At 71.6% G+C, this 56,792-nt stretch carries 53 protein-coding genes and 1 riboswitch (1 of these 54 running past the window's edge); of the genes, 16 read left to right on the top strand and 37 right to left on the bottom strand.

The window, feature by feature from the left end:
- A protein-coding gene (locus ACFHWE_RS14170; protein WP_416601906.1) for a transglutaminaseTgpA domain-containing protein crosses the window boundary here: on the top strand, positions 1-303 show its 3' end. Its footprint begins 2,049 nt before the window's first position; the window shows 303 of its 2,352 coding nt (coding positions 2,050-2,352); its start codon lies off the left edge, out of view; its stop codon occupies positions 301-303.
- 136 nt (positions 304-439) lie between these two features.
- Here the strand turns inward: ACFHWE_RS14170 and ACFHWE_RS14165 are convergent, their stop codons facing one another.
- From ACFHWE_RS14165 to ACFHWE_RS14115, 11 genes are all read right to left on the bottom strand, one after another.
- Positions 440-847: a DUF3040 domain-containing protein gene (locus tag ACFHWE_RS14165; RefSeq protein WP_416601904.1), complete on the bottom strand. Its 408-nt coding sequence runs from the start codon at positions 845-847 to the stop codon at positions 440-442.
- 245 nt (positions 848-1,092) lie between these two features.
- Positions 1,093-2,379: a DNA polymerase IV gene (gene dinB, locus ACFHWE_RS14160; protein WP_416601902.1), complete on the bottom strand. Its 1,287-nt coding sequence runs from the start codon at positions 2,377-2,379 to the stop codon at positions 1,093-1,095.
- Positions 2,380-2,437: 58 nt separating this feature from the next.
- Complete coding sequence (locus ACFHWE_RS14155; RefSeq protein WP_416601900.1) at positions 2,438-3,229, bottom strand: methyltransferase domain-containing protein; 792 nt, start codon at positions 3,227-3,229, stop codon at positions 2,438-2,440.
- A 40-nt stretch (positions 3,230-3,269) separates the two neighbouring features.
- Positions 3,270-3,698: a transcription antitermination factor NusB gene (gene nusB / locus ACFHWE_RS14150; protein ID WP_416601898.1), complete on the bottom strand. Its 429-nt coding sequence runs from the start codon at positions 3,696-3,698 to the stop codon at positions 3,270-3,272.
- A complete protein-coding gene (efp, locus tag ACFHWE_RS14145) occupies positions 3,698-4,258 on the bottom strand; it encodes an elongation factor P (RefSeq protein ID WP_028647739.1) in 561 nt (186 codons plus the stop codon). The genes nusB and efp overlap by 1 nt, the downstream gene beginning before the upstream one ends.
- A gap of 137 nt (positions 4,259-4,395) precedes the next feature.
- Positions 4,396-5,499: a 3-dehydroquinate synthase gene (gene aroB, locus ACFHWE_RS14140; RefSeq protein WP_416601897.1), complete on the bottom strand. Its 1,104-nt coding sequence runs from the start codon at positions 5,497-5,499 to the stop codon at positions 4,396-4,398.
- A 13-nt stretch (positions 5,500-5,512) separates the two neighbouring features.
- Complete coding sequence (locus ACFHWE_RS14135; RefSeq protein WP_416601976.1) at positions 5,513-6,028, bottom strand: shikimate kinase; 516 nt, start codon at positions 6,026-6,028, stop codon at positions 5,513-5,515.
- Positions 6,029-6,143: 115 nt separating this feature from the next.
- Positions 6,144-7,325 (bottom strand): chorismate synthase, encoded by a 1,182-nt coding sequence (gene aroC / locus ACFHWE_RS14130; RefSeq protein WP_416601896.1) that lies wholly within the window; start codon positions 7,323-7,325, stop codon positions 6,144-6,146.
- A 45-nt stretch (positions 7,326-7,370) separates the two neighbouring features.
- Positions 7,371-8,276, bottom strand: a complete 906-nt coding sequence (locus tag ACFHWE_RS14125) for a prepilin peptidase (RefSeq protein ID WP_416601894.1) — start codon at positions 8,274-8,276, stop codon at positions 7,371-7,373.
- Between the two features lie 74 nt (positions 8,277-8,350).
- Entirely contained in the window at positions 8,351-9,058 is a 708-nt protein-coding gene (locus tag ACFHWE_RS14120) for an SseB family protein (RefSeq protein ID WP_416601892.1), read from the bottom strand.
- A 41-nt stretch (positions 9,059-9,099) separates the two neighbouring features.
- The gene (locus ACFHWE_RS14115; RefSeq protein ID WP_416601974.1) at positions 9,100-9,585 is read right to left on the bottom strand and encodes a MarR family winged helix-turn-helix transcriptional regulator; all 486 of its coding nucleotides are present in this window, start codon (positions 9,583-9,585) and stop codon (positions 9,100-9,102) included.
- 135 nt (positions 9,586-9,720) lie between these two features.
- Between ACFHWE_RS14115 and ACFHWE_RS14110 the strand changes: the two genes are divergently transcribed.
- The 5 genes from ACFHWE_RS14110 to ACFHWE_RS14090 all read left to right on the top strand — a co-directional run bounded on the left by ACFHWE_RS14110 (position 9,721) and on the right by ACFHWE_RS14090 (position 14,763).
- Positions 9,721-10,263 (top strand): YceI family protein, encoded by a 543-nt coding sequence (locus tag ACFHWE_RS14110; protein ID WP_416601890.1) that lies wholly within the window; start codon positions 9,721-9,723, stop codon positions 10,261-10,263.
- Positions 10,264-10,353: 90 nt separating this feature from the next.
- Positions 10,354-10,659, top strand: coding sequence for a DUF2470 domain-containing protein (locus ACFHWE_RS14105; protein ID WP_416601888.1), 306 nt, complete (start codon positions 10,354-10,356; stop codon positions 10,657-10,659).
- 134 nt (positions 10,660-10,793) lie between these two features.
- The gene (locus ACFHWE_RS14100; RefSeq protein WP_416601886.1) at positions 10,794-13,448 is read left to right on the top strand and encodes a protein kinase domain-containing protein; all 2,655 of its coding nucleotides are present in this window, start codon (positions 10,794-10,796) and stop codon (positions 13,446-13,448) included.
- Between the two features lie 64 nt (positions 13,449-13,512).
- Positions 13,513-14,433, top strand: coding sequence for an aldose 1-epimerase family protein (locus ACFHWE_RS14095; RefSeq protein ID WP_416601884.1), 921 nt, complete (start codon positions 13,513-13,515; stop codon positions 14,431-14,433).
- 102 nt (positions 14,434-14,535) lie between these two features.
- The gene (locus ACFHWE_RS14090) at positions 14,536-14,763 is read left to right on the top strand and encodes a helix-turn-helix domain-containing protein (protein ID WP_416601882.1); all 228 of its coding nucleotides are present in this window, start codon (positions 14,536-14,538) and stop codon (positions 14,761-14,763) included.
- A gap of 24 nt (positions 14,764-14,787) precedes the next feature.
- Here the strand turns inward: ACFHWE_RS14090 and ACFHWE_RS14085 are convergent, their stop codons facing one another.
- The 12 genes from ACFHWE_RS14085 to fmt form a co-directional block, all read right to left on the bottom strand.
- Entirely contained in the window at positions 14,788-15,408 is a 621-nt protein-coding gene (locus ACFHWE_RS14085; RefSeq protein ID WP_416601880.1) for a nucleotidyltransferase family protein, read from the bottom strand.
- 103 nt (positions 15,409-15,511) lie between these two features.
- A complete protein-coding gene (locus ACFHWE_RS14080) occupies positions 15,512-16,696 on the bottom strand; it encodes an XdhC family protein (RefSeq protein WP_416601878.1) in 1,185 nt (394 codons plus the stop codon).
- Between the two features lie 117 nt (positions 16,697-16,813).
- Complete coding sequence (locus ACFHWE_RS14075) at positions 16,814-17,275, bottom strand: PH domain-containing protein (protein ID WP_416601877.1); 462 nt, start codon at positions 17,273-17,275, stop codon at positions 16,814-16,816.
- A gap of 61 nt (positions 17,276-17,336) precedes the next feature.
- The gene (gene ribH / locus ACFHWE_RS14070; protein ID WP_416601875.1) at positions 17,337-17,810 is read right to left on the bottom strand and encodes a 6,7-dimethyl-8-ribityllumazine synthase; all 474 of its coding nucleotides are present in this window, start codon (positions 17,808-17,810) and stop codon (positions 17,337-17,339) included.
- Between the two features lie 47 nt (positions 17,811-17,857).
- Positions 17,858-19,147 (bottom strand): bifunctional 3,4-dihydroxy-2-butanone-4-phosphate synthase/GTP cyclohydrolase II, encoded by a 1,290-nt coding sequence (locus ACFHWE_RS14065; protein ID WP_416601873.1) that lies wholly within the window; start codon positions 19,145-19,147, stop codon positions 17,858-17,860.
- Between the two features lie 45 nt (positions 19,148-19,192).
- Positions 19,193-19,822, bottom strand: a complete 630-nt coding sequence (locus ACFHWE_RS14060) for a riboflavin synthase (protein WP_416601871.1) — start codon at positions 19,820-19,822, stop codon at positions 19,193-19,195.
- 129 nt (positions 19,823-19,951) lie between these two features.
- A riboswitch (FMN riboswitch) is annotated at positions 19,952-20,080 on the bottom strand.
- A 66-nt stretch (positions 20,081-20,146) separates the two neighbouring features.
- On the bottom strand, positions 20,147-21,145 hold the full coding sequence (locus tag ACFHWE_RS14055) for a phosphatase PAP2 family protein (protein ID WP_416601869.1): 999 nt from the start codon (positions 21,143-21,145) through the stop codon (positions 20,147-20,149).
- Between the two features lie 188 nt (positions 21,146-21,333).
- On the bottom strand, positions 21,334-22,005 hold the full coding sequence (gene rpe, locus ACFHWE_RS14050; RefSeq protein WP_416601867.1) for a ribulose-phosphate 3-epimerase: 672 nt from the start codon (positions 22,003-22,005) through the stop codon (positions 21,334-21,336).
- A gap of 24 nt (positions 22,006-22,029) precedes the next feature.
- A complete protein-coding gene (locus ACFHWE_RS14045; protein WP_416601972.1) occupies positions 22,030-22,500 on the bottom strand; it encodes a GNAT family N-acetyltransferase in 471 nt (156 codons plus the stop codon).
- A gap of 34 nt (positions 22,501-22,534) precedes the next feature.
- Positions 22,535-22,684 (bottom strand): hypothetical protein, encoded by a 150-nt coding sequence (locus ACFHWE_RS14040; protein ID WP_416601866.1) that lies wholly within the window; start codon positions 22,682-22,684, stop codon positions 22,535-22,537.
- A gap of 47 nt (positions 22,685-22,731) precedes the next feature.
- Complete coding sequence (locus tag ACFHWE_RS14035; RefSeq protein WP_416601864.1) at positions 22,732-24,201, bottom strand: RsmB/NOP family class I SAM-dependent RNA methyltransferase; 1,470 nt, start codon at positions 24,199-24,201, stop codon at positions 22,732-22,734.
- Positions 24,202-24,291: 90 nt separating this feature from the next.
- The gene (gene fmt / locus ACFHWE_RS14030) at positions 24,292-25,227 is read right to left on the bottom strand and encodes a methionyl-tRNA formyltransferase (RefSeq protein ID WP_416601863.1); all 936 of its coding nucleotides are present in this window, start codon (positions 25,225-25,227) and stop codon (positions 24,292-24,294) included.
- Positions 25,228-25,455: 228 nt separating this feature from the next.
- On the opposite strand from fmt, the gene ACFHWE_RS14025 reads away from it, so the two are divergent.
- Positions 25,456-27,522 (top strand): primosomal protein N', encoded by a 2,067-nt coding sequence (locus ACFHWE_RS14025; protein ID WP_416601862.1) that lies wholly within the window; start codon positions 25,456-25,458, stop codon positions 27,520-27,522.
- 21 nt (positions 27,523-27,543) lie between these two features.
- Here ACFHWE_RS14025 and ACFHWE_RS14020 read toward each other — a convergent pair whose 3' ends face one another.
- Positions 27,544-28,077: a DinB family protein gene (locus tag ACFHWE_RS14020; RefSeq protein WP_416601860.1), complete on the bottom strand. Its 534-nt coding sequence runs from the start codon at positions 28,075-28,077 to the stop codon at positions 27,544-27,546.
- Positions 28,068-28,775: an SAM-dependent methyltransferase gene (locus ACFHWE_RS14015; RefSeq protein ID WP_416601858.1), complete on the bottom strand. Its 708-nt coding sequence runs from the start codon at positions 28,773-28,775 to the stop codon at positions 28,068-28,070. The genes ACFHWE_RS14020 and ACFHWE_RS14015 overlap by 10 nt, the downstream gene beginning before the upstream one ends.
- A 362-nt stretch (positions 28,776-29,137) precedes the next feature.
- On the opposite strand from ACFHWE_RS14015, the gene ACFHWE_RS14010 reads away from it, so the two are divergent.
- The 3 genes from ACFHWE_RS14010 (at position 29,138) to ACFHWE_RS14000 (ending at position 32,207) form a co-directional block, all read left to right on the top strand.
- The gene (locus ACFHWE_RS14010; protein ID WP_416601857.1) at positions 29,138-30,436 is read left to right on the top strand and encodes a CaiB/BaiF CoA transferase family protein; all 1,299 of its coding nucleotides are present in this window, start codon (positions 29,138-29,140) and stop codon (positions 30,434-30,436) included.
- Positions 30,437-30,467: 31 nt separating this feature from the next.
- Positions 30,468-31,661, top strand: a complete 1,194-nt coding sequence (locus tag ACFHWE_RS14005) for an acyl-CoA dehydrogenase family protein (RefSeq protein WP_416601855.1) — start codon at positions 30,468-30,470, stop codon at positions 31,659-31,661.
- Between the two features lie 78 nt (positions 31,662-31,739).
- The gene (locus ACFHWE_RS14000) at positions 31,740-32,207 is read left to right on the top strand and encodes a nitroreductase/quinone reductase family protein (protein WP_416601853.1); all 468 of its coding nucleotides are present in this window, start codon (positions 31,740-31,742) and stop codon (positions 32,205-32,207) included.
- Between the two features lie 114 nt (positions 32,208-32,321).
- Here the strand turns inward: ACFHWE_RS14000 and ACFHWE_RS13995 are convergent, their stop codons facing one another.
- The 6 genes from ACFHWE_RS13995 to ruvC form a co-directional block, all read right to left on the bottom strand.
- Positions 32,322-34,499 carry a RelA/SpoT family protein gene (locus tag ACFHWE_RS13995; protein WP_416601851.1) on the bottom strand — a complete coding sequence of 726 codons (2,178 nt, stop codon included), beginning with the start codon at positions 34,497-34,499 and terminating at the stop codon, positions 32,322-32,324.
- Between the two features lie 623 nt (positions 34,500-35,122).
- A complete protein-coding gene (locus ACFHWE_RS13990) occupies positions 35,123-35,665 on the bottom strand; it encodes an adenine phosphoribosyltransferase (RefSeq protein ID WP_416601849.1) in 543 nt (180 codons plus the stop codon).
- Between the two features lie 108 nt (positions 35,666-35,773).
- Positions 35,774-36,139, bottom strand: coding sequence for a preprotein translocase subunit YajC (gene yajC, locus ACFHWE_RS13985; protein ID WP_416601847.1), 366 nt, complete (start codon positions 36,137-36,139; stop codon positions 35,774-35,776).
- A 277-nt stretch (positions 36,140-36,416) separates the two neighbouring features.
- A complete protein-coding gene (gene ruvB, locus ACFHWE_RS13980; protein WP_416601845.1) occupies positions 36,417-37,454 on the bottom strand; it encodes a Holliday junction branch migration DNA helicase RuvB in 1,038 nt (345 codons plus the stop codon).
- Between the two features lie 9 nt (positions 37,455-37,463).
- Entirely contained in the window at positions 37,464-38,075 is a 612-nt protein-coding gene (gene ruvA / locus ACFHWE_RS13975) for a Holliday junction branch migration protein RuvA (protein ID WP_416601843.1), read from the bottom strand.
- Between the two features lie 49 nt (positions 38,076-38,124).
- Entirely contained in the window at positions 38,125-38,673 is a 549-nt protein-coding gene (gene ruvC / locus ACFHWE_RS13970; protein ID WP_416601970.1) for a crossover junction endodeoxyribonuclease RuvC, read from the bottom strand.
- Between the two features lie 167 nt (positions 38,674-38,840).
- Between ruvC and ACFHWE_RS13965 the strand changes: the two genes are divergently transcribed.
- The 5 genes from ACFHWE_RS13965 (at position 38,841) to ACFHWE_RS13945 (ending at position 43,542) form a co-directional block, all read left to right on the top strand.
- Positions 38,841-39,110, top strand: coding sequence for a type II toxin-antitoxin system Phd/YefM family antitoxin (locus ACFHWE_RS13965; protein WP_416601842.1), 270 nt, complete (start codon positions 38,841-38,843; stop codon positions 39,108-39,110).
- A gap of 145 nt (positions 39,111-39,255) precedes the next feature.
- Positions 39,256-40,056, top strand: coding sequence for an NUDIX hydrolase (locus tag ACFHWE_RS13960; protein ID WP_416601840.1), 801 nt, complete (start codon positions 39,256-39,258; stop codon positions 40,054-40,056).
- A complete protein-coding gene (locus tag ACFHWE_RS13955) occupies positions 40,053-41,177 on the top strand; it encodes a J domain-containing protein (RefSeq protein WP_416601838.1) in 1,125 nt (374 codons plus the stop codon). The genes ACFHWE_RS13960 and ACFHWE_RS13955 overlap by 4 nt, the downstream gene beginning before the upstream one ends.
- A gap of 68 nt (positions 41,178-41,245) precedes the next feature.
- Positions 41,246-42,238 carry a hypothetical protein gene (locus ACFHWE_RS13950; RefSeq protein ID WP_416601836.1) on the top strand — a complete coding sequence of 331 codons (993 nt, stop codon included), beginning with the start codon at positions 41,246-41,248 and terminating at the stop codon, positions 42,236-42,238.
- Complete coding sequence (locus ACFHWE_RS13945) at positions 42,235-43,542, top strand: adenylosuccinate synthetase (RefSeq protein ID WP_416601834.1); 1,308 nt, start codon at positions 42,235-42,237, stop codon at positions 43,540-43,542. Before ACFHWE_RS13950 ends, ACFHWE_RS13945 begins: the two co-directional genes overlap by 4 nt.
- A gap of 51 nt (positions 43,543-43,593) precedes the next feature.
- Here the strand turns inward: ACFHWE_RS13945 and ACFHWE_RS13940 are convergent, their stop codons facing one another.
- A complete protein-coding gene (locus tag ACFHWE_RS13940; RefSeq protein WP_416601832.1) occupies positions 43,594-44,103 on the bottom strand; it encodes a hypothetical protein in 510 nt (169 codons plus the stop codon).
- 146 nt (positions 44,104-44,249) lie between these two features.
- Here ACFHWE_RS13940 and ACFHWE_RS13935 point away from each other — a divergent pair, with 146 nt between their 5' ends.
- Positions 44,250-44,675 (top strand): PPOX class F420-dependent oxidoreductase, encoded by a 426-nt coding sequence (locus tag ACFHWE_RS13935; protein ID WP_416601831.1) that lies wholly within the window; start codon positions 44,250-44,252, stop codon positions 44,673-44,675.
- A gap of 461 nt (positions 44,676-45,136) precedes the next feature.
- Here the strand turns inward: ACFHWE_RS13935 and ACFHWE_RS13930 are convergent, their stop codons facing one another.
- From ACFHWE_RS13930 to ACFHWE_RS13910, 5 genes are all read right to left on the bottom strand, one after another.
- Positions 45,137-45,631 (bottom strand): DUF4265 domain-containing protein, encoded by a 495-nt coding sequence (locus ACFHWE_RS13930; RefSeq protein WP_416601829.1) that lies wholly within the window; start codon positions 45,629-45,631, stop codon positions 45,137-45,139.
- Between the two features lie 15 nt (positions 45,632-45,646).
- Positions 45,647-46,099, bottom strand: coding sequence for a hypothetical protein (locus ACFHWE_RS13925; protein ID WP_416601827.1), 453 nt, complete (start codon positions 46,097-46,099; stop codon positions 45,647-45,649).
- 19 nt (positions 46,100-46,118) lie between these two features.
- A complete protein-coding gene (locus tag ACFHWE_RS13920) occupies positions 46,119-46,556 on the bottom strand; it encodes a hypothetical protein (RefSeq protein WP_416601826.1) in 438 nt (145 codons plus the stop codon).
- 88 nt (positions 46,557-46,644) lie between these two features.
- A complete protein-coding gene (locus tag ACFHWE_RS13915) occupies positions 46,645-48,819 on the bottom strand; it encodes an RHS repeat domain-containing protein (RefSeq protein ID WP_416601824.1) in 2,175 nt (724 codons plus the stop codon).
- A gap of 524 nt (positions 48,820-49,343) precedes the next feature.
- Complete coding sequence (locus tag ACFHWE_RS13910; RefSeq protein WP_416601822.1) at positions 49,344-56,555, bottom strand: RHS repeat-associated core domain-containing protein; 7,212 nt, start codon at positions 56,553-56,555, stop codon at positions 49,344-49,346.
- Between the last annotated feature and the right edge of the window lie 237 nt (positions 56,556-56,792).

The following is a 56,792-nucleotide window of genomic DNA, read 5'->3' as shown; positions in this document are numbered from 1 at the left end:
GACCTGGGGATCTCCTGGGACCCCGCGGAGAGCCCCCGTGCCACGGCCGCGCACCTGACGGCGGCCGCCGAGCCGCCAGCCCCGGCCCGCGACGCCCTGATGCGCCTGGCGCTGGCGGAGGAAGCGGCCCGCTACGCCCCCGACCCTGCCCCCGTCCACGGCGCCGGCGCGGACCTGCGCACGGCCTGTGCCGCGCTGACGGCGGCCTCCTCCCGGTGGGACCGGGCGAGGGCCCTGCTGCTCCCGCGCTCGCTGGCCCCCTGGCGGCGGATGGCACCACGCCCCGTCCCCTCCCCCGCCTGAGCCGGCCCGCCGGGCACCGTGCCGTAGCGCGAGGGCGGCCGAAGGCCTCCTGGAGAGGCGGACAACGACAGCGGCGGGGCCCACACCCTCGGTGTGGACCCCGCCGTCGGGGTCGTGCGCGAACCCGGCTCGGAGGCTACTCCTCGCCCTCCTGGCGGCGGCGCCAGCGCTCCTCGAAACGGTTCATCATGCCCGGACGTCCCTCACCCCTGCGCTTGCGCTTGCCCTCGGCCGCGGGCGCGGCGGCCTCGGCACCGCCCGCGGGGGACTTGCGCCAGGCGTTGGCACCCCACAGGACGCAGGCCAGCATGGTGAGGAAGCCGGTGACGCTGATGATGACCTGCATGACCGGGTTACCGATCAGAAGGCCCGCCAGCAACAGGACGACACCGATGAAGAACCCGAGTACGGCTTTGATGATCCAGCGCTTGTAATGGACCGCGGGGTTCGTGTGCCGAACGGTGTTCGCGAACTTCGGGTCCTCGGCATACAGCGCCTGCTCGATCTGGTCGAGCATGCGCTGCTCGTGTTCAGAGAGCGGCACGGCGCCTCCCTACGACAGTCCCCGGTTGGGGTGACGGGTACTGATCAACAGTCTCTCGGTCAGTGATATGCCCAGAATACGGTGCGCTAGCGCCCACTGGAAAGAAAAGCTGTGTGCTCACCTGGCCCACATGGGGCACGGTACCCACACCCTGTATCGGAAACACCGGCTTACATGCCTCTCTCGCCCCGCCCGACTCCGGTCCTCTTCCTGAGAACGCTCAGGACCACCAGGAAGTTGCCGCATCATACGTCGTTTTCGTCACGCTTGGCCAATGCCGCCGACTGTACCGCCCCCGGCCCGAACCGCGCCGCCACACGATCCACCGCACGCTCCACCTCACGCCACCCCGTGCCCTCCTCACCCAACACCAACTGGCGGGGCGCCCGTTCCTCGGAGACGACCCCCTCGACCCGCACACCGACCAGCCGCAGGCGGTCCCGTCCGAGCCCGGACGACTCGTAGAGCTCACGCGCCACGGCACTGATCTCCCGACCCACGTCGGTGTGCTCGGGGAGCGTGCGCGACCGCGTGATGGTGGAGAAGTCGGCCCTGCGCAGTTTCACGCTGACCGTGCGCCCCACCTGCCCCGAGGCCCTCAGGCGTCTGCCGACCCTCTCCGACAGTCGCAGCAGCTCGCGGCGGATCACCTCCGGGTCGCCCACGTCCGTGTCGAAGGTCTCCTCCGCCCCGACGCTCTTGTCCGGCGCCTCCGGCACCACGGGTGTCCGGTCCACCCCCCGTGCCAGCTCCGACAGCCGGGTGCCGGCCCTGTCCCCCAACTCCCCCCGCAGCAGTTCGGGGTCGGTGCGGGCCAGCGCGCCGACCGTGCGCAGCCCCAGCCGCGCGAGCGTGCGCTCGGTCTTGTCGCCCACGCCCGGCAGGGCGCCCACCGGGAGGGGCGCCAGGAACGAGGGAACGTGCCCGGTGGGCACCAGCAGGAGGCCGTCCGGTTTGCAGTGTGTGGAGCCGAGCTTGGCGACGAACCTGGTCGCGGCCACCCCCACCGAGCAGGTGAGCCGCTGTTCCTCGCGCACCCTGCGCCGGATCATCGCGGCGATGCGCACCGGGCCGCCCAGCCGCCTGCGTGCCCCGGACACGTCCAGGAAGGCCTCGTCGAGGGAGAGCTGCTGCACCAGCGGCGTCACGGACCGCAAGAGCTCCATGACGGACTCGGAGACCTCCCGGTAGGCGGCGCCGTCGGGTGGGCGGACCACCGCTTCCGGGCACAGGCGCAGCGCCCGCGCCATGGGCATCGCCGAGTGGACGCCGCGGGCACGGGCGAGGTAGTCGGCCGAGGAGACCACACCGCGCGGACCGGTCCCGCCGACGATGAGGGGGCGCCCCCGCGTGCCCGGGTCGCGCAGCCGCTCGACACTGGCGAAGAAGGCGTCCATGTCCAGGTGCAGGATGTCGCACCCGGCGTCCGGGCCGCTCCCGTCCCCGGGGAAGTCCTCCCCCAGCGCGGCGATGCCGTCGGAGGAGACCATGCCGCGCAGCGCGGCGCCGCGTTCGAGCTGGCGTCGACTCATGGCCCCGGGCCCCCCGTTCGGCTCGGCTCGGCCGGTTCGCCGGGTGCGGAGGCGGGGCTCACGGCCGGTGGGCGACCACGTGGAGCTGTGTGGCGATGCCGACCAGCTCCGGGTGCTCGGCGGCGGCCTTCTCCAGCTCCACCAGGTGCTGTCCGGCGTGCACGTCACCCTCCCAGGCGTGCCCGGGCAGGAGGTCGGCGAACACCCGGACCCCGCGCACGCTCTCCACCGTCAGCCCGGCCTCGGCGACCACCTCCAGGAGCTGGTGGCGGGTGAAGCGGCGGGGCATCGGGTCCTTGTCGCCCCAGCGCCCCTCGGGGTCGGAGAGCAGGCGCGCGGCCTCGGGGATGTGCCCGGACAGCGCCCGGTGCAGCGCCCCGGCCACCGTGTTGGCGGCCAGCACGCTGACCGCACCGCCTGAGCGGATGAGGCCGGCCACGTCGCGCAGCGCCGAGTCCGGGACGTCCACGTACTCCAGCACGTTGTGCAGCAGGACCAGGTCGGCGCTGCCGGCGGGGAAGAGCGAGGCCAGGTCGCCCGTCTCGCCCTGGACACCGCGCACGGTGACGCCCTGTTCGGCCGCCCGGCGCTCCATGGCCGCCAGCGAGTCGGGGCTGGGCTCGACCACGGTCACCCGGTGGCCGAGTTCGGCCAGCGGTACGGCCGCTCCGCCGGTCCCGCCACCCACGTCGACGATGTGGAGCGGATCGGTCCCCGCACCGAGGCGAGCCAGCAGGCCCTCCAGTGCGTTCCACACGACCGCCGTCCGTGCGGCGTTGGCCGCCCGTCCCGGGCCGGTCGCACCGCCCGCCGAGCCGCCGGTCGTGCTCGCGCTGGTCGTGTCAGTCACCTGTGTCCCCTCGTGGTCGCCGTCACCGACGCGCCCCGGGTCAGAGGGCGAGCGTCGCCTTGTTCTCCATCAAGCGTGACAGAAGTCCACTGACGAAATTGGGTGACTCGTCGGTGGACAGCTCCTTGGCCACACCGACCGCTTCGGCGATCGCCACACCGTCGGGGATGTCGCTCGCCCACAGCAGCTCGTAGGCGCCCATCCGCAGGATGTTGCGGTCGACGACGGGCATGCGCTCCAGGGTCCAGCCGATGGCGTAGTCGTCGAGGAGTTCGTCGATCCGCGCGCGGCGGTCATCGATCGAACGGGCCAGGCGCTCGGTGAACTCGTTGATCGGCGGCTCGGGCTGGGCGAGACGGCGCTCGATGACCTCGTCCACCGGGATGCCGCGCACCTCGGCCTCGTAGAGGACCTCGACCGCGCGCCGCCGTGCCTTGCGCCGTGCCCCGCTCGGCCGTGCTCCGCTCATCAGTTCGCTCGACCCAGGTAGTCGCCCGAGCGGGTGTCGACCTTGACGCGCTCGCCGGTGGTGATGAACAGGGGCACCTGGATGGTGGCGCCGGTCTGGACTTCGGCGGGCTTGGTACCGCCGGTGGAGCGGTCACCCTGGACGCCCGGGTCGGTGTGGGTGATCTCCAGTTCGACGGCGGCGGGCAGCTCGATGTAGAGCGGGTTGCCCTCGTGGGTGGCCACCGTCACCTTGGTGTTCTCCAGCAGGAAGTTGGCGTTGTCGCCGACGACGGCCGCCTCGACCGGGATCTGGTCGAAGGTGTCGCCGTCCATGAAGATGAAGGACTCCCCGTCGTTGTACAGGTACTCCATGTCCCGGCGGTCGACGTCGGCGAACTCGATCTTGGCACCGGCGTTGAACGTCCTGTCGACGATCTTGCCCGTGAGGACGTTCTTCAGCTTGGTGCGGACGAACGCGCCGCCCTTGCCCGGCTTGACGTGCTGGAACTCCAGGACGTTCCACAGAACGCCGTCGATTCGCAGGGTCTTGCCGTTCTTGATGTCGTTCGTCGTGGCCACGTCGGTCGTCTCTCCAAGGGGTATGCACGTCGGGGACCGGAGCGCGCGGGCGCCCCGATCGCTCGTCGGGATGCGGGGTGCGTGCTCTGGCGGGTACCGAACGCGCCGCCGAGCGGAGCCGCCCCCTACGTGGCAGTCTAGTGGCTCTGCGGGGCCGGGGCGTCGCCCGTGACCGCGCGGTAGGCCGCCTCCAGCAGTTCGGGCGCCGGACCACTGAGGATGGCCGGTTCGGCCAGGCCGTCCAGGACCACGAAGCGCAGGGTGGCGCCGCGGGCCTTCTTGTCGACACTCATCGCCGCGCGCAGCTCGGGCCAGGACTCGGGCGCGTAGGAGACGGGCAGGCCCACCGAGGACAGCAGCCGCCGGTGGCGTTCGACCAGTTCGGAGCCGATCCGGCCGTCGAGGCGGGCGAGTTCCGCGGCGAAGACCATGCCGATGGAGACCGCGTAGCCGTGCCGGAAGGTGTAGTTCTCGGCGCGCTCGATCGCGTGGCCGAGGGTGTGGCCGTAGTTGAGGATCTCCCGGCGGCCGCTCTCGCGCAGGTCGCCGGAGACGACGTCGGCCTTGACCCGGATGGCGCGCTCGATGAGCTCACGGGTGTGCTTTCCCTCGGGGCGGGCCGCGCCCTCGGGGTCCTCCTCGACCAGGTCGCAGATCACCGGATCGGCGATGAAGCCGGCCTTGACCACCTCGGCGAGGCCGCCGATGTAGTCGGCCCCGGGCAGGCTCGGCAGGGTGGCGAGGTCGCAGAGCACCCCGGCCGGGGGGTGGAACGCGCCCACGAGGTTCTTGCCCTCGGGGGTGTTGATTCCGGTCTTGCCGCCCACGGCGGCGTCGACCATGCCCAGCAGCGTGGTGGGCACCAGGACCGAGCGCACACCGCGCAGCCAACTGGCCGCGACGAACCCGGACAGGTCGGTCGCGGCGCCGCCGCCCACGCCGACGATCGCGTCGCTGCGGGTGAAGCCGTGCCCGCCCAGGCGGGACCACAGGTCGGCGGCCACGGCCGAGGTCTTGGCGGCCTCGCCGTCGGGCACGGGCATGGGGCGGACCGTGTACCCGGCCCGCTCCAGCGCCCCCGCGACCGGCCGCGCGATCTCGCCGAGGCCCTCGGGGTGGACGACGGCGACCTGGCGGGCCGCTGGTCCGACCAGTGCGGGCAGTTCGGCGAGGACCCCGCTGCCCACGACCACCTCGTAGCGGCCGCTGGAATCCCCCACACCGATGCGGGTCGCGCTCACTCTCACTCCTTGATCAGTACCGTTCGGTGTCGGACCCGCGCGCGGCGCCCAACCCCTCCACGATCGTGTCGACGATCTCCTCCGGGTGCAGGCCGGTGGTGGGGACGGTGACCGTGGCCAGGCCCTCGTAGATGGGCAGGCGCTCGTTGAGGAGCTTCCTGAGCCTGGTGCGGGGGTTGCCCGCCAGCAGGGGGCGGGCGACGTCCATGCCGACGCGCTTGGCGGCCTCGCCGAACTCCACCTGGAGGTAGACCACGTGGTGGTCGGCCAGGTCGGCCCGGGTGTCCTCGTTCAGCACTGCGCCGCCGCCGACGGCGATCACGCCCTCCCACGCGCGCAGCCCCTCGGCGACGACCCGGCGTTCCAGGGCGCGGAAGTGCTTCTCCCCGTCCTGGACGAAGATGTCGCCGATGGGCTTGCCCGCGAGTTTCTCGACTTCGGTGTCGGTGCACAGCAGTTCGGCGCCCAGGCGCTCCGCGAGCGCCCGGCCCACGGTGGACTTGCCCGATCCGGGTGATCCGATGAGCACCGCGATCGCTTTGGCCACGTTTTCCTACCCAGCCTCGCCGCGGCCCCGCCGCAGCGGGGCCGCCGTCGTTCGTTCGTGCCTGCTCGTCCTGTGCCCGCCCGGCGGCGGACCGGGCTCACCTGATGGTGAGCGAGTCCATGTAGCCCTTGAGGTTGCGCGCCGTCTCGGCCACCGAGTCGCCGCCGAACTTCTCCACCGCGGCCTCGGCCAGGACCAGGGCGACCATGGCCTCGGCGACCACGCCGGCCGCGGGGACCGCCGTGACGTCGCTGCGCTGGTGGTGGGCCTGGGTGGGCTCGCCGGTCTCGATGTCGATGGTGTCGAGCGCGTTGGGGACGGTGGCGATGGGCTTCATGGCCGCGCGCACCCGCAGCGGACCGCCGGTGCTCATCCCGCCCTCGACGCCGCCAGCGCGGTTGGTGCGGCGCCGCACGCCGTCGGGGCCGGGCTCGATCTCGTCGTGGGCGGCCGATCCGCGGCGCGCGGCCGTGCGGAAGCCGTCCCCGACCTCCACGCCCTTGATGGCCTGGATGCCCATGAGGGCACCGGCCAGGCGGGCGTCGAGGCGGCGGTCCCAGTGCACGTGGCTGCCCAGGCCGGGAGGCAGGCCGTAGGCCAGGACCTCCACCACCCCGCCGAGGGTGTCGCCGGACTTCTTGGTGTCGTCGACCTCCTCGACCATGCGGGCGCTGGTCTGGGGGTCGAAGCAGCGCACCGGGTCGGCGTCCACCGCGGCCAGGTCCTCGGGGCGGGGCTCGGCGGCGTCCTCGGGCACCGAGACCGTCCCCATGGACACCACGTGGCTGAGGATCTCCACGCCCAGCGCCTGGCGGCAGAACTGCCGGGCGACCTCGCCGATCGCGACGCGGGCGGCCGTCTCACGGGCGCTGGCGCGCTCCAGGATGGGCCGGGACTCCTCGTGGCCGTACTTCTGCATGCCGACGAGGTCGGCGTGCCCGGGCCGGGGCCGGGTGAGCGGTGCGTTGCGCGCCACGCCCTCCAGTTCCTCCGCGGGGACGGGGTCGGGCGACATCACCTTCTCCCACTTGGGCCACTCGGTGTTGCCCACCTCGATCGCGACTGGCCCGCCCTGGGTCCTGCCGTGCCTGAGGCCTCCGATGACGGAGACCTGGTCCTGTTCGAACTTCATCCGGGCACCACGTCCGTACCCGGCGCGGCGGCGGAGCAGTGCGGCGGCGATGTCGTCAGAAGTGACGGACACACCGGCCGGAAGGCCCTCCAGAATCGCGACGAGTGCCGGCCCGTGGGACTCCCCAGCGGTCAGCCAACGCAACATGTCCTCGATCCTTTCACGGATCCGGGCGGGATGCGGCACCCGGGTTCACGGTTGCGGGACGAGGGGGCTTCCGACGAGAACGGTGGCCAGGGCCGCGGCCAGCAGGAACGGCCCCAGCGGGAAGGGGTCCCGCCGGCTCCTGCGGCGCAGCGCGACGAAGGCCACAGCGACGAGGCAGAAGGCGGTGAAGGCCCAGAAGACGGAGGCGAGGGCGCCGAACGGTCCGGCCGCCCAGCCCGCGTACAGGCCGGTGAGGCCGGACAGCTTGACGTCGCCGAACCCCATGCCCCTGGGGTGGATCCACCACATCAGCCACAGCAGGACGGCGATGAGAACCATGCTCACCAGAGCGTCCCCGGCCGCGGCGAGGTCGGGGCCGCCGGGCGCGGTGAGGACGGCCCCGCCGATGAACAGGGCTGCCACAGGGTAGGCGGGGGCGACGATGGCGTCGGGCAGGCGCATGACCCGCAGGTCGACGGCGGAGAGCGGGACACCGACCGCCACCAGCCAGAGCACGGCCAGGACGGCCGACGGTGAGGCGTCGGCGCGCAGGAGTGCCAGGGCGCCGGTGAGGGCGAAGAGCACGGCGGTGGCCGCGACGACCCCGCCGTGGGGGCGGACGGTCGCCGCGCAGTGGGGGCACACGCCCCGCCGCCGGAAGGCGGGCGCGGCGACGGCGGGCAGGCCCCGGACGAAGGGCAGTTCCGTCCGGCAGTGCGGGCAGCGCGGGGGCGGCGGCCCTTCGCCGTCTTCGCCGCCCTCTCCGGGGCCGGGCGGGGCCTCCCCGGTCCTGGTGGCGGGGACGGGGGTGGGGACGGGGGCCACCGCCCCGAAGAGCGGCACGAGGCGTCCCGTGGCCACGCCGACGGCCGCCCCGCACGCTCCGAGGAGCAGGGCGAGGGCGCCCGCCCAGACCTGGGGCGGGACTGCGGAGAGGCTGGGGGTCGGCATACCTGGAAAGCTACCTTCGGCGGCGCTCCGGCGACAGGGGCGACGGCGGCCTGTGGACGGGCGGCCCCGCCGGCTCAGTCCCCGTCGGGGCGGGCCCGCACCACCGCGCTGAGTTCGATGTCTCCGGGCAGGACGTGGCCGAGTTCGGTCCTCAGCCGCTCGGCGACCCGGTTCAGCACGGTGTCGTCGCGCTCGTCGAGTTCGAGGCGGATCCCGAGGTCGGCCCGCTCGGAGTCGTGGACGCGCACGCGCCCGATCCCGGACTCGGCGTGGGTCACACGGTAGATCAGGGCCAGGACCTGGGGGTCGTCCTTGGGATCGGGGACGTGGCCGTGTTCGGCGAGCACGCCGAGGAAGGACCCCTGGACGGTGTAGGGGGTGGGGCCGGAGACGTCGATGACGAGGGCGTCGGCGCCCTCGTCGACGGCGGCGCGGCAGGCGTCCTGCGTGGTGAACGGTACCGGCCGAGCGTCCGGGCGCCAGCGGCGGAGCGCGTCGACGCAGGTGAAGGCGAGCACGCCGCGGCGGCCGTCCCTGCCGGTCATGACGGGGACGGCGACCTCGCTGGACTTGTCCTTGGTGAGGCCGTCGGCGCCCTCCTCGGTCTCGGTGGCCACGGCCACCACGGGGACCAGGACCCGGGATCGGGCGAGCGCGGAGAGCACCTGGCGGTCGCCGGTCTCACCGGCCGCGTGCTCGCGCAGGCGCGCCTGGACCTCGGGGTCGGCGCCGCCGTCGTCGTCGCGGAACCTCTGGGCTCCGATGATGGATGGTCTGCTCACGTCCCCGACCCTACCTGCGGTCAGGGCGCGGTGACCGGGGCTCAGCCGGTCCGCCTCTCCTCCGGTGCGGGGGCGCTCTGGCTGAGACGGTCGACGATCGCGCCGAGCTGGGCGGTCTGCTCGTCGCCCAGCGGGGCGAACAGCAGGCGGCGCACCAGGGCGGCGTGACCGGGGGCGGCGCGCTCCAGCAGGTCCAGGCCCTCACCGGTAAGGACGGCCCACAGCCCCCGCCGGTCCTCGGAGCAGTGGATCCGGCGCACGTATCCGGCCTCCTCCAGGCGGGCGACCTGGTGGGACAGGCGGCTCTTGGAGACGATGACGCACTGGGCCAGGGTGTGCATGCGCAGGCGGCGCCCGTCTGCTTCGGAGAGGTGGACGAGGATGCCGTACTCGACGAGGGAGATCCCGCACCGGGAGCGCAGGTCCCGCTCCAGCGCGCCGTAGAGCGCCGCGTTGGCCCTGAGGAAGCCGCGCCAGACGCGCTGCTCGTCGGCGTCGAGCCACACCCCGCTGCCCATGGGCTCCATTCTATCGCCGCCGCCCCGGAGTGTGACCGGAGCCACGGGATTACTTGCCTTCCTGGGAAGATATTTGTTGGCTACCTTGTTCCTGGCAAGCGAAGGGGGTCCGAGCCGGGCCCGCCCAACCGTGAGGAGACAGCCATGGCAGCGCAGGAGCTCAAGGCCGGGACCTGGAAGATCGACACCGCCCACTCGGTGGTCGGATTCTCCGTCCGCCACATGATGGTCAGCAAGGTGCGCGGACGATTCGAGTCCTTCGACGCCACCCTGACCGTGCCCGAGGACCCCACCCGGGCATCGGTCACGGCGACCGTCGACGCCGCCTCCCTCAACACCGACAACGCCGACCGCGACGCCCACGTCCGCTCCGCCGACTTCTTCGACACCGAGAAGCACCCCGAGTTCTCGTTCCGCTCCACCGGAGCCGAGGCCGCGGGCGAGGACTGGATCCTCAAGGGCGACCTGACGATCAAGGGCACCACCCGCCCCGTCGAACTCGCCCTGGAGTTCAACGGGTCCACCATCGACCCCTACGGCCTGCTCCGCGCGGGCTTCACCGCCTCCACCGCCATCAGCCGCAAGGAGTTCGGCGTCGACATCGAGATGCCGATGGACGGCGGCGGCGTGGTCGTCGGCGACAGGATCACCATCGACATCGACGCCGAGTTCACCCACCAGGGCTGAGCGTCGTCCGGGCCGCGGACGCCTGGGTATCGTCGGCGGGGGAGGGCACGCGCCCTCCCCCGCTCGCGTTCCCAGACCACGGGAGGTTCCGTGCCGTCCGATCCCTTCTCCCCGTCGGTCGTCGACGCCGTCACCGCGCACATGAACGGCGACCACCCCGAGGACACCCTCGTCATCTGCCGCGCGCTGGGCGGCGTCCCCGAGGCCACCGCCGCCCGGATGACCGGCCTGGACAGCGAGGGCGGCGACTACGCCGCCACCGTCGACGGCACCGAACGGGCCGTGCGCATCCCCTGGTCGGCGCCGCTCACCGAACGGTCCCAGATCCGCACCGAGGTGGTGCGCATGTACGAGGAGGCCTGCGCCGGACTCGGCCTCACCCCACGGGGCCACTGACCCGCGAGACGGGGCCGACACGCCCTTGGGAACTCCGACGGTCCGTACGGAGTCCAACACACCGGGGGAGGGCCGAGCGCCCGCCCCGGACCCACGTCTTTGACCACCTCTCGCGAAGGATGGCCCCGACCCCGATGGCCGCACCCCGACCCGGTGAAGACGACGCCGCCACCCGCAGGATCCCGCCCGCCGCGCCGACCAGGCGGCTCGGCCCCCAGGCGGGCGCCACGCGCTGGGTGACGCGCGTCCTGCGCCCCGGCTCCGCCCGGGCCGGCGGTGCGGGTCCCACGCGCGTCGCCGAACCCGCGGCCGGACCGGCGCCGACCGCGCGCCCCGACCAGCCGGGCAGGGGGCCCGCCCCCTGGTGGCGAAGCCTGTTCGGCCCGCTCCTGGACTGGCTGGGCCGCCTCGTCTCCCGCGTGGTGGTCGGCCCCGCCGACGACCTGGACTACGCGGTCCCGGCCGAACTGCGCCGCCGCTACCAGGTGCTCGGGCACCTGGGGTCGGGCGGCGAGGCGGTCGTCTACCTCGCCGAGCCCTCCGACGAGCCCGGGCGGCGGCTCGCCCTCAAGGTGTACCGGCCCGGACACGACATCAACCGCGAACTCCTGGACCGGCTGCGGGCACGCGGGACCGCCTCGCCCCACACGCCCGCCATCCAGGGGTACGGGACCGCCGCCAGCTCCTGGGGCGAGGACCTGGCCTGGGAGGCGCAGGAGTACTTCGCCCACGGGTCGCTGCGCGCGATCATCGACCAGGCGCCGCTGGACGATGCCCGCGCGAAGGCCGTCGTCTCCGCCGTCGCCGACTGCCTGCACCACTGGCAGCACGGCCTCCAGCACAACCACACCGACGTCAAGCCCGAGAACCTGCTGGTGCGCTCCCTCGACCCCCCGGTGGTCGCCCTCACCGACTTCGGCGGCGCCGTGCGCGCCACGATGAGCCGTGTCTACGGCGGCGTCGCGGTCACCGAGGACTACGCGGCGCCCGAGGTGATCGAGGGCCGCCGCGAGGCCCCCGCCGCCTGGTGGTCCCTCGGCGTGATGGCGCACGAGCTGGTGACCGGCCGCCGCCCCGAACGCGGCGGCAACTGGCTGACCGCCCGCAACACCGAGGTGGACGTCTCCGCCGTCACCGACGAGCGCTGGCGCCTGCTGGTGCGCGGTCTGCTCGCCCCCGCGCCCGCCGCCCGCTGGGGCCACGCCGAGGTCGTCCAGTGGCTGGCGGGCGAGCGGCCGCGGATCCGCACCGTGAACCGCACCCGCCCGATCGTCTTCGCCGGGGTCGCCCACGAGGACCCGCCCAGTCTGGCCTTCGACCTGCTCGACCGCTCCGACACCGGGGCCATGTGGCTGTGCAGCCACTGGATGGAGCTGCGCAGTTGGCTGGACCGCGAGGTCAACGACTACACCTTCGACCGCGCCCACCTCACCGGGATCGGCTCCGACCCGGGCCGGGCCCACCTGGCGATCAGCGCGCTGGCCGCCCGCTACGTGCCCGGTATGCCGCCCCGCTTCCGCGGGCACGAGATCAGCGCGGACGGGCTGGCCGCCCTGGCCGCGGGCGACGCGAGCCGCCACGGGGTGGTGCGTGAGGCCGTGGAGTCCGGCGCGGTGGGCCTGGCCGCACAGCACTGGTGCCCGCACCCCTCCTGCCGGTCCGGAGGGTCGGGCCGCTGTGCCGTGCTGGAGCGGGTGCAGCACGAGGTCCCCTTGGTCATGCGCCGTGTGGCCGAAGGCGTCGACCGCGCGATCGCGGCGGGCCCCGACGCACCGCGCCGCCCCGAACGCCACGAGGTGGACACCGCCTGGGCGCGGGCCACCGCGCTGGTGCTGGAGCCCGGGACCGCCTCGGAGCTGCGCGCGGCGCTGCGCCGCCAGTCGTGGCACCCCACCCAGCGCAGCGCCGCCCCGCACGCCCCCTGGTGGGTGGAGCAGCGCCGCCAGGCCCTGCGCGAGGCCAGGGGCACGGACACGGCGGCCGCCTCGGCCGCCCTGGTCACCGCGGTCCTCATGCTGCCCGAGGCTGTGCGGATCGGGGGGATCGTCTCCGACCGGGAGCGCGCCGACAGCCGTACCCGGCGCCAGGACCGGTGGGCGGCCCTAGCGGGCTCGGCCCGGGAGCGGTGGGACGGCGCCAGGGCGAGGATGGCGACGGCACAGCAGCGCCGCGCCCAGGCCGCGACCCCACCCACGCGGCAGAACCCGCCCCCGTACCCGGGGCCCCACGGAACCCCGTACCCGCCCTACGGAGGGCCCGCACAGCCCCAGGCCGACCCCGACAAGGCGCGCCGCTACCAGGAGCGGGCCAAGCGGCGGGTCGACCGGACCATGAACCAGATCCAGCGCGCGATGCGCGCGGGCCGGTGCCGCCGCTTCGCCTACCCCGCGGCCCTGCTCGGCCTGCTGGACGGGCTGGGGCGGGCGCTGCGGCCCGACGGCGGTTTCTACCCCGAGAGCGAGTTCGTGGTCTCCGCCTACACCGGGCTGCTGGACGCCGCGAACGGCGCGGTGCTCGGCTGGCTGTCGGGGCTCACCGGCGCGGCCACGGACCTGCTGCCCGCCGGGGCCGGCGACGCCTGGTGGCTGCCGGTGGGACTGGCCGCGGCGCTGCTGGCACTGGGCCGGACCGCCGCGAGCAGGCGCGGCAACTCCAGGGCGCGCCGCCGCCTGGCCGCCTTCCGGCTGGCCGTGGCGGGGTCGCTGGCCATGGTCGTGGTGCTGCTGTCGACCGGGCTGCTGGCCCTGGGGTCGGGCGTGCTCATCCCGCTGGACGGCCTGCTCGGCTGAGCGGGTCCGTGCGCTATGATCGCCCGGTTCATCGGAGCGGGACCGGACGCGGGAAGGCGGACAGGTGGGAGAGGCGTTGGAACTGCGCTCGGGGGAGTACCGGGCGCGGGTGGACCGGACCGGCGCGGGCTTGCAGGCACTCACCTGGCGGGGCCGGGACCTGGTGTGGCCCTACACCTGCGACACCGGACCCGACTCCTTCCAGGGCCAGCTCCTGGCCCCCTGGCCCAACCGGACCGCCGCCGGCCGCTACACCTTCCAGGGCACCGAGTACCACCTGGAGGTCGACGACCCGGCCACCGGCACGGCCATCCACGGCCTGGTCCACGCGCTGGACTGGTCGGCGGAACAGGTCGGCGATGAGGCCGTGCTCCTACGGCTGGCCTTCAGCGGAACGGCGGGCTACCCCTTCCCCCTCGACCTCACCGCCGCCTACCGGTTGGGGCCCGACGGGCTGGCCGTCACCGTGGGCGTACGCAACACCGGCTCGGGAGACGCCCCCTTCGGACTGGGCTTCCACCCCTACCTCACCCTGGACCGCCCCCTGTGGGAGCTGTCCGAACGCGGGGAGCTCACCGTTTCGGCGGACGCGGGAGCCCACCAGCCCACCGACGGCGGGATGATCCCGAAGGGCGCTCCGCTGCCGGTCGACGGCGGGGGGTTCGACCTGCGCCCGCCCGGCCGCGACCTGGACTCCACCGTCCTGGACACCGCCTTCACCGCCCTGGACCGGGACACGGAGGGCCGCTCCTGGGTGCGCGTGGGCGGCCCGGAGCACCGGGTGTGCCTGTGGTCGGGCCCCGGCCTGGACTGGCTCCAGCTCTACAGCGGCGACACCCTGGAGGGGCCGCGGCGGCGCGCCGCGCTGGCCGCCGAACCGATGACCTGCCCGCCCGACGCCCTCAACAGCGGCACCGGCCTGCTGGTGCTCACCCCGGGCGCGTCGGCGGAGTACCGCTTCGGCCTCCTCGCCGAACCCGTGTAGCCGCACTCCGACGCAGGCCCGGAGGGCGGCTGAGCACACACACGGTGGAGACCGACGGAAGGCTGGGAAGGGAATCCCGACTACGAACACGCCCAGTGGTGCATGGCGCTGTCCGAACTGGTCTGCGCCGAACGCGACAAGCGGGGCTGGTCGCTGGAGGAGTTCGCCGCTCAGGCGGGCCTGTCCGTGGACGAAGTCGATGACCTGGAGGATTCCAGTGCCTACCCGGGTCCGGGCGTGCTGATGATGCTGGCCGCCGCGTCCGACGTGGTGGTGCACGGCACGGACGACCCGCGCGACCCGCTCGCGTTCGTGGACCGCGTGGCCTGACTCCGGTTCGCTCCCCGGGGCGGGTCAGGCGCCCCTGAGCAGGCCGCTGACGCGCTCCAGGTCCTCGGCGGTGTCGATGTCCTGCGGGCTGGCGATGTCGTCGCAGGCCACCGCGGTGACCAGGTGCGAGTAGGCGCGCAGGAACGGCCGCGCGCCCGTGTCGCGCACGGCCATGTTGTGCACCGCCGACCAGTGCTCCCGGCCCAGCAGCACCGGGTTGCGCGGGTTGCCCCCGTAGGTGGCCACGGCCGCACGCGCCCCCTGTTCGTGCGCGTCCAGCAGCCGCCGGACCGCCTCGGAGGTGACCAGCGGCTGGTCGGCCAGGGCGATCAGGACGGCGTCCACCGCGTCCGGCAGGGCGTCGATCCCCGCGCGCACGGACGAGCCCATGCCGGTGGCCCAGTCGGCGTTGATCACCGTGTGGGCGCCGCGCACCGGCGTGTCGGCGGCCCCCAGCACCACCATGACCGGGTCGCAGCCGCCCCCGGACAGGGTGCTCACCCCCCGGTCGACCAGGCGTCGGCCGCCCACCTCGATGACGGCCTTGGGCCCCCCGATCCTGCTGCCGCCCCCCGCAGCCAGGAGCAGCCCCGCGACCGGGTCCTTCCGCTGCCGCCCCGTGTTCCCCGTATCCCCAGTAGCCATGCCGAGATGATGTCACGCCCGGGCCCGCTCCACAGGGCACGTGGCGGATTTCGCCCGAACGTGTGTGCCGGACCACCGGGGTGCACTGCCGCGACCAGCGGTTTCAGTGGTGGGCCGGTTCCGGTTCACCCGAAGGCGTGGCCGAATCCGGCCGCGAGGAACCGGGCCGCGCGTCGAGGTGGATCCGCCCGCTCGTCTCCCTTAGGGCGCGTCCGCTGCCGCCCCAGCGGCTCTGCACGAGTTCGGCGGCGATGGACACCGCGGTCTCCTCGGGGGTGCGCGCGCCCAGGTCGAGGCCGATCGGCGAGTGCAGCCGCGCCAGTTCCCCCTCCGCGACCCCGGCCTCGCGCAGCCGCTCCAACCTGTCCTCGTGGGTGCGCCGGGAGCCCATCGCCCCGATGTAGCCCGCCCGGGTGGCGAGCGCGGCCTTGAGGACGGGCACGTCGAACTTGGGGTCGTGTGTGAGCACGCACACCGCCGTGCGCTCGTCGATGTCGTCGGCGATCTCGTCCAGGAACACGTGCGGCCACTTCACGACCACCTCGTCGGCGGTGGGGAACCGCTTGGGGGTGGCGAACACGGGCCGGGCGTCGCAGACCGTCACTCGGTAGCCGAGGAAGGAGCCCAGGTCGGCGACGGCCGCGGCGAAGTCGATGGCGCCGAAGACCAGCATGCGGGGCGCGGGGGCGAAGGACTGGACGAACACCTCCAGCGCGTCGCCGCGCCGCTGGCCGTCCGCGCCGTAGCGGAGCAGCCCCGTGCTGCCCTGCGCGAGCATGCCGCGCACGTCGTCGTCGAGGGCGTCGGCGAGGCGGTCCCCGGCCGCGCCCACGTCACCGGTGGCCCGGTTGGGCCACACCACGCGGCGGCGCCCCAGGCGGCCGGCGCCGGAGGGGTCGGAGACGACGGTGGCGACGGCGACCGGCCGGTGCTCCTCGACTGCGCCGAGCACCTCGCCCAGTTCGGGGAAGCCCGCGCGGCTCACCGGTTCGACGAACACGTGCAGGGTGCCGCCGCAGGTGAGTCCGACGCTGAACGCCTCCTCGTCGCTGACGCCGTAGGTCCTGCGCACCGGCACCCCGGTACGGATGACCTCCAGCGCCTCCTCGTAGACGGCGCCCTCCACACACCCGCCAGAGATGCTGCCGACGACCTCGCCGTCGGCGCCCACGGCCATGGCCGCCCCGGGCCCCCGGGGCGCGCTCTTGTCGGTGTCGATCACCGTGGCCAGGGCGAACGTGTCACCCGAGGCGTAGAGACCTGCCGCCGCCGCACGAATATCCCGCACTCGTTTGCCCCTTCCGCGTCCACACCTATGATCCTCGCTTCCAACGTATGTGAGCGAGGTAACGGAAGAAGTCCTCCGTTTCGTTGGGGAACGGGGGCCGGGTGTCCGCGTGCGGGGCTACGCTCCGCCGGGTTCGGCGGCCTCACCCCGTTCGCGCAGCAGCCGCCGGAACTCGTCCAGGCCGCGACGGGCCAGGTCGCCGTCGGTGCTCTGGATCCCCATCACCGCCAGGGTGGTGCCGTCGGACAGGTCCACCGTGGGCCAGGGCTCTCCGACCGGCATGCGCACGTCGACGATCTCCTCCCACTCCAGTACGTGGGTGCGGATGCCGTTGACCACGGTCACGCCGCCCTCGTCGGCCACGAGCCGGGGGCGGCCGAGCAGGTGCAGCCCGGCCGCGATCGCCAGTCCCAGGGCGATGAGCAGGAACCTGTCGAAGGGCCGCCAGTCGGGCGGCAGGACTACCGCGAGCACCGCCATGGTCGCCACGACCAGCAGACCCATCCCGTAGGCGACCAGCCGCGCCGCCCGGGGCCGCCACGTCCTGGGCAGCGTCGGCCTGTCCGCCGTCTCGTCCACGGGTCGTTCCTTCGTCCGCACCGAATCTCCAGAGTCCTCCCCGCGCGGGGGATCGCCGTTCCTAGCGCCGTAGACCGCGCAGGACGACGGCCGCGTCCAGGGCGGCCCACGCCGCCTCTGCGCCCTTGTCCTCGGCGCTGTCGGGCAGTCCGGCGCGGTCGAGCGCCTGTTCCAGGGTGTCACAGGTGAGTACACCGTTACCCACGGGGGTGGACTGGCGCAACGCCACCTCGGTCAGCCCGTGGGTCACCGACTGGCACACGTAGTCGAAGTGGGGGGTCCCGCCGCGGACCACCGCGCCCAGGGCGACGACCGCGTCGTGGCAGCGGGCGAGTTCCTGGGCGACCACGGGGAGCTCCACCGCCCCGGCCACCCGGACCACGGCGGGCGCCGCGGCCCCCGAGGCGGACACCACGGCGGTGGCGCGTTCGAGCATCGGATCGACGATACGGGCGTTCCAACGGGTGACGACGATGCCCACCGACATCCCCGAGGCGTCGAGGCCCCGGGCGTCGGGGCGACCTTCACCGCTCATGTGCGCTTCTCCTGATCGTGTTCGGTTGCGGGTGCCCGGTCTCCGGGCTACTCGGAGACCACGGCCAGCTCGTGGCCCATCCGGTCGCGCTTGGTGCGCAGGTAGGCGATGTTGTCGTCGGTGACGAAGGAGGGCATCGCCACCCGCTCGCACACCCGCAGGCCGTGTTCGGCCAGCCCCTCGGCCTTGGCGGGGTTGTTGGACAGCAGCCGCACCGAGGAGACCCCCAGTTCGGTGAGGATGCGCGCACCGGCCCCGAACTCGCGGGCGTCGGCGGGCAGACCCAGCCTCAGGTTGGCGTCGACGGTGTCCACCCCCTGGTCCTGGAGGCTGTAGGCGCGCAGCTTGTGCAGCAGCCCGATCCCCCGGCCCTCGTGCCCGCCCAGGTAGACGACGACCCCGCGCCCCTCGTGCGCGATGGCGGCCATGGCGGCGTCGAGCTGGGCGCCGCAGTCGCAGCGGTGGGAGCCGAAGGCGTCGCCGGTGAGGCACTCCGAGTGCAGGCGGACCAGGACGTCCTCGCCGTCGGTGAGGTCGCCGTGGACGAGGGCGACGTGCTCGGCGCCGTCGGCGGTGCCCTTGAAACCGACCGCCCGCCACTCGCCGTACTCGTTGGGCAGGCGGGTCTCCACCATGCGTGTGACCAGGGGCGGCGCCTGCTGTTCCGGGGTGAGGACCTCACCGCGGGCGAGGCGGTGGGCGGCCAACTGCTCGACCGACACCAGCTTCAGGCCGTGCTCGTCGGCGAACGCGCGCAGGCGCGGCAGGCGTGCCATGGTGCCGTCGTCGTTGACCACCTCGGCCAGGACCCCGGCGGGGCGCAGCCCGGCCAGGCGCGCGAAGTCCACGGAGGCCTCGGTGTGGCCGCGGCGGGCCAGGACACCGCCCGGGCGGGCGCGCAGCGGCAGGATGTGCCCGGGTCGGACGAAGTCGGTGGGACGGCTCCCGGCGGCGGCCAGCAGGCGGATGGTGCGGGCCCGGTCGGCGGCGGAGATGCCCGTGGTGACGCCCTCGCGCGCGTCGACGGTCACGGTGTAGGCGGTGCGCAGGCTCTCCTCGTTGCGCGCGGTCATCAGCGGCAGGTCGAGGCGGTCCAGGTCGGGGCCCTCCATCGGTACGCACACCACACCGGAGGTGTAGCGGATCATGAACGCCAGGAGTTCTGGGGTGGCGAGTTCGGCGGCGAAGATGATGTCGCCCTCGTTCTCGCGGTCCTCGTCGTCGACGACGACGACGGCGCGGCCCGCGGCGAAGTCGGCGATCGCGTCGTCGATGGGGTCGAGGACCACGGTCGGCTCGCCGTCGGCCGTGTCCGGTGTGGTGTCGATGAGTGTCATGACCGCTCCCTTGGATGGTGGGTGGTGTGGCTCCGGGCGCCGGGGTCAGCCGCGTCCGGCGGCGGCGACGGCCGCGATGCGCTCGACGTACTTGGCGATGACGTCGGCCTCGACGTTCACGGCGGCCCCGACGGCGAGGGCGCCCAGAGTGGTGGCGCGCAGGGTCTCGGGGATGAGGCTGACCTCGAAGTACTCCTCGGCGGCGCCGGGCGCGCTGACGGCGGACACGGTCAGGCTGGTGCCGTCCAGCGTCACCGAGCCCTTCTCCACCAGGTACGGGGAGAGCCGCGCGGGCAGGCCGAAGCGTAGAACGTCCCAGTTGTCACCGGGATTCCGGGAGATCAGGGGTGCCGTGCCGTCGACGTGGCCCTGGACGATGTGGCCGCCCAGGCGGCCGTCGGCGCGGGCGGCGCGTTCGAGGTTGACCGGCGACCCCGGGACGAGGGCGCCCAGACAGGAACGGTCCAGGGACTCCTTCATGACGTCGGCGGTGAAGGTGTCCTCACCGCGGTCGACGACGGTCAGGCACACGCCGTTGACCGCGATGGAGTCGCCGTGGCCCGCGTCGGAGGACACGCGGGGGCCGCGCACGGTCAGTAGGAGGGACTCGCCTGTGTCTGTGGCGGGCCGGAGGGAGACGACCTCGCCCAGCTCTTCCACGATTCCGGTGAACACGCCCTGTGCATCCCTTCGCCTGGGGCTCCGGGGTGCACTGGGGGCTGTGGACCGGATGGTCCACGACGGGTACGGGTTCGGCCCCGGAGCGCCGAAGGGCGCACGGAAAGGGGCGGGACCCGTCCCAACGCGTGCCGCCTCCCATCCGGACTCTCACCGTCGGTACCGGAATTCCACCGGTTCAACCGGCCGATGGATTCGGCCGGGTCGCGGACTGTCACCGCCGGTTCGGACTTTCACCGACCCCGGAGCACACGTTCGACTGCTGTCTCGGTCAGGATCCTACCCGCTCGTCCTCCGGCGCGAGCGCCCGGGTGAGATCTATCACCGCACGCCAGAGGCTTGACCGGCACTGGAACGCTGTGCGAGGCCGCTGCGCACGAACGTCTCGGGGGCACCGAAGGACGCCCAGAGGGCGACGAGCGCGTAGACGGCGAACTCGGCCACCGCCAGGGCCAGCCCCGCCAGGTCCCCGAACAGGACGTCCTGGAGCACCAGTACGAGGACGATCACGGAGAGGCCGAGCACGAACCGGGCCGCGCGGGCGGTCAGGGCCCCCTCGGCGCTGTACCAGCCGCGGCCCGCGAGCAGGGTGAACCCGACCAGGCCGCCGAGCAGCGCGCCGCACACGGAGAAAAGCCCGGCGAGTGTGGCACCGGCCGGGTCCGGGGGCACGGCACCCATCCAGTCGGGGGAGGCCGACCAGTCGCCGAGCACCAGGTGCTGCCACAGGGCGGCGGACACGCACGGCAGCACCGAGACGGTCACGGCCAGACCCGCCCAGCGCGCGGTGGGCAGGCCCCGCCACCACCGCACGGCACGGTCCTCCCACCGCAGGACCGCCCACAGCAGCACGGCCCCGACGAGCAGACCGGCGAGGACGTCTCTGACGAAGTGCACACCCAGGTAGACACGGGACACACAGATCAGGGCGATCAGCACGGCGGCCGCCCACAGCCACGGGCGCCGCCCCGACCGCACCCCCAGGTAGCCCCACAGGACGGTCGCGTTCTGGGCGTGGCCGGAGGGCATCGCGAAGCTGGACTCGGCCGCGTGCGCGACCACCCGGTGGCTGACCCAGGAGGGGCGCGGCGCGTAGAGCACCGCCTTGAGCAGGTAGTTCAGACCGGCGGAGGCGATGACGGCGACGAAGAGGCGCGCCCCCGTGCCCGCGTGCACGCACCAGAAGACCAGTGCGAGCACGAGGACGACGGCGCTCTGCGACGCCAGTTCGGTGATGAGGGCGAAGGGGACGGCCGCCCAGTCCCCCAGTCCCTGTACCCAGAGGACGGGTGCGGTCTGCGCCTCGCGAAAGGCGTCCATGGCAGCGTGCAACGCGAAACTCCCCGCTCGCGCCTGGCAACGCACTCACGCCGCGCCGCTCCCCCGGATTCGGTGCCCACGCGGGGAGTACGGAGCCGCGACCAAGCTGAATCGACGACTACGGTCCGCCACTCTAGGGGGCGCGGCCCCGTGTGGCCAGGAGCACACCCGAGGCCGCGCCTGGATCGTTACGCGAGCGGGCTCGCCTTGGCGGCCAGGGCGCGCAGGGAGTCCACCGCCGAGGCGGGGTCCTGCGCGCCGTAGACCGCGGAGCCCGCGACGAAGACGTCGGCGCCGGCCTCGGCGGCGCGTTCGATGGTCTCGGCGCTCACACCGCCGTCGACCTGGAGCCACACGGAGGACTGGCGGCTGTCGAGGAGTTCACGCGCCCGGCGGATCTTGGGCAGGACCATGTCCAGGAACCTCTGCCCACCGAACCCGGGTTCGACGGTCATGAGCAGGAGCATGTCCATCTCGCCGATGAGGTCGGCGTAGGGGTCGACCGCCTCCGCGGGGTTGAGGGCCAGCCCGGCGCGGGCGCCCAGGCGGCGGATCTCCCGCAGGGTGCGCACGGGGGCGCCCGCGGCCTTGGCGTGGATGGTGACGCTGCCCGCGCCCGCCTCGGCGTAGGCGGGGGCCCACCGGTCGGGGTCCTCGATCATCAGGTGGCAGTCCAGGGGGGTGGTCGCCGCCTTGCGCAGGGACTCCACCACCGGAAGGCCGAGCGTCAGGTTCGGGACGAAGTGGTTGTCCATCACGTCGACGTGGAGCCAGTCGGCGGAGGGGGACACGGCCGCCGCCTCGTCGGCGAGGTGCGCGAAGTCGGCGCTGAGGATGCTGGGTGAGATCTGGATTGCCACGCCCGCAGTGTAGCCGTATCCAGGTCAGCCGCTCACGGTGCGGGCCATCGCCAGGCGGGGCCGGACGCGGATCGGCGCTTCGGACTCCCACAGCCGGGCCAGCTCCGGCCCCCACTCCCCCGGTGCCAGCGGCACGAAGGCGCGCCGCGCGTACCAGGGGCCGTTCCACGCCAGGTCGCGGAAGGTGGTGAGGGTGACCCGGCCGCGCCCCTGCCGCGCCGCCTGGGCGCACACCGCCTCCAGCAGGGCCGAACCGATCCCCCGGCGTCCGTGGCCGGGGTGGACGGCGAGCTGCTCCAGGTGGGTGCGGCCGTCCACGGCCGCGGTCGCCGCGAGGCCGCACACGGCGCCGCCGTCGAGGGCGACCAGCACCCGCTCGGCGCCGGCGAGCATCGGCCGGGGGTCGTCGGGCGGCAAGACCACCCCGGCGTCGGCGAACAGCGTGTCGGCGGCCAGCGACACCTCGACCAGGGCGGGCACGTCCCGCTCGGCCATGGGCCGGATCACCGGGTCCACGAGCACTCTCCGTTCACTCCTGCGCCAGGAGGGCCAGGCCCTCCCGCCGGTCGGCCAGGGCCTCATCACGGGTCCTCCCGTGGCCGAGGCCGACACCGGCCCCACCGGCGTCGGCCTCGGCACACCAGATTCCGTCCTCGTCCCGGACGACCGTGTACGGCACGGTCCAGGGGTCTCCCTCAGCCGGTTCCCGGTCCGGAGCGGTCCCGCTCACCCCTCGTCCCGGCGCAGCAGGGCCAGGAACATGGCGTCGGTGCCGTGCCGGTGCGGCCAGAACTGGGCATAGCGCCCCTCCGGGCCCGCCGCCAGTCCGGGCACCTCGTCCAGGTAGTCGGGAGCCCGCAGCAGGGTGAGGTCCCCGCGCCCGTCGAGGACCTCCCGCACGACGGCGTCGGTCTCCTCCAGCAGCGGCGAGCACGTCACGTAGGCCACTACGCCGCCGGGGCGCACGGACTCCACGGCGCTGGTGAGCAGGTCGCGCTGGAGCGGCACCAGCTCCTCCACCGACTGCGGGGTGCGGCGCCAGCGGGCCTCGGGGCGGCGGCGCAGAGCGCCCAGCCCGGTGCAGGGCACGTCCACCAGGACGCGGTCGAACGTCCCCGGCCGCCACGCGGGCGCGGTCCCGTCGGCGGCGATCGCCCTCCCCGCGTCGCGCGGGGCGCGGTGCACCGCGGTGGCCACCAGCCCGGCGCGGCCCGGCTGGGCCTCCGACGCCAGCAGTCGCGCCTCGCGCTGCCCGGCCAGGCAGGCCAGCAGCCCGGCCTTGCCCCCCGGCCCGGCGCACATGTCCAGCCACAGGGCGTCCCGGCCCCGGGCGTCCACCCGGGTCAGCGCGAGCGCGACCATCTGGCTGGCCTCGTCCTGCACGGCCGCCCGGTGCTGGCGCACCTCGCGCACGGCCGAGGGGTCGCCCTCGGCCAGGTAGGCGGCGTAGGGCGAGTAGCGTGCCTGCTCGGCACCGGCAGCGACCAGGTCGGCGGCGCGGGCACGGCCGGGCTTGGCCACCAGCGTCACCCTGGGCCGCTCGTTCTGGGCGGCCAGCAGCCGCTCGGTCTCCACCAGGCCGGTGGAGGAGTGCTCCCCCAGGGTGCGGGCCAGCGCCTTGACCACCCAGCGCGGGTGGCTGTGCACCACCGACAGGTACCCGCTGGGGTCGGTGCCGCGGTCGGGGGCGACCACGGAGATCCACGCCTGGAGGTCGCGCGCCGACACCTTGCGCAGGACGGCGTTGACGAACCTCGCGCGGTGGTGGCCGACCACCTTCCGGGCCAGGTCGACGGTGGCGCTGACCGCGGCGTGGGAGGGGACGTTCGTGGACAGCAGTTGGTGGGCGCCCAGCCGCAGCACGGGCAGCGCCTCGCGGTCCACCGACGCTAGCGTGCGGTCCACGCACATCTGGAGGACGGCGTCGTAGGTGCCCTGGTGGCGCAGCGTCCCATAGGTCAGCTCGGTGGCCAGGGCGGCGTCGCGTCCGCCGATCCCCCGCTCCCTGAGCAGGGCGGGCAGCAGCAGGTTGGCGTAGGCGTCGCGCTGCTCGACGGCGAGCAGCACGTCGTAGGCGGTGCGGCGCGCCGGGTCGCGGGGCCGGGGCGGCTGCCCGGACGGGCCGCTGCCGCCGCCCCTACCGGGCCGGTGGCCCCGCCGGGGCCGACGGTGCGGGGATCGGGACTGCTCGCTCAACGGTGCTCTGCCTCAACGAAAGCCGGGGACGGGGTCCGGTGCGGGGCGGGGCCGAGCCCGTCCACCGCACCGGACCGAGCCTACGGCAGTTCAACGCCCCAGAAGGTCGTCCTCGGTGGGGCGCACCCCGCGCGCCCAGTCGACGGCGTCCATCGCGCGCTTGCCCTGGGGCTGCACGGTGCCCAGCACGACCGGGTTGGTGCTGGTCCCCGCCAGGACACGCTTCTTGTCGACGTGCAGCCGCCCGGGGTCGAGCATGGGGGTGTCGGCGTCGGTCACCGGCCGGACGGGACCCACCTTCAGCCGGGTGCCGCGAAACGTGGTCCACGCGCCGGGGTCGGGGGTGCAGGCGCGGGCGACGCGGTCCACCCGCAGCGCGGGCGCGGTGAAGTCCAGTTCGGCGTCGAGCGTGGTGAGCTTGGACGCGTAGGTGGTCCCGGACGCCTCCTGCGGGACCGGGTGCAGGTCGCCGCGGGCGATGCCGTCGACGGTGCGCACCAGCAGCTCCGCCCCGGCCACGGCCAGGCGGTCGAGCAGCTCGCCGCTGGTGTCGGTGGGCCGCACGGCCTCGGTGAGGGTGCCGTACACCGGCCCGGCGTCGAGCTCCTTGACGATCCGGAACGTCGTGGCCCCCGTGACGTCGTCGCCGTGCATCAGGGCGTGCTGCACCGGCGCCGCGCCACGCCAGGCGGGCAGCAGCGAGAAGTGCAGGTTCACCCATCCGTGCTCGGGCACGTCCAGGGTGCGCTGGGGCAGCAGGGCGCCGTAGGCGACGACCGGGCAGCAGTCCGGGGCGATCTCGGCGAGCCGTTCGAGAAACTCGGGGGCCCCGGCCTTCTCCGGTTTGAGGACCTCGATCCCCTCGGCCCCGGCGAGCTCGGCCACGGGGCTGGCGGACATGCGGCGGCCCCGGCCGGAGCGGGCGTCGGGCCGGGTGACCACCGCGGCGACCTCGTGGCCGGAGTCGATCAGCGCGCGCAGCGACGGCACCGCCGCCTCCGGTGTTCCGGCAAAGACGAGCTTCAACGGTGTCCCCTCCCCTAGGTACGTCTCTCCGTGCCCCGGCCGCACGCCCGCCACACCCGGCGGACGCCTTCGGCGCGGTCGCGTCCCCCGCGGGCACACGGAGAACGGGAACCCGCGATCCCCGCGGTGCGCCCGGGTCACAGTTCTACCAGCCGACCGGGCCGCAGGCGGCCGAGCCCTGTGGACGGCCCCGGCCGGTGTCGGAGCGTTCTGGTAGACCGGGGGGTGATGACCGAGCAGCCCGACGGACCCGAAGGGGTCCTCTTCGACCTTCCGGCCGGGGAGACCCCCCGGTCGGCCGCGGCCCGGGCGCCCCGCCCGAAACCGCGCAGCCCGGCCGAGCGGCTGCCCGTCGCCCGCGTGGCGGTGGACACCCCCCTGCCCCACCTGGACCGCTGCTTCGACTACCGGGTGCCCGCCGACATGGACGAGACAGCCGTCCCCGGCTGCCGGGTCAAGGTGCGCTTCAACAACCGCAAGCTGAGCGGCTTCCTCGTCGAGCGCGCGGAGACCTCCGACTTCCCCGGACGCCTGGCCTACCTGGACTCGGTGGTCTCCCCCGAACCCGTGCTGACCCCGGAGGTCCTGGGCCTGGCACGCGCCGTCGCCGACCGCTACGCCGGCACGCTGAGCGACGTCCTGCGCCTGGCCGTCCCGCCGCGCCACGCCCGCGTGGAGAAGGAGGAGCGGCCCGAGGCACCCCCCTCGCCCGTCCCCGAACCCGTCGACGGCCCGTGGGCGGACTACCCCGAAGGGCCCTCCTACCTGCGGGCCCTGCGGGAGGGCCGGCCCGCACGGGCCGTGTGGAACGCCCTGCCCGGACCGGAGTGGCCCGAGGCCGTGGCCGCCGCCGCGTGGGCGGCCCTGGCCGGCGGGCACGGCACGGTGATCGTGGTGCCCGACGGCCGCGACGTCGCCGCCGTGGACCGCGCGCTGCGCCACCTTCTGGGCGAGGGGCACCACCTGGCCCTGACCGCCGACCTCGGACCCGCGGAGCGCTACCGCCGCTGGCTCGCCGTGCTGCGCGGCAGCGCCCGGATCGTCGTGGGAACACGCGCCGCGGTGTTCGCCCCCGTCCGCGACCTGGGGCTCGTGGTGCTGTGGGACGACGGCGACGACGTGCACGCGGAACCGCACGCCCCCTACCCGCACGCGCGCACCGTCCTGTCGATGCGCGCGCACCGCGCCGACGCCGCCGCGCTGATCGGCGGCCACACCCGCACCACCGACGCCCAGCTCCTCCTCGAATCGGGGTGGGCGCACCCCCTGGCGGCCGACCGCGCCACCCTGCGGCGGAGGGCGCCCCTGGTGCGGACCGCCGGGGACGACCGCGAACTGGCCCGTGACGGCGCCGCGCGGTCGGCGCGGATGCCGAGCCTGGCGCTGCGCGCGGCCCGGGAGGCCTCCCGCACCGGCCCGGTGCTCTTCCAGGTGCCCCGGCGCGGCTACCTCAACACGCTGGCGTGCGCGGGGTGCCGCGAGCCCGCGCGCTGCGACGCCTGCCGGGGACCGCTGGCGGTGCGCGGCTCGCACGCGGTGCCCTCCTGCGGCTGGTGTGGTCGGTTGGCGGGGCAGTGGGCGTGCCCGGAGTGCGGGGTCTCGCGGATGCGCGCGGTGGTGGTGGGTGCCCGGCGCACCGCCGAGGAACTGGGGCGCGCCTTCCCGTACCTGACGGTGCGCACCTCCGGCCGGGGCGAGGTGCTCGCCTCGGTGGCCGACGAGCCGTCGATCGTGGTGGCCACCCCGGGCGCCGAGCCCGTGGCCGAGAAGGGGTACGCGGCCGCCGTGCTGCTGGACGGCTGGGCGCTGCTCAACCGGATGGACCTGCGGGCGTCGGAGGAGGCGCTGCGCCGGTGGCTCAACGCCGCCGCGCTGGTCCGTCCCGGCGCGACGGTGGTGGTCTGTGCCGAGGCCTCGCTGCCGGTGGTCCAGTCGCTGGTGCGGTGGGACCCGGGCGGTTTCGCCGAACGCGAACTGGCCGAGCGCCGCGAACTGGGCTTCCCCCCGGCCGTGGCGATGGCCTCCGTCACCGGGGCTCCCGAGCACGTGCGCGAACTGGTCGACCGGCTGGAACTGCCGGAGGGCACCGATCTGCTGGGGCCGGTCCCGGTGGCGCCCTCGGGTCCGGGGCCGGTTCCGAAGGAGGCCGAACCCGTCGAACGCGCCCTGCTGCGGGTGCCCCGCGGCGGGGTGGGGGCACTGTCCCGCGCGCTCAAGGCCGCGGCGGCCAACCGCAGCGCGCACCGGGACGAGCACCTGGCCCAGGTCCGCGTCGACCCGGTGCACGTGGTCTGACGGCGCGGGCCGGACGGCGGGTCAGTTCCGGGCCCGGTACAGGTCGCGCAGCAGGGCGACCTCCGCACCGTGGTGGATGATCTCGCGGTTGAGGTGCAGCACCAGCGCCACCATCGGGAAACCGGACCACTGGGAGCTCTCCGCGGCGCCCACCGGGGCGGCCATCGCCTCGTCGTCCAGGGCGGCGAGGTGGCCGGTCCAGGACCGGTAGGCCCGGCGCAGCCGCTCCCGGGCCTCGTCGGCGCCGAAGGGCCAGTCGGCGTCGGCCCGCGTGGCGGTGCGGTCGCCGAAGTGCCAGTCGTCCCGCAGTTCCAGGACCTCCACGGTGATGTGCCCGAGCCGCCAGGCGATCGTCGTCACCGGCGGCGGGTCCGGTTCGGGGACGGCGTAGTCGGGCGTGTGCCTGCCGTCAGGCCGCTCGCGGACGGTCCACGCCCCCGGCACCGGCTCCCAGAAGAACTCGTCGTCGGTGAGCCCCTCCAGCCGCGGCCAGAGGGAGTAGTCCCAGTGGAACCGCGACTGCGCCAGGATCTCCCCGGTCCAGTTCACCGCCATCGGCGCGGCCTCCCCTGTCTCGTGTTCACCGTGCCCGGCGCACGGGCCAGCCCGCCCAGGGTCCCGGTCCCGGGCAGGGACACGTCCTCGTCCGGGTAGGGCCACCATCCGATGTCGGCGACACCCGGCTCCAGCGGCACGAAGGGGGAGAAGGCGGCCTCCACCGCCGCGTGCGGCGCGGTCCCGGCCAGGGCGAGGTAGCCGCCGCCGGACATCCGGGTGTGCAGGTCGCCGATCCACGCGGGGGGCGCCTGCGCGGTGAAGGGGCGGGTCATGAGGACGGCGAGGGGCTCGCCGAAGTCGACGAGCCCGGAGGCGGACATGCGGTCCAGGAGGGCGGCCGGAGCGGCGTCCGCGCGGGAGAGGGCGGGCACGCCCGGCTCGGCGACCACCCCCGCCACTCCGGCGGGCGCGACACGCACGACGGCCGCCTCCGGATCGCGCTGACGGACCCGGGCCGCGGTCCCGGGGGCCGGGCACCCCCAGTCGACGAACTGGCGCACCCCGGCGTCGACGGCCAGGTAGTCGATCACCCTGTCCAGGAAGCGCCGGTGCAGGCGGACGTCCTCGTCGGCCCCGGGCGGGGCCTGCCTGGCCAGGGAGACGACGTCCCGGCGCCGCCGGGAGAGCCGCGCGGACCCGCGCCTCCAGAGGGCGCGTGGGAACGGGCTCTCCTCGGGTCGTCGGACTTCCGTCACGGTCACGCTCCCCCAGCCGGTTCGCTCATGGGAGGCACGGCGCTCGGGAACGCACCGGTCGGGTCCGCCTGCTCACGCCCTGCCGTGTTCGTTTCTGTTCGGGCGCCCGGAGAACGGGAACCTTCGGCGTGTTCACTCGTTTCTCGCGAACCCGCCTTCGGCACCCCCGCCAGCCCCGTGGGTGCCCGAACTGTGTTCGTTGTGGACCTTCCGATGGTATCCCCTGGAGGGGTGATCCCCGACACACCCCCTGGTAACACAGATCTCCCCTGGTCAGGTCATCCGACCAGCGGATCGGCGATCGGCCGCGGATCACACGACTACGCCCGACCCCGGGCGCACACCCGCGCGGGGCTCCGGCCATGATCGGATGTCAACGCAGACGACCGCGAGCCGATGAGGTGTGCCCAGACGTGACCGACGCCGAACCCACCGCATCCCTGCCGCTGGCCGGGGTGCGCGTCGCCGACCTGTCCCGCGTCCTGGCGGGCCCCTACGCCACCATGCTGCTCGCCGACATGGGCGCCGAGGTCGTCAAGGTCGAACAGCCCGGACGCGGCGACGACACCCGCGCCTGGGGACCCCCCTGGGCGGCCCCCGCGGGCGACGCCGACACGCAGGGCGAGTCCGCCTACTTCCTGTCGGTGAACCGCAACAAGCGCAGTCTGGCGGTGGACCTGAAGGACCCCGAGGGGCTGGCCGCGGTCCAGGACCTGTGCGCCTCCTCCGACGTGGTCGTCCAGAACTTCCGCCCCGGCGTCGCCGACCGCCTCGGCCTGGGCCACGCCGACGTGAGCGCCCGCAACCCCGCCGTCGTCTACTGCTCGGTGAGCGGCTTCGGCCCCGAGCACGCGCCCGACACCCGCCCCGGCTTCGACCTCATCGTCCAGGCCGAGAGCGGTCTGATGGCCACCACCGGGCCGGTGGAGGGCCCGCCCAGCAAGGCGGGCGTGGCCATCACCGACGTGCTCACCGGCCTCAACGCCGCCGTCGGGATCCTCGGGGCGCTGATGCGCGCCCGCGCCACCGGCCGGGGCGAGCACGTGAGCGTCTCCCTCATCAACTCGACCCTGTCCGGCCTGGTCAACCTCACCCAGCAGGCCCTGACCAGCGGCGCCGAGCCGCCGCGCATGGGCAATGCCCACACCACGATCGTGCCCTACCAGGCCTTCCCCACCGCCGACGCCGAACTGGTCCTCGCCGTGGGCAACGACTCCCTCTACCAGCGCCTGTGCACCGCCCTGGACCGCCCCGACCTGGCCGAGGACCCCCGCTACGCCACCAACCCCGACCGCGTCGCCCACCGCGAGGAACTGGTGGGACAAATCTCCGACGTGCTGCGCACCCGCTCCGCCGACCACTGGATGGAGGTGCTCACCGGGGCCGGGGTCCCCGTCGGTCGCGTCCGCGGCGTCCTGGACGCGCTGCGCACCGCCGAGGTCGCGGGGGACGACGTGCTGCGCACCGTGGACCACCCCTCCCTGGGACCCCTGGAACAGGTGCGCACGGGCTTCCGTATGGACGGCACGCCCGTCCCGCTGACCGCCCCGCCGCTGCTGGGCCAGCACTCCCGGGCCCTGCTCACCGAACTCGGCCTGGACAAGGACGCCATCGACGCGATGGTCGAACGCGGCGCCGTCCAGCAGCCCGACCCGTCCTGACCGCACTACGCGCACTACGAAAGGCACCCCGATGAGCGACACACAGCACCGGCCCGCCGCCCCCGACCCCCGCGACTTCCTCGCGGTGGACGCCGACCTGTCCGACACCGAACGCGACGTGCGCGACGCCGTCCGCGACTTCGCCCGCCGCGAGCTGCTGCCCGGCGTCGCCGACTGGTTCGAGGCCGGCACCCTGCCCGACCCCCGCGGCCTGGCCAAGGCCTTCGGCGACCTCGGCGTGCTGGGCATGCACCTGGAGGGGTACGGCTGCGGGGGCTCCAGCGCCGTCGCCTACGGCCTGGCCTGCCGCGAACTGGAGGCCGTCGACTCGGGGCTGCGCAGCTTCGTGTCCGTACAGGGCTCCCTCGCCATGGCGGCGATCCACAAGTTCGGCTCCGAGGAGCACAAGCAGGAGTGGCTGCCCCGCATGGCGGCGGGCGAGGCCATCGGCTGTTTCGGCCTGACCGAGCCCGACTCCGGCTCCGACCCCGGCTCCATGCGCACCCGCGCCCGCAGGGACGGCTCCGACTGGGTGCTCAACGGCACGAAGATGTGGATCACCAACGGCTCCGTCGCCGACGTGGCCGTGGTGTGGGCCGCCACCGACGACGGCGTCCGCGGGTTCGTGGTGCCCGCCTCCACCCCGGGCTTCACCGCCAACACCATCCACAAGAAGCTGTCGCTGCGCGCCTCCATCACCTCCGAACTGGTGTTGGAGGACGTGCGCCTGCCCGCCGAGGCGCTCCTGCCCGGATCCCGGGGGCTGGGCTCACCGCTGTCGTGCCTCAACGAGGCCCGCTACGGCATCGTGTGGGGCGTGGCGGGGGCCGCCCGCGCCTGCTATGAGGCCGCCCTGGACTACGCCGTGACCCGCGAGCAGTTCGGCCGCCCCATCGGCGGGTTCCAGCTCACCCAGCGCAAGCTCGCCGACATGGTCGTGGACGTCAACCAGGCCAACATGACGGCGCTGCGCATCGGGCGGCTCAAGGACGGGGGGAACTGCCACCACAACCACGTCAGCTTCGGCAAGTTCGCGTGCGTGGCCGCCGCCCAGCGGGTGGCGCGCACCGCCCGATCGATCCACGGCGCCAACGGCATCACCCTGGAGTACCCGGTGATGCGGCACATGGTGAACCTGGAGACGGTCGCCACCTACGAGGGAACCGAGGAGATCCACGCACTGAGCCTCGGCCAGTCCGTGACGGGCCTCTCCGCGTTCCGGTGAGGCGCGGCCCCGCCGGGGTGGCCGTCGGTCCGGGGGGACCGACAGAATGGGGGCATCCGATCGAGGGAGTTGCCGATCATGGTGAACGAACCGACCAAGCGGTTCGAGATGACGCGGGTGCGGCGGACCGCCAACGCCTTCGTCAGCGGCTTCGTCAAGTACGGGGTGTGCCCGACGGAGGTGCACCTGCTGACGACGCGCGGCCGCACGTCCGGTTTCCTCCGGACCACCCCGGTCAGTGTCCTGGACAGTGACCGGGGGCGGTTCCTGGTCGCCCCCTACGGGGCGGTCGACTGGGTGCGCAACCTCCGCAAGGACGGCTTCGCCACGCTGCGCCGGGGCGGCTGGATCGAGCTGGTCAGCGTGCGCGAACTGGGGGCCGCCGACGCCGCCCCCGTGCTGCGCGAGTACGTGAACCACCCGCGCGCTCTGGTGGTGGCCCCCTACTTCGCGTCCCCTCCGGAGGCCCCCGAGGAGTCCTTCGAGGCGGAGGCCGACCTGCACCCGGTGTTCGAGATCGTGCGGTCCACCACCGTGCGCATCTAGGACGGGCGGGGGTCGGGGCGCGTCCGCGAGATCGAGCGCCGAGGTTCTCCCCAGGGCGAAGACCGGCGTCGTTCTTCGCCCTGGGGAGAACCTCGGCCGCAAAGGCGGACCCGGCTAGTTCCTCACGCGGTACACGTCGTAGACCCCGTCCACGTTACGGACCGACCTCAGGACGCTCCCCAGGTGGGCGGGGTCGGCCATCTCGAAGGTGAACCGGCTCTGGGCCACCCGGTCCCGGCTGGTCTGCACGGTGGCCGACAGGATGTTGACGTGCTGGTCGGAGAGCACGCGTGTGATGTCCGACAGCAGCCGGGACCGGTCCAGGGCCTCCACGTGCAGCGCCACCAGGAACATGGAGTCGTCGGTGATCGACCACTCCACCTTGACCATGCGCTCGGTGTCCAGGGTCTTGGCGTTCACACACGTGGCGCGGTGCACCGAGACCCCGTTGCCGCGCGTCACGAACCCGACGATCTCGTCGCCGGGCACCGGCGTACAGCACCTGGACAGCCGGGCCCACACGTCGGCGTCGCCCTCCACCACCACACCCGGGTTCCCGGCCTGGGCGCGGCGCGTGGCGGCCTTCGTGGGCAGCGACGACTCGGCGATGTCCTCGGTGTGGCTCTCCAGCCCGCCCAGGGAGTCGACGAGCTTGCCGACCACGCTCTGCGCGCTGACCTGGCGCTCCCCCACTGCCGCGTACAGCGAGTCCACGTCCGGATAGCGCATGTCCCGGGCCAGGGCGATGATCGCCTCACCGCTGAACAGGCGCTTGACGGGCAGCTCCTGTTTGCGCATGACCTTGGCGATCTCGTCCTTGCCCTGCTCGATCGCGGCCTCTCGGCGCTCCTTGGTGAACCAGTGCCGGATCTTGTTGCGGGCGCGGGCGCTCTTGACGAAGTCGAGCCAGTCCCGACTGGGTCCGGCGTTGGGGTCCTTGGAGGTGAGGATCTCCACGGTCTCGCCGTTGTGCAGCTCGCTCTCCAACGGCACCAGGCGTCCGTTGACGCGCGCGCCGACCGTGCGGTGGCCGACCTCGGTGTGCACGGCGTAGGAGAAGTCGACCGCGGTGGCGCCCTGGGGCAGGGCGATCACGTCGCCCTGCGGGGTGAAGACGAACACCTCCTGCACCGACAGGTCGAAGCGCAGCGACTCCAGGAACTCGCCGGGGTCCTTGGTCTCCTGCTGCCAGTCGATGAGCTGGCGCAGCCACTGCATGTCGGAGGTGCCCCTGGCCTTGCCCTCGCCCCCGGCGGAGCGGTCCTCCTTGTACTTCCAGTGCGCGGCGATGCCGTACTCGGCGCGCCGGTGCATCGCGCGGGTGCGGATCTGCAGCTCGACCGGGTTTCCCGAGGGACCGATGACCGTGGTGTGCAGCGACTGGTACATGTTGAACTTGGGCATCGCGATATAGTCCTTGAACCGCCCCGGCACCGGGTTCCACCGTGCGTGGATGGTCCCCAGGGCCGCGTAGCAGTCGCGGACGCTGTCCACCAGGACCCGCACGGCGATGAGGTCGTAGATCTCGTCGAAGCCGCAGTTGCGGGCGATCATCTTCTGGTAGATCGAGTAGTAGTGCTTGGGCCGCCCGCGCACGGTCGCCTTCAGCTTGGCCTCGCGCAGGTCCCCCGAGACCGCCTCGATGACCTCCTGGAGGTAGACGTCGCGCCGGGGCGCGCGCTCGGACACCAGGCGGGCGATCTCGTCGAAGCGCTTGGGGTAGAGGGTGGCGAAGGCCAGGTCCTCCAGCTCCCACTTGATGGTGTTCATGCCCAATCGGTGGGCGAGCGGCGCAAAGATCTCCAGGGTCTCGCGGGCCTTCTTCTCCCGTTTGGCCTTGGAGGGCAGGTAGCGCAGCGTGCGCATGTTGTGCAGCCGGTCGCACAGCTTGATGACCAGCACGCGGATGTCGCGGGCCATGGCCACGACCATCTTGCGCACCGTCTCGGCCTGGGTGGCCTCGCCGTACTTGACCTTGTCCAGCTTGGTGACGCCGTCGACCAGTTCGGTGATCTCGTCGCCGAAGTCGGCGCGCAGCTCGTCCAGGGAGTACTCGGTGTCCTCGACCGTGTCGTGCAGCAGCGCGGCGGCCAGCGTGGCCTCCTGCATCCCCAGTTCGGCGAGGATCGTGGCCACGGCGAGCGGGTGGGTGATGTAGGGGTCGCCGCTCTTGCGCTTCTGGTCGCGGTGGTGGTGCGCCGCCACCTCGTAGGCGCGCTCGATCAGCCGGACGTCCACCTTGGGATGGGTGGCCCGCACGGTCTTGATCAGCGGTTCGAGCACCGGGTTCATCGTCACTCCCCGTTGGGCGCCGAGTCGGGCGAGCCTCCTGCGGACTCGCACTGTGGAGGGCGTGGTGGAGGCGGGCGGCGTTCGGGGAGGGGCGCCGCCGTCCTCCGGGGCGGGGGAGACGCCGGAGGGCGCCGCTTCCTTCGCGACGCCCTCCCGGCGGTCCCCTCGCGGTCTGTGCGCGGCAGACGCACCGCTGCCGTCCGCGTGTCCTCGCGGCATACCGCCCCCACTCTCGACAGAGGCGTTCGGGAGCTCGTCGCGGGCCGTTACCGCCCCGGTCGAGACCACTTCGCTCGGCATGCCTACCTCCCGCGGATCCGCCCGGCCGCTCGGGTGTCGTCGTCGACGCCCGGCCGGTGCACGTGCGTGTTGTCAGGGCCAGTCGCGGAACGTGGCCGCCGCGGTACCTCTTCCCCCAGTTTAGGGGTAGCCATCCAGCTTACACGGGCTGACGCGGGTGGCGTCGGCCCAGGTGGGCCGGACCGCCCGCGGGTACGGATGCGACGGAGCCCACCGGACGCGCCGCGCCCGGCGTGCGGAATCCGCGCTGGTGAGGAGTGCTCCCGCGGCGGGGACTCATCGCGCGCGGAGCGCGGGTGCGCTCACACGGGCGCGGGGCCCGTTCAGACCGACAGGAGGGTGTGCAGCTCCACGTCCGACAGCTTCTCGCGTCCGGCGAGGACCGAAAGCTCCATCAGGACCGAGAATCCCACGACCGTACCACCCGCCCGGCGGACGAGGTCCACCGCGGCCCTGCCGGTGCCGCCCGTGGCGAGGACGTCGTCGACGACGAGCACACGGCCGCCCCGGGGAATCGCGTCGGAGTGGATCTCGACGGTCGCGGTGCCGTACTCCAGATCATAGGCCTGACCGAGGGTCTCCGAGGGGAGTTTCCCGGGTTTGCGCGCGGGAACGAACCCGGCGCCCAGGGCGAGCGCCACCGGCGCGCCGAAGATGAACCCCCGCGCCTCCAGGCCGAGCACGCGGTCCACACCCGCGTCGCGGAAGGGCTCGGTGAGTTGGCGCACGGCGGCCCCGAAGGCCTCCCGGTCGCCGAGCAGCGGGGTGATGTCCTTGAACACGATGCCGGGCTTGGGGAAGTCGGGCACGTCGCGCACGCGTGACCGGATCAGGTCGGACACGGGGATCGTCGAATCATGGGGCATGCGGGGTCGGGCTCTCTTCCACGTGCTCGCGTGTCCGGGCACGGTGCCCACACACGGCGGTACCGGCCCCTGCGCGGGGCCGGTACCGAAGCGTCCTGCCGGGGCCGGTCAGCTTCCCGGCTTGTCGTCGTCGCCGAAATCGGGGCGGTCCTCCACCGGGGTATCGTCCTCGGCGGGGGTGATGACCTCGCCCACGCCGGCCTTGAGCATGCGGATGCGGGTGCCCGGGGAGATCTCCAGGACCACGTCCTGCTCGTGGATCTCGACGACCGTGGCGTAGATGCCCGCCTTGGTCATGACCTCGACCCCGGGGACCAGGGCGTTGACCATCTGCTGCTCCTGCTGGCGGCGCTTCTGGTTCGGCCGCCAGAACAGCAGCCAGAACACCAGAAGGATCAGCACGAACGGGAACAGCATGCCCAGGAGGCCGCCCGTGGGCTCTCCTTCGGCGGCGAGAGTGTACATGCCCTGCACTGGGGCGTCCTTCCTGACGTTTCGTCGTGTGGCCGACGGCTGTCGGCTCACGACCGCGACGACCACCTGGTCCGTGTCGGCCCGGGCCTTCACGCCGCGGGCCGCACCCGCTGGGGACAACGCCGACGGAGGCCGAAGCGTTCCACCCGAGGGTAAAGAACACACCGCCGCCGTCTGGTGCCTCGTCCCGAACGGCCGTACCCCTCCAGCTTACGTGGCACCGGTCACCGCCGGTCGACGGCCCGGGAACGGTCGGGCAACGGGGACCTCGGCCCGCTCAGGGCTGGGAGGGGTTCGCGGCGCCGAAGGCGGCGTCGGGCGGGGGCGTCAGCCCCATGTGCGCCCATGCCTGCGGGGTGGCCACCCGCCCGCGCGGGGTGCGGGCCAGGAAGCCGGACCGGACGAGGAAGGGCTCGGCGACCACCTCCACGGTCTCGGCCTCCTCCCCCACCGACACCGCCAGGGTGGACAGCCCCACCGGGCCGCCGCGGAACCGGCGCAGCAGCACGTCGAGGATGGCGCGGTCCAGGCGGTCCATGCCCAGGGCGTCCACCTCGTACAGCTCCAGGGCGGCCATGGCCGTGTCCAGGGACAGGGTGCCGTCCCCGCGCACCTCGGCGTAGTCGCGCACCCGGCGCAGCAGGCGGTTGGCGATCCGGGGGGTGCCGCGCGAGCGCCCCGCGATCTCCCTGGCGGCGTCCTCGTCCAGCGGCGCCCCGAGCAGGCCCGCCGAGCGGTAGAGGATGAGCTCCAGCTCGTCGGGGGTGTAGAAGTCCATGTGCGCGGTGAACCCGAAGCGGTCGCGCAGCGGAGCGGGCAGCATCCCGGCCCGGGTGGTGGCCCCGACCAGGGTGAACGGGGCGATGTCGAGGGGGATCGCGGTGGCGCCGGGGCCCTTGCCCACCACGACGTCCACGCGGAAGTCCTCCATGGCGACGTAGAGCATCTCCTCGGCGGGGCGGGCCATGCGGTGGATCTCGTCCAGGAAGAGCACCTCGCCCTCCTGGAGGGTGGAGAGCACGGCCGCCAGGTCGCCGGAGCGCTCGATGGCCGGGCCGGAGGTGATGCGCAGCGGGGCACCGAGCTCGGCGGCGATGATCATGGCCAGGGTGGTCTTGCCCAGCCCGGGGCCACCGGACATGAGGATGTGGTCGGGAGCCCGGCCGCGCCGCTGGGCACTGTGCAGGACCAGGGAGAGCTGTTCGCGCACCCGCTCCTGGCCCACGAACTCGTCGAGCCCGCGCGGTCGCAGGGCGCCCTCGATCCGGCGTTCGTCGCCCTCGGCCTCGGGTGAGACGGCGTCGCGTTCGTGCATGGAAGGCTCCTACGCTCGGCTGAGCTTGCGCAGGGCGCTGCGCAGCAGGACGGAGACGTCGGCGGTGTCCTCGGCCTCGGCGGCGACGGAGGCCGCGGCGGCCTCGGCGTCCTTGGCCGACCAGCCGAGGTTGACCAGGCCGGAGACCACCTGGCCCTTCCACGCACCGCTGGGCTCTGTGGCGGCGGCCATCCCGGGCAGGGGGCCGTCGTCGGTGATGGGCGCGTCGAGCTTGCCGCGCAGCTCCAGGACGATGCGCTGGGCGCCCTTCTTGCCGATGCCCGGCACCCGGGTCAGCGCGGCGGTGTCCTCGGTGGCCACCGCCTGGCGCAGGGCGGCGGGGCTGTGGATGGAGAGCATGGCCAGGGCCAGGCGCGGGCCGACGCCGGAGGCGGTCTGGAGCTGCTCGAACAGGTCCCGTTCGTCGGCGTCGGCGAACCCGAACAGCGTGAGGGAGTCCTCGCGGACGATCAGGCTGGTGGCGACCGTGCCGGTCTCGCCCGCGTGCAGGCCGGACAGGGCGGCGGGGGTGCACCGCACGGTCATGCCGACCCCGCCGACGTCGATCACGGCGGTGTCGGCGCCGCGTGCGGCCACCCGGCCGGTGAGGAACGCGATCATCTGGGGCGGACACCGGCGGTGCGGCGTCCTCCTCCTTCCTGGGGGCGGGTCAGCGGCCGCGCGCCTGGCGCGCGAGTTCGACCTTGCGGGCGAAGTCCTGCTTGGCCTGGGCGACGCGGGCGTCGGCTCCGCCGCGCCAGAGGTGGCAGATGGCCAGGGCGACGGCGTCGGCCGCGTCGGCGGGTCTGGGCGGACCGTCGAGCCTGAGGATACGCGCCACCATGGTGCCCACCTGCGCCTTGTCGGCGCGGCCGCTGCCGGTGATGGCGGCCTTGGCCTCGCTGGGGGTGTGCAGGGCCACGGGCAGGCCGCGGCGGGCGGCGCACAGCAGGGCGACGCCGCTGGCCTGGGCGGTGCCCATGACGGTGCTGAGGTTGTGCTGGGCGAAGACGCGCTCGACGGCCACGGCGTCGGGCCGGTGCTCGTCGATCCACTCCTCGATGCCGCGCTCGATGGCGACCAGGCGCTGGGGCAGGTCGGTGTCGGGGCTGGTGCGGACCACGCCCGCGCCCAGGAGGGTGAGCGGGCGGCCGATGGAGCCCTGGACGGCGCCGATGCCGCACCGGGTCAGCCCCGGGTCGATCCCCACCACGCGCACGCGCTCTCGCCCCCGCCTTCTCGTCGATCTCGAACGCCAGTTCGCATCCATGCTAGCGATTCCCGGTGACACGCCACACGCGCACGGACGGGCGTGTCGGGCCGCTACCATCATCGCAGACCTTCCGGAGGTCCCCCGGACACCTCGGGGCGCACTAGGTTCGGCCCATGAGGACGATCACCGAGTGGGAACTGGCCGATCGAACCGTCTCCGTCCTGGACGCCGTGGCGGCCGGGGAGACCTTCCATGTGACGCGCGACGGCGTCGCGATCGCCGAAGTGCGCCCGATCCCCCGCAGGCGCGGGCTCAGCACACGGGAACTCATCGAGCACCATCGTCGGCTGCCGAGGGTCGGCCACTCCGGGACGAGGGCCGAAGCGGAGACATTCTTCGGCGGTGCGGACCGCGTGGGCAGCGATGACTTGACCGGCGAGTGATGGTGCACATTCGATCCGTGCTTGTACATCGTAGATTCTTCGCATCTCCGACATAGGCCAGAAAAAGGTGTGGACGGCGGGGCACCCGCGTGCTAAGTTCTTCTCTAGTTGAGAAAAACTCACACTGAGAACAACTGGAGGGTTCATGGAGACCGGCGGCACACGGGAGCACGGCACGGGTGAGGACGACTTCCTCTCCGGCTACGACCCGCGCGCCTACGCGCCCACCGCCGTCACCGTGGACGTCGTCGCCCTCACCATCCGCCGGGGCACACCGCTGGTCCTGCTCACCCGCAGGTCCGCACCGCCCCAGCAGGGCTGGTGGGCGCTGCCCGGCGGGTTCGTCCGCGCCGAGGACGGCCCCGGCGGCCCCGCCGACCCCGACCTGCCCGACGCCGCGCTGCGCGTGCTGTCGGAGAAGACCTCACTGCCCACCGAACCCCACCTGGAGCAACTGCGCACCTACGGCGCCCTCGGCCGCGACCCGCGCATGCGGATCGTCTCCGTCGGCTACATGCTGCTCGCCCCCGACCTGCCCGACCCCCACGCCGGGCGCGGCACCGACGAGGCGGCGTGGGTGCCCTGGAGCGAACTCGGCCACGGTGACGGCGCCCGCTGCGACCGCCCCCTGGCCTTCGACCACGGGCGGATCATCGCCGACGCCGTCGAACGCGCCCGCTCCAAGCTGGAGTACACCGCGCTGGCCACGGCCTTCCTGCCGCCCGCCTTCACCATCACCGCACTGCGCGAGGTCTACGAGGCCGTGTGGGGCCTGCGCCTGCACGGCGCCAACTTCCACCGCAAGATCCTCGCCACCCCCGGGTTCGTGGAGGACACGGGTGAACTGGCCGAACGCGGCGGCCCCGGCGGCGGGCGCCGCCCCCGCCTCTACCGGGCCGGCGGCGCGGCGCTGCTCCACCCGCCGCTGCTGCGGAGCGCCCCATGACCCCCCTCGCCCACGGAGGCAGCGACATGAGCACCGACGACTTCGACGCCGCGCTGCGGGAACTGGACCTGTCCGACTACCCCATGGCCGTGTTCGGCCCCCTGCCGCGCGAGGGCTCCCCCCTGCCCCGGGCCGCCACCGCCGCCTACCGGCGCCTGGCCCGCCTGCTCCACCCCGACCGCGCCCCGGAGGGCCGCACGGCGGAGGCCACCCGCGCCTTCGCCAAGCTGACCGGGCTCTGGTCCGCCTACCGCGACGCCGCCGAGGGCGGCCTGGGCCTGGACGAGATCACCCTCGCCGCGAAGAGGCACACCTACCACCTGCGGCGGGGCGCCGACCCGCTCGCCTCGGGCGACGTCGCCGACCTGCACCGGGCCCGCTACCGAGACGGCTCCGCCTGGCGGGAGGCGGTGCTCAAACTGCCGCGCTCGCACCACGACAACGACCTCATGAACGCCGAGGCGAGCGCCCTGCGCCGCCTACGCGAGCGGGTCCCCGAGGCGTCCCGCGCGTTCTACCCCGAGCTGGTCGAGCAGATCCGCCACCGCGACGCCGCCAGCGGCGTGGAGCGGCGCGGCAACGTGCTCACCCGGCTGCGCGGGTTCCACAGCCTGGCCGACGTGCGCCGCGCCTACCCCGACGGCATCGACCCGCGCGACGCGGCGTGGATGTGGCGCCGCCTGCTGGTGGCGGTCGGCGGTGCGTCCCGGGCCGGGGCGGTGCACGGCGCCGTGGTGCCCGAGCACGTGCTGATCCACGCCGAACAGCACGGCCTGGTGCTCGTGGACTGGTGCTACTCGGTGACCTCGAACGCCGAGCACACCGCACCCCACATCCCGGCGATGGTGGCCCACCGCAAGGACCTCTACCCCCCGGAGGTGCTGGACCGCGCGCCCGCCGTCCCGGCCACCGACATCCACATGGCGACGCGGTGCATCGAATACGTGACGGCCGGGCGCCTGCCCCGACCACTGAAGGCGTTCGCCCGCGGCTGCACCCTGCCCCTGCCCCAGCGCAGGCCCTCCGACGGCATCCGGCTCCTGGCCGAACTGGACGGGGCGCTGGAGCGGGTGTTCGGCCCGCGCCGGTTCCGCCCCTTCCCCATGCCCGCCACCGCCTGACCCACCACCGACCTCCCCCGGCCACTCCGCGGCCGGAGCAGACCCCCACACGACGAAGGAGGCTTCCCATGGGAAGCAGCAGTTGGTCCACCGACGCCTACCACGCCCGCGCCGCCTACAACGCCGCCGCCGGAGCCAGCAGTTTCGGCTACACCGACGACGTGGCCTCGACCATGCCGCGCAGCCAGTGGAAGACGCACGAGACCCTCGACCCCAAGGGCGTGACCGTCCGCGAGAGCCGCGACTCCGACGCCCACCCCGAGTCGCTGGCCGTCTCGGTGCTCTTCGACGTCACCGGCTCCATGGGGCGCGTGCCCCGCATCCTCCAGAAGAAGCTCCCCGACCTGTTCGGCCTGCTGCTGCGCAAGGGCTACGTGGAGCACCCGCAGATCCTGTTCGGCGGGATCGGCGACGCCACCTGCGACCGCGCCCCGCTCCAGGTCGGGCAGTTCGAGTCCGGCAACGAACTGGAGGACGACCTGGGCAACATCCTGCTGGAGGGCGGCGGTGGCGGCCAGGTCACCGAGTCCTACGAGCTGGCCATGTACTTCATGGCCCGGCACACCGCCATGGACTGCCTGGACAAGCGCGGGCGCAAGGGCTACCTGTTCATCATCGGCGACGAGAAGGCCTACGGCGCGGTCAAGGCGCGGGAGGTGCGCGAGGTCATCGGCGACGACATCGGCGAGAACATCGCGTTCCCGACGATCCTCGCCGAACTCCAGCGCAGGTTCGAGGTCTTCTTCATCATGCCCACCGGCAGCGCCCACTTCCGCAACGACGACGTGCGCGGCTTCTGGGACACTCACCTGAGGCAGAACGTCATCTACCTGGACGACCTGGAAGCGGTGTCGGAGACGATCGCGGTCACGATCGGGATGGGCGAGGAGGCCGTCGACCTCGAACAGGGCCTGGACGACCTCGCCGAGGCCGGCTCGGGGGCGGGAGACGTGGTCGGCAAGGCGCTGCGCCCGCTGACCGGGGCGCGCGGCTCGATCGTGGTCGCGGAGTCGCCCGAGGGCCTGGGCGGCACGGCCGCCGGCGGGGTGGACCGGCTGTGACCGGGACACCGTGGGCCGACGAGCACGCGATCGTCACCGACCTGGGGTTCGGCGACGCGGGCAAGGGCGTGACCGTCGACCTGATGTGCGCGCGGCGGCGCTTCGGCGCCGTCGTGCGCGCCAACGGCGGCGCCCAGGCCGCGCACAACGTGGTCGCCCCCGACTGCCGCCACCACACGTTCTCCCAGTTCGGGGCGGGCACGCTCGCCCCGGACGGGCCGGTGCCCACCCACCTGTCCCGCTTCATGGTGGTGGACCCGTTCGCGCTGGCGGCCGAGGCCGCGCACCTGGCCGCGCTCGGCGTGGCCGACCCGCTGTCCCTGGTGACGGTGGACCGGCGGGCGCTGGTCAGCACCCCCTGGCACCAGGCCCGGGGCCGGGCGCGGGAGCGGGCGCGCGGCGCCGGCCGGCACGGTTCGTGCGGGATGGGGGTGGGCGAGACGATGGCCTACGCCCTCGCCCACCCCGGGGACGCGCCCACGGTGGGCGACTGCGCCGAACCGGCCCGGCTGCGGCGCAAGCTGGCGCTGCTGGCCGAGCACCTGGCGGAGGCGGCCGGGCCGGACCCCGCCGAGCCCTCCCCCGACCCGGAGGAGTGCGTGGCCGCCTACTGGGCGTTCGCCTCAGCGGTGCGCCTGGTGGACGAGGGGTACCTGGCGGACCTGCTGGCCGCCTCCCCCGTGGTGTTCGAGGGGGCGCAGGGGGTGCTGCTGGACGAGTGGCACGGCTTCCACCCGCACACCACGTGGTCGACCACCACCACCGCCAACCCGCTCACCCTGCTGGCGGAGGCGGGCCAGGCGGACCGCGCACGGCGGATCGGGGTAGTGCGCACCTACACCACCCGGCACGGCGCGGGGCCGCTGGTGGCCGAGGACCCCGCCCTGGGCGCGGTGCTCGCCGAGCGGCACAACGGCACCCACCCCTGGCAGGGGCCGTTCCGGGTCGGCCCCTTCGACCTGGTGGCGCACCGCTACGCGCTGGCCGCCACGGGAGGCGCGGACACGCTGGTGGTGACGCACGCCGACGCCCCGGACCGGATCCGGGAGGCGACCGGTGCCGGGCCGCGCTGGTGCACGGGTTACACGGACGCGGGCGGCGCGCCACTGGAGATCGCTCCGCCGGAGGTGCCGGACCTGGCCCGCCAGGAGCGGGTGACCGCCGCGCTCACGCAGGCCCGGCCGGCGCTGGAGACGATGCCGGACGATCCGGTGGCGGCGATCGGCGGGGCGCTGGGCCTGCCGGTGGAGGCGGTGTTCTCCGGCCCCACCCGGGAGGACGCGCGCGTGCCGTCCCGGGTCTGACCGTTCGCGGCGGCGGCCCGTGGCGGTCGCGGCCGGGAGGTGCCGTCGGGCTCAGACCACGGTCAGGTGGTAGGTGGTGTCCACCCAGAAGCCCTGGCCGGTGTCGGCCTTGATCTCCAGGACGTACCCGCCGGGGGTCAGCGGGGCGATCGCGCCCCACGCACCCCAGGTGTACCAGCGCGCCCACAGCGAGCCGCGGAACGTGCCGTAGAACTCCTCCAGGGGCAGCGGGACGCCGTTGAGGTGCGCTTCGGCGTAGGTGACCGGCATGCGCACCGGCTCCTTGGCGTGTTTGGCCTTGACCACACAGTTGAGCACCGGGAAGAACAGGGGTCGGTCGGCGGGCACCTCGCACCGGCGCACGACCGTGCCCCCGTAGGTACCGGCGAGGAACCACAGGTCGTCGGGCTGGTTGTGGGCCGCGTGCCGACCGGTGGTGTCCTGGACCGGATCGCTCCCCTTGGGCGCCGACCACACCCACCGCCACCAGCGGCCCGCGAGTTCGGTGCCCTGCTGGGAGCTGATCCGCCACGCACCGTCGTCCGGCACGACCTCACCCATGACGCCTCTTTCCGGTGTCTGAGATGTCCGCCGTGGACATCTTCGCCCCAGGGATCGTACTGACGCGGGGGTCCTCACCGGCACGCGGGCACACCCGGAACCGTGTCCTACGGGAGGAGCGCCGGGTTCGGGGCTAGCGTGACCGCATGGCTGCCATCACCGATCCCGAGGTCCGCGCCTTCCTGCTGGAGGGCACCCGCACCGGCAAACTCGCCTACACCGCCGCCGACGGGCGCCCGCTGGTCGCGCCGGTGTGGTTCACCGTCGAGGACGGGAAGGTCGTCCTCAACACCGGGAGGGACTCGGCCAAGGGCCGGGCGATCCGGAGGGACCCGCGGGTGGCTTTGTGCGTGGACCTGGAGGAGCCGCCGTACGGGTTCGTGCAGGTGCAGGGCGAGGCCGAGGTATCGGAGGACCTCGGCGAGCTGAGGCAGACCGCCACGGCGATCGCCGCCCGGTACATGGGCGCGGAGCGGGCCGAGGAGTTCGGCCGCCGCAACGGGGTGCCCGGCGAACTGGTGGTGCGCATCCGCCCCACCAAGGTCATCGCCGGATTGGACATGACCGGCTGAGGAAGGTGTGGGTGGGTTCGGGGACGTGCTCGGCGCCAGTGGCCACTGCCGCCCGCCTCGCGCGTCGGGCCGAACCCACTCCTGGCGGCGCAGCGAGTCGGCGTAGTCGACGAAGACCCGCGCCAGGCCGTCGCTCCAGGAACTCCTCCAGGAGACGGAAGAACCGGTCGGTGACCTGGGGATCATCCTCACCCAAGTCATAGGGGAACCTTCCGGCGGGAAGGTCGGGCGCGCAGACGTGTGCGGCCAGAGCGGCCCAGGTCAGGTTGTTCCCACCGTCGAGCCGGACGATGAGCCACTCCCGGAACCCGTTGAGGAAAGCTCCGGAGGTCGCAGCATCGAAGCCGAGAACGAACGCCACCGCAGACCCACACGACCCGTCCAATCCGTAGAGAACAGGACGGTTGTGCACAGATCACACCGTCCCCCCGAATCCCACGACAGAATCTGTTCCTTGCATGCTATGAATTCCTACACTCAACCCCCCACTCCCAATAAACAGACTCAAGAGAGTCGATCACCTCCAAAAGCCGATCAGAAAAATCGACATCCGGAACATCAATGGAAACAAAACCCCTACCATTCCATTCATGGGCAAATGAATTGGAAATAAGAGATTCACTGATCCCGAGAGAAATTGATTCGACCATATGGTCTTCCAATGCAGGGTCGACCATAATCCTCACCACACCCCTCCCTGAATTTTCGACCACGGATACCCCCCGAACTTCAAATTCTTCGGGAACCGCAAGGACATCAAAAAGGGAGACTCCGTACAAACAGAAGGGAATTGAGGCAACCCGCACTCTCCCTCCACCGAGGTCTTCACACCAGAGCTCCTCCACCTGGTTGCAAAGTCCGACAGAAGCGAGGTCAATCAAAATTGTTTTTTCATTTTCCAAATTGAACCCGGGTTTCATATGAACGAGATGCGCTTCATATCTTTTATGTGACATTTTTAATACTATCTCTTAATATGCGGAGGCCACCAAGCAGGGGGGTGGTGTCATACCGTCGTAGCAACCCCTGTGACCTGCGGTGTTGCTACGACGGTATGACACCACCCTATCCTCACGCACCGCCACCGTCTCACCGGCATGAGTGTAGTAACGGGTGGCCTCCAACGTCCCCGCAGGCGGATCCCACACCAGCTCCGCACCCGGAAGGTACAGCGTGGTCGCACCATTGGCCCGCCGCAGCAGACGCTCACCATCGGCATCATAGACATAGGAGGTCACCTCCAACCCGTCGGTGACCGAGACCAACTCGCCCTCAGCCCCCCACTCCAACACCTGGTCACGCTCACCCGTACTGCGCGAGACCATATTGCCCGCGGCGTCGTAGTCGTAGACAACCTCGCCTTCCCTGTTCAGCAGCCTACCGGAGCGGCAGCGGACGAGTTTTACATAATCCTCAATTACCATCCTCGAAGCAGACGTTATTTTAGAAGGAACTTGGGGAAGCCCAAATAAAAATAACTGAGGAAGATCCAAGGAAAAAAGAGAAAAATACTATCTGCATTGAGATCGAGAGAGACCTGAAATGCACCTCTTCGCCAAACTTCCGAATCATCTTATTTGCCCTAAAGAATTCAATGACCGATACCGCTCCAACGGACGTGAAATAGGAGAACCCCAAGAGAATTGCCAGTTCAAATCCTCGAGAAAATCCCGAGGGGAGTCGACTTCCGAAAATATAGGAAACAAGCGCCTCAGCCCCTAGAAGGATCAGGGTCCAGATGATTATTTTTACTGGAGCCAGAGCGGAGTCCACCTGAAATACCACTCTCGCCAATCCAGCCTCCACCCGACCAGCGTAGCCTTTAATTCTTGCTTCTACAAAGAAGTCCAAATAGAAGCCACGAATCTTGGGGATCAGCACTCCCAAAATCCAGTCAAAAGTCCATATATACCCCACGCGAGACAAACTCCATTGCCCATCTCGCCTACTGGAATTCACGAGACCCCCTTCAGTTCAAGTAATTTGAAGCACAACTTCCGCATGCGTGGTCTACTGCTCCGAACACCCCGAGCACCGTTCCGGCTTGGGCACTATACCCCTGGACAGTGGACGCGGCATCAATCCTCGAATTCCAGACGCTGGCGATATCGCTCCGAATTCTTCGATTGATGTTTCCCATGTTCGGAATGCCCTTTGGAGCCCTGCTGGCAATTTGTGAATTCCTTAGGAATCCCATACCAGTTTGCACCCCACGAGCTGCCCAGCCAACTGGAATAGGCACGGCTCCAACAATACCCATGATTCCGCTACGTTGACCGTGATACCTGATATCGCGATAACCAAGATACGCTCCCAAGGCAGCGGCACCAATCCCCACCGCCCCGCACACCGGACAACCAAGCATGCCAATAATTCCGCCAACAAATGCGGCATCCTTACCGATTTGAGTCAAATTAACTCCGCTTAGCCCCCCTTGGAGCGAGTCCCAGAATCCGTCACCGTTATTCCAGGCTTCAGAATCCCAGCTCCCCCATCGTTCTTCGAACCAGCTGGCTTCGTTGTTGGCCTGAGTCTGTGGATCCACAGTGACACTGACCGGCTCAGAGTAAGGACTCGGGGAACTGACAGAAGCAGAGGCAGAGGCAGAAACTCCAGCAATGGCACCACCGCTGGAGGAGCCGGAAGATTGGCCACTCGCACCGGATTGGCCATGGTAGCTGGGAATCAATCCCCGCATGTAGTAAGCTACCTGCCATCCATCAACGGAGCTACTCTGATCCGATTCGTCCTTCATATAAATCGACCACGGATCGACGTACTGCAATCCAGTCGGGTCGGTGAAGCTCACCGGGTTGTTGTTCGCATACGCGTACCCGTGCATCTGCTGGTCATCGGTCAGGTCCATCAACGGGTCCACCGAGACGAACCGCCCCAGATCCGCGTCGTAGGCCCGCGCCCCCAACTGCGTCAACCCCGTAGAGGCATCGACCGTGCCGTCCACGAACCCGCGCTCCCCCGGCCACACACCCGACGCCGACCGGGCCTGCCCGAAGGCCGTCGTCCGACGCTGGGCCACATCCCCCCACTCGGCATCCACCGCGATCTGCCCGGTGCCGTGGTGGTCCGCGAACACCCAGTGCAGATCACCGCTATCCTCACGCACCGCCACCGTCTCACCGGCATGAGTGTAGTAACGGGTGGCCTCCAACGTCCCCGCAGGCGGATCCCACACCAGCTCCGCACCCGGAAGGTACAGCGTGGTCGCACCATTGGCCCGCCGCAGCAGACGCTCACCATCGGCATCATAGACATAGGAGGTCACCTCCAACCCGTCGGTGACCGAGACCAACTCGCCCTCAGCCCCCCACTCCAACACCTGGTCACGCTCACCCGTACTGCGCGAGACCATATTGCCCGCGGCGTCGTAGTCGTAGGTGTGCTCGGTGGTGCCCCCGACCCCGTCCTCGGTCACCGAGGCCACCCCGTGCGCCGGCCCCTGACCCTCCTGCGGACCAGCGTAGGAACGCACCGTCTGGCCGCCGCCGATCACGGCGTGCTGGATCTCCTCGACCCGGTTGCCGGTCTCGTCATAGGTGTAGGAGTGCCAGTAGGGATCGGCTCCACCGATCTGCTGCCCCTCGGGCTCGGTGTCGCAGGCCGTCTCACCGACCGCGTCGGGGGTCCACGCCTGGGTGAGGCGGCGCAGATGGTCGTAGTCGAAGCACTGCACGTCGTCGGGTACCTGGGTACTGGTGGGCTCGTCGCTGATGCGCAGCAGGTTGCCCACGTCGTCGTAGTCGTAGGTCTTGGTCGACAGCGACCCGTCGCCGAGCTGGTGGACAACGCTGGCCAGGGACAGGCGGCGGGTGGCCTCCTCGTAGTCGAAGGTCTGCCAGGTGCGCTCCGAGCCCAGGATGCCGCGGTAGAACTCGCGCTGCATCAGGTCGCCGACCTTGGAGTAGACCACGTCGGAGACGATCTCCTCACTGGCGGACAGCGTGGTGAGGTTGCCCAGGTCGTCGTAGTCGTAGACGACCGCTTCGCCGGACAGGCCGCCCATCGGCGGCAGGGCCATGGAGCGCACACTGCCGTCGGGGTTGTACATGGTGCGGAACAGGTAGGCGCCCGCCAGACCCCCTTCCGAGGGCGGGACCACGACCTGTCGGGCGCGCTCGCGTCCCACCGGGTCGTAGCCCAGGATCCTGGTGGTGTAGGCCGAGCCGTTGTCGTAGCGGGTGGCGGAGGAGAGCTTGCCGGTGGCGACCGTGTCGTAGGTCCACGCCGCACGCAGCGGCCCGGTGGCCGAGTCCTCACGCAGGTGGGTGGTGCGGCCCAGCTCGTCGTAGGTGGTGTGCAGGGTCTGACCGAAAGATCAATTTACTCCAAAAAACGTCGAATTCGAGAAATGAGATCGTTGCAAATCTCCGACAGGCTCCCCTGAGAGACTACCTCATGCAGACCCATTTTTCGATTGAAATACTCGACCTCGTATCTATTCTCATCCTCCACCAAAAAGGAAACAACACAGTACCAGGAGTCCGCGTTTCCCGTAGGCTCCACAACCAGGAATGAATTCTCTCCCCCATCAAGTTCTGACAATATCAGATAAAGATGATCCTCAGAAGGTTCGTTGAAAGTTTTTCCGAGCTCATTTTCTGCGAAATACTTACCGGAAACCACTTCGAAAGATCCCCTCAATTTATGAATTCATGTGGCTGACCTACCTCCAAATATACCCCTCTGAACATCCCTCAGGACGTCCTGCCAGCCACCAGAGCCGCCGCCCCTTGAACCGGCATGCGGTTCAAAGTTCTCAGGCCCAGGAACCCTTTCGGTCAAATAACGTTCCGCAGACAGGGCGTCGTCTCGACTGTCAAAATTCCTAAGAATCTGCATCCCGTAGTTCCCTCCATACTGAGCACCCCACGCATCATATTCACTGCGAGTATATCGAACGACAGGATTATCAGAAATTCCCCATTTAAGAATCTTTCCCTGAACTTGATTCACAATTGCATACAGAGAAGTCTGGCCACGATCTGGACGCATCCCACTAACTGGCTTGTTAGTATTACACCAGGCCCCACCAGCGTTATGACTGAGGATATCGATACCTTCAGCGCTTACATGGTAGGTGTGAACACCCTGGATGGTCAGGTTATGGACCGTGGCCGGCTGTGTCCACGCCTGCACGCCCCGGACCTGGACCAGGGTGCCCTCCGAGGACAGCAGCCACATCCCCGGAGCCAGATCGATCGCGTCGACCCACCTCTCCAGCTCGGGAACCCAGAAGGGATGCTCGTCCGTGGCGACGACGACATCCCCCAGCACCGTCGGGCCGGGCAGACCCGCCACCACGTCATCCAGCCCGTCAGGGGTCTCCAGCTCCGAAGCGTCCACCTGCGTGGTGGTGTCCACCGTGACCTCGACCAGGGTCTTGGCCCCCGAGCCGACGATCGTCGCCAGGACCTCCCGCGCACCCTGCTCGCCCGTCTCCGGATCAGTGGCCAGCACCTCATCGCCGACCTCCAGGTCCTCGATCGGCCTGGTGGAACCATCGGCCATCAGCACCAGAGTTCCAGGAATGAAACTGTGGCAGCCACCCCGACGCAGTCGCGAAAGCCAGTTCCCCACCGAACCCGCACCGTTGCGCAACAGCCGGGACGCCGTACCCGCAGGAATCGGACCCGTGGCGATCTCGGTGACGATGTCCGGCACGTAGGTACCGGCCAGATTTCCGTACCCGTACGCGTCCGAGTTCGGATCGATACCGGCGAGCGCGTTCAGATCCTCCATGCCGAGGCCGAAATGGCCCATCGCATAGTCGGTTCCCCACAACAAGATGCTGTGCTGCTTGAGCCCCATCATCATGCCCGCGCCGAACTCCACCGCCCCCGCGTAAGGGGTATCGCGCCATACGGCGGAAGCCTGACTACCCGAGCCCCGGCCACTGCCACGGCCGCCCCGGTTGACCGTCGTACTCACACCGCGCGCCGTCGTAGTAACCCCGCCCCAGTTCACCCGGGAGGGCTGGTTTCTCCTGCCGGAGGCCCCGCTCACTCTCTTCTTGACCTTGGTCCGCGGCCTGCCGATCTTCTTCTTCACCCATCGGCCGTCCGGGTCGCTGAAGGTCACCGGGTTGCTGTTGGCGTACATGTAGCCGTGCATCTGCTGCGGATCGGTCAGGTCCAGCACCGGGTCCACGGAGACGAACCGGCCCAGATCCGCGTCGTAGGCCCGCGCGCCGATCTGGGTCAGCCCGGTGGAAGCATCGATCGTGCCGCCCACGAAGCCCGTTTCGCTGGGCCATTCGTTGACGCCGGTGGACCGGTCCGTACCGAAGGGCGTGAACCGCCGATGAACCGTCTCACCCGTGGTGGCGTCCACCGCCAGTTCCCCGGTGCCGTGGTGGTCGGAGAACAGCCAGTGCACCGAGTGGTCGGAGTCGCGGACCGCGATGGCGTCTCCGTCGTGGGTGTAGAACCGCAGTGCCCGGGAGATGAGGGTGTCCCGCTCGAAGTGGATCTCCATCCCCGGCAGGTACAGGGTGGAGGTGGTGGCGTCCCGACGGATCAACCGGGTGCCGTCGGCGTCGTAGACGTAGGAGGTCACACCGCGGTCGGTGTCGGCGACCCGGGTCAGGTGCCCTTCGGCGTCCCACTCAAGGACCTGGTCGTGGAGGGGGGTGACACGCGAGACCATGTTCCCCGACTCGTCGAAGTCGTACTGCTCCAGGCGGTCCCCGGCCGGCCCGGTCTCGTACACCTCGGTCACGGCGTGGGGGTGGTCCTGCCCCGCCTGCGGGTGGGTGTAGGTGCGTTCGGTCGCCCCGCCGATGCCGCCGTGCTGGGTCTCGGTGACCCGGTTGCCGACCTCGTCGTAGGTGTAGGTGTGCCAGTAGGAGGCGGGGCCGCCCAGAGAACCGGTGCTGGGGGCGGCGTCGCACGCGCCCGGCCCGGTGGCGTCAGGGGTCCACGCTTCGGTGAGCTGGCGCAGGTGGTCGTAGGTGAAGCACTGGACGTCGGAGGCGTGGTTCTGCTCGGTGGGCTCGTCGCGGATGGACAGGATGTTGCCGGCGTCGTCGTAGTCGTAGAACTGGTGGCGCAGGGAGCCCGACCCGAAGTGGCGCGCCACGAGGCTCTCCGTCAGCCGGTCGGTGGCGGGGTCGTAGTCCCAGTCCTGCCAGGTCAGATCGTCGGTGCTCTCGGTCCGGCCCAGCAGGCGCTGGACGAGGTTGCCGATCTGGGAGTAGTGGGCGTCGCGCAGGTAGGTGCCCTCACCGGCGATCGCGGTGACCTGGCCCAGGTCGTCGCGGGTGTAGTTGACGACTTCCTGGTAGAGGCCTCCCCCGGAGGGCACGACCTGACGGTTGACGCTGCCGTCGACGTTGTAGCGGGTGATGAAGCGGTAGGTCCCGCCGAGCCCGGTCTCCTCTTGGGGGATGGTGACGGTCGAGGCCTCCACCTGGTACAGGTCGTCGTAGGACAGCACCCGGTTGGTGTAGGCGAGCCCGTCGTCATAACGGGTGGAGGAGGTGAGCTGGCCCAGTTCCAGGGTGTCGTAGGTCCATGCGGCGCGCACCGGGCCGTTGAGGGAGTCGTCGTGCAGGGCGACGGTCCGACCGAGGTCGTCGTAGGCGTAGGCCAGGGTCTGCCCGCGCGCGTCGGTGCGCGTGGTCATGCGGTCGAGGCCGTCGTAGGTGTAGGTGGTGGTGCCGCTGTCGGGGTCGGTGGCCGAGACCTTGCGGCTGTTGATGTCGTAGGTGTAGCTCCACTCGTTTCCTGCGGAGTCGGTGACGGTCTCCAGCTCGTTGTTGCGCGTGTAGGTGTAGTGGATCGCGTCGTAGTCGCCGCTGGGCTGGCGGCCGTGGTGGTGGCGCAGTTCGACCGTGTTGCCGTACAGGTCGCTGACGGTGGTGGTTCCGGTTCCGCCCTCAGGTGCGGTCACCTTCGTCTGCTCGCCCACGTACGCGGTGGAGGTGCGGTACACCTCCTCTCCAGCCGACATCTGGATCTCGTGCACGGGCCGTTCCGCGCCGTCGTAGACCGTCTCGGTGTAGCGGGGGATGAGGTCGGTGTTGTTGGCGACGAACAGGTCTCCGCCGGGATCGCCCTCGGCCGGGTAGGCCTGCCTGGTCTGGACCTCCAGACCCCGTGAGTCGTGGAGGACGTCGCTGATGACCCGTCCTTCTCCGGTGTACGAGGGGGACTGTGTCTGGCGCAGGCGCAGCCACCCGTCGTGGATCCGGTAGGTCGTGGTGTAGTCGCCGTGGGGGTTGAGTGTGCTGGTGACGACGTAGGTGGGGGCGTCCTTGGACATGTGGTACTCGAACCGCATGCTCGGCGTGTCCAGGTCGCGGTCACGGTTGGGCAGCCACACGTCGGTGAGGCGGCCGAGCGGGTCATAGGCGAGTTCGGTGCGTTTGCCGTTGGCGTCGGTCTCGGCGAGGGTCGCCGAACGGCCGGGGGCGATCTCGACCGTGTTGGTGTGACCTGCCGGGTTGGTGGTGGTGACCTCTACGGCGTTCCCACCGGGAACGGCGTCGGTGTACTCGGTCGTGGTGGTGTTGTCCTCGGCGTCGGCCTGAGTGAGCTTGCGGCCGTAGGTGTCGAAGCTGGCGGTCCCCGTGGTCTGGTAGACGGGCTCGCCGTTCTCGTAGCCGGTCAGGCGCTGGTGGGAGGTCTCCAGGCCCTGGACCGGCGGTTCACCCATGGCTTGACCGTCGAAGGCGGTACGCAGGTCGCTGACCACGTCATCGGGTCTGGAGGGGGTCTGGCCACAGGGGACGGAGACGATCTCCTCGCGTGAGACCGTCACCAGCAGGTTGTGTGCGGTGTTGCGGTTGAAGGTGGTGCGTGTACAGGTCTCGTCGCCGATGACCGCGGTGTCGCCCCAGTCATCGATCTCGACGGGCAGGGCGTAGGCGTCGTAGGTGGTGTCGACGCGGTGTTGGCGCCACCCTCCGTTCGCCAGGGGTGTGTAGGTGCGTACCGACTGCGCGTCGACCTGGTGGGCGCGCAGCGTTCCCCAGGAGTAGGTGCGCGATCCCGTCTCCCTGCTCCAGGGGACGGTGATCTTCTTCTCCAGGACCTCCCCGCCGGGGCCGTTGAAGGCCGTGGTCTCCAGGGGCCTGCCCGCGTAGTGGTCGTGATCGGTGTGCTCGCCGCCCTCGGAGTCGGTGAGGGTGATGCTGCGTTCTCCGTCGGGCAGGTGGTCGCCGTGCATGCCGCGGAAGAAGCGGTGCTCGGTCACCGACTGCGTGCCGCCTTCGGCCCCGGTGGTGACGCGGACGGTGTCGTATCCGCGCCACTGGGACCAGGTGCGCTTGTCATCTTCGATGAACCCGTCGGCGTCCATGTACCGCCAGGCGGCGTCACCCACGTAGTCGTAATCGGTGATGACGGCTGGTTGATCGGTGACCAGGTCCATTTCCTGGACCTGGACGACGACGTACTTGTGGAACCAGTCGGTGATGTCGTCATCGCCCTGGCCGCTGGGCACCCACTTGACGGGGAAGCAGCGCTGGGTGTTGGTGTGCGGTGTCGGAGCCGAGCCGGCCGTGCACCCTGGGGCGGAGTAGGAGACGTCGAGCTGGCCGCCGGTCTCGGTGTGGACGGAGGTGATGCGCCACTTGTTGAGGGGCGCCACGCCGTCGCTGGTGGCGTCGACCCGGTTGGGCAGTGGTGTGCCGCCAAAGGTCACCGGCGGGGTGGCGAGTGTGCCGTCCACATGGCCGGTGTGGGTGATGGAGTCCAGCCACAGGGTGGGGTCGGTTCCGTCCCCGGGATCGGGGAAGGCATGGGCGAACTCCCAGGAGTCCACGGTGGTGTAGTCGGATCCGTCGTGGACCTGAGTGGAGATCCCGGTCAGCCGCTTCGTGGTGAAGAAGGTGGGCGAGAACTGGTCGGTACACTCGTCTCCGGACTCGCAGACCTGGTCGAGGGGGACGTCGGGCCAGTGGTCGGCGTTGTCCTCGTCGCGGTCGCTCTCGGCGCAGTCGAAGGAATCGGTGGGCACGCACCGCTCGGTGACGTCGAAGTCCACCCGGGCCGGGGCGGTGGCGAACACGTCGTCGCTGCGCAGGCCGTACTCGATCCGGTCCAGATGGCCGCCGCGGTCGTAGCCGGTCGCGTCGTCGGCCTCCATGTTGCGGCCGTAGTGGTTGCGCTCCTCGTCGTAGTACAGGGTCATGACGTTGCCCTGGGCGTCGACGACGTAGTCGAGGTTCCACCGCCAGGCCTGCTGGCACCAGGAGTCGGCGAAGGAGGTGTCGTGGCACGGTTCGGAGGAGTCGTTGCCGAAGACCGGCACGGTCCAGGCCGAGCCGGTCTCGGGGTCGCCGGAGGTCCAGCCGGGCAGGCGGTTGCGGCCGAAGAAGTACTGGGTGCCGTCGGAGGTGGTGACCTTCCAGTACTCGCCGTCGTTGTCGCCGTTGGTGGTCCCGGTCAGCCGCTCCACCGTGGAGTTGTCGTCATCGCGTAGCCGCCAGGTGCCGTCGGAGTCCAGCAGCAGTTCGCTGGACATCCCGTTCAGGGACAGGGTGGCGTTGTGCCGTTTCCAGCACAGGTCACCGGTCTTGTCCGGGTCCTCCTGGCCGTCCTGGGCGCAGCCGATGTAGGAGCGCTCGATAAACCCGGGGTGGTAGTCGAAGCCCTCGCCGATCCAGGATGCCTGGTTGTTGGTGGAGGCGGTGCGGCCGTCGACCGCACCTGAGGAGTAGGCCAACGAGACGTCGGGGGCCAGGTCCGCTGCCACGCCCGGCGCCTGGATCGGGTAGGTCCAGGAGAAGGAGCCCGATTGGAGGCTGACGTCCCAGGCTGCTGAGGGGGCCAGGTCACTGGCCTGGTAGTCGCCGTTGCCGCTGTCAGCGTCGGCGGCGGCCATCAGTGTTACACCCGAAGCGGTAGCGGGTGCCACGACGGTCAGGGTGTCCGCTGCGGGATCGTTGACCGACCCCAGGTCGTAGGCACGGGTACAGTCGTCCGATTCGGTGCCACCACCGGTCTCACAGTCCGCCAGGGCCAGCAGCCTGAGCCGGGAGCCGTAGTCGCCGCCGAACGCGGACGCGAACCCGGAGTAGTCCAGCACGATCTCGACAGGACCGGCCCCGTCGACACCGTCGGTGCGCCGTACCCGCATCAGGACTCCGTCGACCCCGGCTTCCTCGGCGTCAGCACGGCTCAGGAGTTCGACTTCGGCCGACTCCACTACCCGTGGATCGGGCCGGTCCTCGGCCTCAGGTTCTGGGGAGGCGCCGTCGGTCGGCGGCTCTTCGGGACCCCGGTCCGCCTCCGTGCTCTCCTCGGTGGCTTCGTCCGTGCCGGTCTCCCTGTCGGGTGCCGACGGCTCGGCTTCGGACTCGGTTCGCTCCTCGGGGGCTCCCCCGTCCGGTGCCGTGGGTGTGGCCTCCTCCGGTGGGGGTGTGGGCTCGGACGGGAGTCGATACCCCGCCGGAGCCGTCTCCCGTGCCTGGTCTGGGGCTGCCTCATTCGAGGAGAAAGGGGCGTTCCAGTCGTCGAGCACCTTCTGTGAGACGGTGCCGATACCGACGATCGAGTCCTCCTCGGCCATGGACGAGAACGCGCTCGCTTCGGGGGCTCCGGTCCCCCCTAACACCACGGTTTCCGGCTCGGGCCACTGGGCCTGCGGCAGCGTTTCGATCGCCGCGTCGGCGACCGTGCCGTCCTGCACAGCCGTTTCAGCGCCCACCTCATTGCCCTGGATCCAGGGTTCGTACTCCGCCTCGGGCACAGGGTTGAAGGGAAGCGCCTGTGACGTCGTCACGGACAGCAGCGACGCGATGAGAGCGAAGGAGAGGGTGTGGACCATGCCGCGTCCCGCCCGGCGCCGGATACGCCTGACCGGACTGTCGGACTCGTGGCGGGACTGGTTGGTCATCGAGAGGGAGTGCTCGGACACAGGGGGCCTCCGTCCCAGCGGTCATCGTTGCCGCCGGGTTCAGTGAGCTGGCTGAGATCGAAAGAGACGCGTGGCGGGTTCAGGGGGCGCTGGTCGGGATCAGCCCCTCGTAGACCGTGTTGATGTCGTTCTGGGAGAGCACCCCTTGGTAGAGGTGGACGTCGGAGACCTGCCCGGCGAACAGGTCCTCCTCCCCCAACCGCCACGCGCGGCCGATCACCATCCCGTGCGGGGAGT

Source organism: Nocardiopsis sp. LOL_012 (assembly GCF_048060475.1).
Classification (GTDB): domain Bacteria; phylum Actinomycetota; class Actinomycetes; order Streptosporangiales; family Streptosporangiaceae; genus Nocardiopsis.
Note: the sequence above shows the minus strand (reverse complement) of the source record. Positions and strands in the feature narration are given on the sequence as shown.

What these genes read in the sequence shown, in the direction of transcription:
- dinB (WP_416601902.1), bottom strand. Translation starts at nt 2,379, where the DNA reads ATGAGTCGACGCCAGCTCGAACGCGGCGCCGCGCTGCGCGGCATGGTC.
- nusB (WP_416601898.1), bottom strand. Translation starts at nt 3,698, where the DNA reads ATGAGCGGAGCACGGCCGAGCGGGGCACGGCGCAAGGCACGGCGGCGC.
- aroC (WP_416601896.1), bottom strand. Translation starts at nt 7,325, where the DNA reads ATGTTGCGTTGGCTGACCGCTGGGGAGTCCCACGGGCCGGCACTCGTC.
- ACFHWE_RS14125 (WP_416601894.1), bottom strand. Translation starts at nt 8,276, where the DNA reads ATGCCGACCCCCAGCCTCTCCGCAGTCCCGCCCCAGGTCTGGGCGGGC.
- ACFHWE_RS14115 (WP_416601974.1), bottom strand. Translation starts at nt 9,585, where the DNA reads ATGGAGCCCATGGGCAGCGGGGTGTGGCTCGACGCCGACGAGCAGCGC.
- ACFHWE_RS14110 (WP_416601890.1), top strand. Translation starts at nt 9,721, where the DNA reads ATGGCAGCGCAGGAGCTCAAGGCCGGGACCTGGAAGATCGACACCGCC.
- ACFHWE_RS14100 (WP_416601886.1), top strand. Translation starts at nt 10,794, where the DNA reads ATGGCCGCACCCCGACCCGGTGAAGACGACGCCGCCACCCGCAGGATC.
- ACFHWE_RS14090 (WP_416601882.1), top strand. Translation starts at nt 14,536, where the DNA reads ATGGCGCTGTCCGAACTGGTCTGCGCCGAACGCGACAAGCGGGGCTGG.
- ACFHWE_RS14085 (WP_416601880.1), bottom strand. Translation starts at nt 15,408, where the DNA reads ATGGCTACTGGGGATACGGGGAACACGGGGCGGCAGCGGAAGGACCCG.
- ribH (WP_416601875.1), bottom strand. Translation starts at nt 17,810, where the DNA reads ATGAGCGGTGAAGGTCGCCCCGACGCCCGGGGCCTCGACGCCTCGGGG.
- ACFHWE_RS14065 (WP_416601873.1), bottom strand. Translation starts at nt 19,147, where the DNA reads ATGACACTCATCGACACCACACCGGACACGGCCGACGGCGAGCCGACC.
- ACFHWE_RS14055 (WP_416601869.1), bottom strand. Translation starts at nt 21,145, where the DNA reads ATGGACGCCTTTCGCGAGGCGCAGACCGCACCCGTCCTCTGGGTACAG.
- ACFHWE_RS14045 (WP_416601972.1), bottom strand. Translation starts at nt 22,500, where the DNA reads ATGGCCGAGCGGGACGTGCCCGCCCTGGTCGAGGTGTCGCTGGCCGCC.
- ACFHWE_RS14025 (WP_416601862.1), top strand. Translation starts at nt 25,456, where the DNA reads ATGACCGAGCAGCCCGACGGACCCGAAGGGGTCCTCTTCGACCTTCCG.
- ACFHWE_RS14020 (WP_416601860.1), bottom strand. Translation starts at nt 28,077, where the DNA reads ATGGCGGTGAACTGGACCGGGGAGATCCTGGCGCAGTCGCGGTTCCAC.
- ACFHWE_RS14010 (WP_416601857.1), top strand. Translation starts at nt 29,138, where the DNA reads ATGATCGGATGTCAACGCAGACGACCGCGAGCCGATGAGGTGTGCCCA.
- ACFHWE_RS14005 (WP_416601855.1), top strand. Translation starts at nt 30,468, where the DNA reads ATGAGCGACACACAGCACCGGCCCGCCGCCCCCGACCCCCGCGACTTC.
- ACFHWE_RS14000 (WP_416601853.1), top strand. Translation starts at nt 31,740, where the DNA reads ATGGTGAACGAACCGACCAAGCGGTTCGAGATGACGCGGGTGCGGCGG.
- ACFHWE_RS13995 (WP_416601851.1), bottom strand. Translation starts at nt 34,499, where the DNA reads ATGAACCCGGTGCTCGAACCGCTGATCAAGACCGTGCGGGCCACCCAT.
- ACFHWE_RS13990 (WP_416601849.1), bottom strand. Translation starts at nt 35,665, where the DNA reads ATGCCCCATGATTCGACGATCCCCGTGTCCGACCTGATCCGGTCACGC.
- ruvB (WP_416601845.1), bottom strand. Translation starts at nt 37,454, where the DNA reads ATGCACGAACGCGACGCCGTCTCACCCGAGGCCGAGGGCGACGAACGC.
- ruvA (WP_416601843.1), bottom strand. Translation starts at nt 38,075, where the DNA reads ATGATCGCGTTCCTCACCGGCCGGGTGGCCGCACGCGGCGCCGACACC.
- ACFHWE_RS13965 (WP_416601842.1), top strand. Translation starts at nt 38,841, where the DNA reads ATGAGGACGATCACCGAGTGGGAACTGGCCGATCGAACCGTCTCCGTC.
- ACFHWE_RS13960 (WP_416601840.1), top strand. Translation starts at nt 39,256, where the DNA reads ATGGAGACCGGCGGCACACGGGAGCACGGCACGGGTGAGGACGACTTC.
- ACFHWE_RS13955 (WP_416601838.1), top strand. Translation starts at nt 40,053, where the DNA reads ATGACCCCCCTCGCCCACGGAGGCAGCGACATGAGCACCGACGACTTC.
- ACFHWE_RS13950 (WP_416601836.1), top strand. Translation starts at nt 41,246, where the DNA reads ATGGGAAGCAGCAGTTGGTCCACCGACGCCTACCACGCCCGCGCCGCC.
- ACFHWE_RS13940 (WP_416601832.1), bottom strand. Translation starts at nt 44,103, where the DNA reads ATGGGTGAGGTCGTGCCGGACGACGGTGCGTGGCGGATCAGCTCCCAG.
- ACFHWE_RS13935 (WP_416601831.1), top strand. Translation starts at nt 44,250, where the DNA reads ATGGCTGCCATCACCGATCCCGAGGTCCGCGCCTTCCTGCTGGAGGGC.
- ACFHWE_RS13930 (WP_416601829.1), bottom strand. Translation starts at nt 45,631, where the DNA reads ATGTCACATAAAAGATATGAAGCGCATCTCGTTCATATGAAACCCGGG.
- ACFHWE_RS13925 (WP_416601827.1), bottom strand. Translation starts at nt 46,099, where the DNA reads ATGGTAATTGAGGATTATGTAAAACTCGTCCGCTGCCGCTCCGGTAGG.